48 protein-coding genes (2 of these 48 cut by a window edge) are annotated in these 56,529 nt (G+C 71.8%); 13 read left to right on the top strand and 35 right to left on the bottom strand.

The genetic code is table 11. The annotated features are described in order from the left end of the window. The 3 genes in view from guaB to ACFQU3_RS04850 are tightly spaced (at most 44 nt apart) and all read right to left on the bottom strand, a layout consistent with a single transcriptional unit that may run on beyond the window. Window positions 1-676: the start of an IMP dehydrogenase gene (guaB, locus tag ACFQU3_RS04860; protein ID WP_385907310.1), read on the bottom strand. 842 nt of this gene lie to the left of the window's left edge; 676 of the gene's 1,518 nt are visible here — the first part of the coding sequence; the start codon lies at window positions 674-676; its stop codon lies beyond the left edge, outside the window. Window positions 677-720: 44 nt separating this feature from the next. Beyond that, the gene (locus ACFQU3_RS04855) at window positions 721-1,698 is read right to left on the bottom strand and encodes a hypothetical protein (RefSeq protein ID WP_385907308.1); all 978 of its coding nucleotides are present in this window, start codon (window positions 1,696-1,698) and stop codon (window positions 721-723) included. Beyond that, window positions 1,695-2,270, bottom strand: a complete 576-nt coding sequence (locus ACFQU3_RS04850) for a sigma-70 family RNA polymerase sigma factor (protein WP_385907328.1) — start codon at window positions 2,268-2,270, stop codon at window positions 1,695-1,697. Before ACFQU3_RS04850 ends, ACFQU3_RS04855 begins: the two co-directional genes overlap by 4 nt. Before the next feature lie 361 nt (window positions 2,271-2,631). On the opposite strand from ACFQU3_RS04850, the gene ACFQU3_RS04845 reads away from it, so the two are divergent. Next, window positions 2,632-2,919: a WhiB family transcriptional regulator gene (locus ACFQU3_RS04845; RefSeq protein ID WP_385907306.1), complete on the top strand. Its 288-nt coding sequence runs from the start codon at window positions 2,632-2,634 to the stop codon at window positions 2,917-2,919. 161 nt (window positions 2,920-3,080) lie between these two features. On the opposite strand, the gene groL is transcribed toward ACFQU3_RS04845, so the two are convergent. Both groL and groES read right to left on the bottom strand, forming a co-directional pair. After that, entirely contained in the window at window positions 3,081-4,694 is a 1,614-nt protein-coding gene (gene groL, locus ACFQU3_RS04840) for a chaperonin GroEL (RefSeq protein ID WP_385907304.1), read from the bottom strand. A 144-nt stretch (window positions 4,695-4,838) separates the two neighbouring features. Next, window positions 4,839-5,135, bottom strand: a complete 297-nt coding sequence (groES, locus tag ACFQU3_RS04835) for a co-chaperone GroES (RefSeq protein ID WP_188030623.1) — start codon at window positions 5,133-5,135, stop codon at window positions 4,839-4,841. A 222-nt stretch (window positions 5,136-5,357) separates the two neighbouring features. On the opposite strand from groES, the gene ACFQU3_RS04830 reads away from it, so the two are divergent. Further along, window positions 5,358-6,599: a class I SAM-dependent methyltransferase gene (locus tag ACFQU3_RS04830; RefSeq protein WP_385907302.1), complete on the top strand. Its 1,242-nt coding sequence runs from the start codon at window positions 5,358-5,360 to the stop codon at window positions 6,597-6,599. Window positions 6,600-6,732: 133 nt separating this feature from the next. Here the strand turns inward: ACFQU3_RS04830 and ACFQU3_RS04825 are convergent, their stop codons facing one another. Genes ACFQU3_RS04825 through ACFQU3_RS04810 form a run of 4 tightly spaced genes read right to left on the bottom strand, consistent with a single transcriptional unit; the run spans window position 6,733 to window position 9,424 of the window. Continuing rightward, window positions 6,733-7,230, bottom strand: a complete 498-nt coding sequence (locus tag ACFQU3_RS04825; protein WP_385907300.1) for an SRPBCC family protein — start codon at window positions 7,228-7,230, stop codon at window positions 6,733-6,735. Beyond that, window positions 7,227-7,556: a metalloregulator ArsR/SmtB family transcription factor gene (locus ACFQU3_RS04820; protein ID WP_385907297.1), complete on the bottom strand. Its 330-nt coding sequence runs from the start codon at window positions 7,554-7,556 to the stop codon at window positions 7,227-7,229. The genes ACFQU3_RS04825 and ACFQU3_RS04820 overlap by 4 nt, the downstream gene beginning before the upstream one ends. 57 nt (window positions 7,557-7,613) lie before the next feature. Continuing rightward, entirely contained in the window at window positions 7,614-8,435 is an 822-nt protein-coding gene (locus tag ACFQU3_RS04815; protein WP_385907295.1) for a PfkB family carbohydrate kinase, read from the bottom strand. Continuing rightward, window positions 8,435-9,424, bottom strand: a complete 990-nt coding sequence (locus ACFQU3_RS04810) for a nucleoside hydrolase (RefSeq protein WP_385907293.1) — start codon at window positions 9,422-9,424, stop codon at window positions 8,435-8,437. Before ACFQU3_RS04810 ends, ACFQU3_RS04815 begins: the two co-directional genes overlap by 1 nt. 127 nt (window positions 9,425-9,551) lie before the next feature. On the opposite strand from ACFQU3_RS04810, the gene ACFQU3_RS04805 reads away from it, so the two are divergent. Beyond that, a complete protein-coding gene (locus tag ACFQU3_RS04805) occupies window positions 9,552-10,880 on the top strand; it encodes a glycoside hydrolase family 3 N-terminal domain-containing protein (protein ID WP_385907290.1) in 1,329 nt (442 codons plus the stop codon). Window positions 10,881-10,916: 36 nt separating this feature from the next. On the opposite strand, the gene tsaD is transcribed toward ACFQU3_RS04805, so the two are convergent. From tsaD to glmS, 9 genes are all read right to left on the bottom strand, one after another. After that, window positions 10,917-11,963: a tRNA (adenosine(37)-N6)-threonylcarbamoyltransferase complex transferase subunit TsaD gene (gene tsaD, locus ACFQU3_RS04800; protein ID WP_385907287.1), complete on the bottom strand. Its 1,047-nt coding sequence runs from the start codon at window positions 11,961-11,963 to the stop codon at window positions 10,917-10,919. Then, entirely contained in the window at window positions 11,960-12,463 is a 504-nt protein-coding gene (rimI, locus tag ACFQU3_RS04795; RefSeq protein WP_385907284.1) for a ribosomal protein S18-alanine N-acetyltransferase, read from the bottom strand. The genes tsaD and rimI overlap by 4 nt, the downstream gene beginning before the upstream one ends. After that, entirely contained in the window at window positions 12,460-13,176 is a 717-nt protein-coding gene (tsaB, locus tag ACFQU3_RS04790; protein ID WP_385907281.1) for a tRNA (adenosine(37)-N6)-threonylcarbamoyltransferase complex dimerization subunit type 1 TsaB, read from the bottom strand. The genes rimI and tsaB overlap by 4 nt, the downstream gene beginning before the upstream one ends. A 77-nt stretch (window positions 13,177-13,253) precedes the next feature. Then, complete coding sequence (tsaE, locus tag ACFQU3_RS04785; RefSeq protein ID WP_385907278.1) at window positions 13,254-13,718, bottom strand: tRNA (adenosine(37)-N6)-threonylcarbamoyltransferase complex ATPase subunit type 1 TsaE; 465 nt, start codon at window positions 13,716-13,718, stop codon at window positions 13,254-13,256. A gap of 6 nt (window positions 13,719-13,724) precedes the next feature. After that, the gene (locus ACFQU3_RS04780; protein ID WP_385907275.1) at window positions 13,725-14,975 is read right to left on the bottom strand and encodes an alpha/beta fold hydrolase; all 1,251 of its coding nucleotides are present in this window, start codon (window positions 14,973-14,975) and stop codon (window positions 13,725-13,727) included. Beyond that, window positions 14,972-16,219, bottom strand: a complete 1,248-nt coding sequence (gene alr, locus ACFQU3_RS04775; protein ID WP_385907272.1) for an alanine racemase — start codon at window positions 16,217-16,219, stop codon at window positions 14,972-14,974. Before alr ends, ACFQU3_RS04780 begins: the two co-directional genes overlap by 4 nt. A 67-nt stretch (window positions 16,220-16,286) precedes the next feature. Beyond that, window positions 16,287-17,888 (bottom strand): bifunctional ADP-dependent NAD(P)H-hydrate dehydratase/NAD(P)H-hydrate epimerase, encoded by a 1,602-nt coding sequence (locus ACFQU3_RS04770; RefSeq protein WP_385907269.1) that lies wholly within the window; start codon window positions 17,886-17,888, stop codon window positions 16,287-16,289. Further along, a complete protein-coding gene (locus ACFQU3_RS04765; protein ID WP_385907266.1) occupies window positions 17,888-18,238 on the bottom strand; it encodes a holo-ACP synthase in 351 nt (116 codons plus the stop codon). The genes ACFQU3_RS04770 and ACFQU3_RS04765 overlap by 1 nt, the downstream gene beginning before the upstream one ends. Window position 18,239: 1 nt before the next feature. Beyond that, window positions 18,240-20,099, bottom strand: a complete 1,860-nt coding sequence (glmS, locus tag ACFQU3_RS04760; protein WP_385907264.1) for a glutamine--fructose-6-phosphate transaminase (isomerizing) — start codon at window positions 20,097-20,099, stop codon at window positions 18,240-18,242. Window positions 20,100-20,219: 120 nt separating this feature from the next. Between glmS and coaA the strand changes: the two genes are divergently transcribed. After that, the gene (coaA, locus tag ACFQU3_RS04755) at window positions 20,220-21,191 is read left to right on the top strand and encodes a type I pantothenate kinase (RefSeq protein ID WP_385907326.1); all 972 of its coding nucleotides are present in this window, start codon (window positions 20,220-20,222) and stop codon (window positions 21,189-21,191) included. 100 nt (window positions 21,192-21,291) lie between these two features. On the opposite strand, the gene ACFQU3_RS04750 is transcribed toward coaA, so the two are convergent. The 6 genes from ACFQU3_RS04750 to ACFQU3_RS04725 all read right to left on the bottom strand — a co-directional run bounded on the left by ACFQU3_RS04750 (window position 21,292) and on the right by ACFQU3_RS04725 (window position 27,265). Next, entirely contained in the window at window positions 21,292-22,203 is a 912-nt protein-coding gene (locus ACFQU3_RS04750; protein WP_385907262.1) for a lytic transglycosylase domain-containing protein, read from the bottom strand. Window positions 22,204-22,501: 298 nt separating this feature from the next. Continuing rightward, the gene (locus ACFQU3_RS04745; RefSeq protein WP_385907324.1) at window positions 22,502-23,737 is read right to left on the bottom strand and encodes a PhoH family protein; all 1,236 of its coding nucleotides are present in this window, start codon (window positions 23,735-23,737) and stop codon (window positions 22,502-22,504) included. A 422-nt stretch (window positions 23,738-24,159) separates the two neighbouring features. After that, complete coding sequence (locus ACFQU3_RS04740) at window positions 24,160-24,489, bottom strand: hypothetical protein (protein ID WP_385907259.1); 330 nt, start codon at window positions 24,487-24,489, stop codon at window positions 24,160-24,162. After that, window positions 24,486-25,157, bottom strand: a complete 672-nt coding sequence (locus ACFQU3_RS04735) for a hypothetical protein (RefSeq protein ID WP_385907256.1) — start codon at window positions 25,155-25,157, stop codon at window positions 24,486-24,488. Before ACFQU3_RS04735 ends, ACFQU3_RS04740 begins: the two co-directional genes overlap by 4 nt. A gap of 182 nt (window positions 25,158-25,339) precedes the next feature. Then, on the bottom strand, window positions 25,340-26,320 hold the full coding sequence (locus tag ACFQU3_RS04730; protein WP_385907253.1) for a hypothetical protein: 981 nt from the start codon (window positions 26,318-26,320) through the stop codon (window positions 25,340-25,342). A 183-nt stretch (window positions 26,321-26,503) separates the two neighbouring features. Further along, window positions 26,504-27,265, bottom strand: a complete 762-nt coding sequence (locus ACFQU3_RS04725; RefSeq protein WP_385907250.1) for an isoprenyl transferase — start codon at window positions 27,263-27,265, stop codon at window positions 26,504-26,506. Between the two features lie 212 nt (window positions 27,266-27,477). On the opposite strand from ACFQU3_RS04725, the gene ACFQU3_RS04720 reads away from it, so the two are divergent. Beyond that, window positions 27,478-28,188 carry a hemolysin III family protein gene (locus ACFQU3_RS04720; protein ID WP_385907247.1) on the top strand — a complete coding sequence of 237 codons (711 nt, stop codon included), beginning with the start codon at window positions 27,478-27,480 and terminating at the stop codon, window positions 28,186-28,188. Window positions 28,189-28,364: 176 nt separating this feature from the next. Here the strand turns inward: ACFQU3_RS04720 and ACFQU3_RS04715 are convergent, their stop codons facing one another. Both ACFQU3_RS04715 and mca read right to left on the bottom strand, forming a co-directional pair. Continuing rightward, window positions 28,365-28,685, bottom strand: a complete 321-nt coding sequence (locus ACFQU3_RS04715; protein WP_385907244.1) for a hypothetical protein — start codon at window positions 28,683-28,685, stop codon at window positions 28,365-28,367. Beyond that, window positions 28,685-29,719 carry a mycothiol conjugate amidase Mca gene (mca, locus tag ACFQU3_RS04710; protein ID WP_385907241.1) on the bottom strand — a complete coding sequence of 345 codons (1,035 nt, stop codon included), beginning with the start codon at window positions 29,717-29,719 and terminating at the stop codon, window positions 28,685-28,687. The genes ACFQU3_RS04715 and mca overlap by 1 nt, the downstream gene beginning before the upstream one ends. A 175-nt stretch (window positions 29,720-29,894) precedes the next feature. Between mca and ACFQU3_RS04705 the strand changes: the two genes are divergently transcribed. Beyond that, window positions 29,895-30,266 (top strand): DUF4307 domain-containing protein, encoded by a 372-nt coding sequence (locus ACFQU3_RS04705; protein ID WP_385907238.1) that lies wholly within the window; start codon window positions 29,895-29,897, stop codon window positions 30,264-30,266. Between the two features lie 198 nt (window positions 30,267-30,464). Continuing rightward, a complete protein-coding gene (gene greA / locus ACFQU3_RS04700) occupies window positions 30,465-30,950 on the top strand; it encodes a transcription elongation factor GreA (protein WP_385907235.1) in 486 nt (161 codons plus the stop codon). Window positions 30,951-31,079: 129 nt separating this feature from the next. On the opposite strand, the gene ACFQU3_RS04695 is transcribed toward greA, so the two are convergent. From ACFQU3_RS04695 to ACFQU3_RS04680, 4 genes are all read right to left on the bottom strand, one after another. Next, the gene (locus tag ACFQU3_RS04695; RefSeq protein WP_385907232.1) at window positions 31,080-31,346 is read right to left on the bottom strand and encodes a hypothetical protein; all 267 of its coding nucleotides are present in this window, start codon (window positions 31,344-31,346) and stop codon (window positions 31,080-31,082) included. A 59-nt stretch (window positions 31,347-31,405) separates the two neighbouring features. Beyond that, window positions 31,406-32,752 carry a glutamate mutase L gene (locus ACFQU3_RS04690; protein ID WP_385907229.1) on the bottom strand — a complete coding sequence of 449 codons (1,347 nt, stop codon included), beginning with the start codon at window positions 32,750-32,752 and terminating at the stop codon, window positions 31,406-31,408. Between the two features lie 17 nt (window positions 32,753-32,769). Further along, a complete protein-coding gene (locus tag ACFQU3_RS04685) occupies window positions 32,770-33,948 on the bottom strand; it encodes a cystathionine gamma-synthase (RefSeq protein WP_385907226.1) in 1,179 nt (392 codons plus the stop codon). Window positions 33,949-34,079: 131 nt separating this feature from the next. After that, window positions 34,080-35,126 (bottom strand): GNAT family N-acetyltransferase, encoded by a 1,047-nt coding sequence (locus tag ACFQU3_RS04680; protein WP_385907223.1) that lies wholly within the window; start codon window positions 35,124-35,126, stop codon window positions 34,080-34,082. A gap of 131 nt (window positions 35,127-35,257) precedes the next feature. Between ACFQU3_RS04680 and msrA the strand changes: the two genes are divergently transcribed. Continuing rightward, entirely contained in the window at window positions 35,258-35,962 is a 705-nt protein-coding gene (gene msrA, locus ACFQU3_RS04675; RefSeq protein ID WP_385907220.1) for a peptide-methionine (S)-S-oxide reductase MsrA, read from the top strand. An 87-nt stretch (window positions 35,963-36,049) separates the two neighbouring features. On the opposite strand, the gene ACFQU3_RS04670 is transcribed toward msrA, so the two are convergent. Next, window positions 36,050-46,603, bottom strand: a complete 10,554-nt coding sequence (locus ACFQU3_RS04670) for a calcium-binding protein (protein WP_385907217.1) — start codon at window positions 46,601-46,603, stop codon at window positions 36,050-36,052. 201 nt (window positions 46,604-46,804) lie between these two features. Between ACFQU3_RS04670 and ACFQU3_RS04665 the strand changes: the two genes are divergently transcribed. Continuing rightward, window positions 46,805-47,269: an SRPBCC family protein gene (locus tag ACFQU3_RS04665; RefSeq protein WP_385907214.1), complete on the top strand. Its 465-nt coding sequence runs from the start codon at window positions 46,805-46,807 to the stop codon at window positions 47,267-47,269. After that, the gene (locus ACFQU3_RS04660; RefSeq protein ID WP_385907211.1) at window positions 47,266-47,721 is read left to right on the top strand and encodes a GNAT family N-acetyltransferase; all 456 of its coding nucleotides are present in this window, start codon (window positions 47,266-47,268) and stop codon (window positions 47,719-47,721) included. Before ACFQU3_RS04665 ends, ACFQU3_RS04660 begins: the two co-directional genes overlap by 4 nt. A 59-nt stretch (window positions 47,722-47,780) precedes the next feature. Here the strand turns inward: ACFQU3_RS04660 and ACFQU3_RS04655 are convergent, their stop codons facing one another. The 3 genes from ACFQU3_RS04655 to ACFQU3_RS04645 form a co-directional block, all read right to left on the bottom strand. After that, a complete protein-coding gene (locus ACFQU3_RS04655) occupies window positions 47,781-49,739 on the bottom strand; it encodes a M13 family metallopeptidase (protein WP_385907208.1) in 1,959 nt (652 codons plus the stop codon). A gap of 174 nt (window positions 49,740-49,913) precedes the next feature. Next, entirely contained in the window at window positions 49,914-50,519 is a 606-nt protein-coding gene (locus ACFQU3_RS04650; protein WP_385907205.1) for a hypothetical protein, read from the bottom strand. After that, window positions 50,516-51,862: a PspC domain-containing protein gene (locus tag ACFQU3_RS04645; protein ID WP_385907202.1), complete on the bottom strand. Its 1,347-nt coding sequence runs from the start codon at window positions 51,860-51,862 to the stop codon at window positions 50,516-50,518. Before ACFQU3_RS04645 ends, ACFQU3_RS04650 begins: the two co-directional genes overlap by 4 nt. 34 nt (window positions 51,863-51,896) lie before the next feature. Between ACFQU3_RS04645 and ACFQU3_RS04640 the strand changes: the two genes are divergently transcribed. Together ACFQU3_RS04640 and ACFQU3_RS04635 are read left to right on the top strand one after the other, a co-directional pair. Next, window positions 51,897-53,459: a PspC domain-containing protein gene (locus tag ACFQU3_RS04640; protein ID WP_385907199.1), complete on the top strand. Its 1,563-nt coding sequence runs from the start codon at window positions 51,897-51,899 to the stop codon at window positions 53,457-53,459. After that, the gene (locus ACFQU3_RS04635) at window positions 53,456-54,160 is read left to right on the top strand and encodes a LuxR C-terminal-related transcriptional regulator (protein ID WP_385907196.1); all 705 of its coding nucleotides are present in this window, start codon (window positions 53,456-53,458) and stop codon (window positions 54,158-54,160) included. The genes ACFQU3_RS04640 and ACFQU3_RS04635 overlap by 4 nt, the downstream gene beginning before the upstream one ends. Before the next feature lie 74 nt (window positions 54,161-54,234). On the opposite strand, the gene ACFQU3_RS04630 is transcribed toward ACFQU3_RS04635, so the two are convergent. After that, the gene (locus ACFQU3_RS04630) at window positions 54,235-55,065 is read right to left on the bottom strand and encodes an alpha/beta fold hydrolase (RefSeq protein WP_385907193.1); all 831 of its coding nucleotides are present in this window, start codon (window positions 55,063-55,065) and stop codon (window positions 54,235-54,237) included. Between the two features lie 232 nt (window positions 55,066-55,297). On the opposite strand from ACFQU3_RS04630, the gene ACFQU3_RS04625 reads away from it, so the two are divergent. Continuing rightward, a protein-coding gene (locus tag ACFQU3_RS04625) for a nitrate/nitrite transporter (RefSeq protein WP_385907190.1) crosses the window boundary here: on the top strand, window positions 55,298-56,529 show its 5' portion. Its footprint extends 259 nt past the window's final position; only the first 1,232 of its 1,491 coding nucleotides appear in the window; its start codon is at window positions 55,298-55,300; its stop codon lies beyond the right edge, outside the window.

The following is a 56,529-nucleotide window of genomic DNA, read 5'->3' as shown; positions in this document are numbered from 1 at the left end:
CGTCGGCGTCGTTGCTCGCGTTGGGGAACTGCTCGCTCTTGACGAAGTCCTTGACGGTGATGAGGCCGGTCAGGTGGCCCTCGGAGTCGACGAGCGGCAGGCGCTCACGCTTGTGCTGGCGCAGCAGGGCCGTCGCCTCGTCGCGGCTGATGCCGACGTGGCCCGTGATGAGCGGCATCGGCGTCATGACGTCGCTGACGAGCGTGCTCGCCCACTCGGCGACCGGCGTGAAGCGCAGGTCGCGGTTGGTCACCATGCCGATGAGCTTCTTGTCGTCACCGATGACGGGAAGGCCCGAGACGCGGTACTCGCCGCAGATCTGGTCGAGCTCCTCGAGCGTGCGGTCGGGGCCGATGGTGATCGGGTTGGAGATCATCCCGGTCTGGGTGCGCTTGACGAGGTCGACCTGGTAGGCCTGGTCGGCGATCGAGAGGTTGCGGTGCAGCACGCCGAGCCCGCCCTGGCGAGCCATCGCGATGGCCATGCGCGCCTCGGTCACCGTGTCCATCGCCGCCGAGATGAGCGGCGACCGGATCGACAGCTCGCGCGTGAGGCGGGTCGTCGTGTCGATGTCGGTGGGAGCGAGGTCGCTGTAGCCGGGAAGCAGCAGGACGTCGTCGTACGTCAGCCCCATCGTGGCGAAAGCAGCGGGCACGTCAGACGATCCGAGGCTCATTGCCCAATTCTAAGGGCTCGCCGATGTGCGCCGGGACGGGACGGTCAGGGGGCGGCGGTCTGGTCGTCTGTCAGCGGGATGGTCGTCGCATCTGCCGTGCCGTCGGTCGAGTCCCCGGTCGAGTCGCCGGTGCGGGCCTTGACCGGCGGCAGGTAGGGCACCGTGGGCCGGGCCTGGCCGGAGGTCGTCGACGGCGCGAGCATCGTCTCCGGCGTCAGGGCGCCGGTCGTCGGGATCGTCGTCGGGGTCGTCGTCGGTGTCGTCGTCGGTGTCGGCGTGATGGCGGTCCCGCCCTTGGTGCCCTTGGTCGTCCTCGGGTCCTTCTTGCCGGTGCTGGTCGTCTGTGGCGTGCCGGTCTGCCCGCCACCGGCCTGCGTGGCGCCGTCGTCGGGCTGGGGTGTGCCCGTGCCGTCGGCGGGGTCGTCGGCCGTGGCGCCGCCCGGCGTGCTGTCGCCGCGCGCGTTGTCTCCGGGCGGGGTGTCGCCCTGGGTGCCGTCGGGCTGGCCTGCGACGGACTTTCCGTTGGGGTCGTCGTCGCCGGTCGCGGCCGCACCGCCGCGCCTGGCCACCTCGGCCGCCGCGAAAGCCGCGGGCAGCAGCACGATGGTGCCGTCATCGCGGCGCGCGAGCACGAGGCCGCGCGCGGCCGTCGTGCCGCTCGTGCGCGGGAGCCCGAGGCGGGACAGCAGCGCGCTCGGGGCGTCGCTGCGAGCGCTCGCGTCCATCTTCTGGGCGATCCGGGCCCGGTCCGACTGGCTCGGCCCGGCGTCCGGCAGCGACACGGCCGCGGCCACGCCCGCCCCGGAGGCAGCGATCGCCAAGGCCGCGAACGCGCCGAGATAACGGTGCTTGTTGGCGATGCGGCGCCGGCCCGTGCGCGACGGGAGAGGCGTGTCGGCCTGTGTCGCCAGGGCGCCCAGCAGGGCGGCGATCGGCTCGCTGCCCGGGTCGGTGCGGCCACCGAGGCGGTCGAGGAGGAGGTCGTCGGCGATGAGGTCGCTCAGGGGCGAGAGGTCGTTCACGCGACATCACCCGCCCCGGCCTCCGCGATCATGGCGCGGAGCTTGTTCAGGGCCCGGTGCTGGGCCACGCGGACCGCGCCGGCGGACATTCCGAGTGCCGCGGCGGTCTCGTCGGTGGACATGCCGACGGCGACGCGGAGCGTCAGGATCTCTCGCTGCTGCGCGGGCAGCTGCTGCATGAGGGACATCGCGATCGCTGCCTCGTCGCGCATCACCGCCACCGACTCGGGCGAGGGCCCGTCGTCGGGGCCGTCGGGCACGTCGGCCACAGGGGCGGGGCTGCGCATCGCCGCACGTTGGGCGTCGGCGAGCTTGCGGCCCGTGATCGTGTAGACGAACGCCTCGAAGGGCAGGCCACGCTCTTCGTAGGTCGGCAGAGCCGCAACGACAGCCATGCACACCTCCTGGGCGACGTCCTGGGCAGTGTCCTCGGCACCGAACCGGCCGAGGCGGACGCGGGAGTACCGCAGGGCCATGTCCCTCACGCGCGCAAGCAACACGTCACGCGCATGGGTGTCGCGCGCGGACAGTGCCGCAAGCTCACGAAGCGATGGAGCGTCCACCCGCTCCATCGCACCGACGCCCCCGGTCGTTACGCCGGTGTGCGTGGACCACCCAAGACCCATCTAAGTCCTCGTCCCCCGAACTGTTGGTTCTGCGTCCGGCGACACCCCACGCGCCGCCGGTGGCGCCCCTGCCGAAGCGGGCCCATGGTAGTGCCCGCCGACCTCAGCGGACGAGTACGGATGCAGCGAACTGCCCCCGTGGACGAGCATGCCATCCCGATGCCAATTCTTGAACAAGTCCTGAAGATTCCAGTCTTTATCCGTGATCTGGCGCCCGGTTAGCGTCGATTCCGCGGCTCCGCGCCCACGCGCACCGAGCGGACCGGTACGACCGGCGGCATTCCCGCCCCACGCGAAAGACGAGTTCATGGCCGAGATCACCCGCCTGCCCGGTCCAGTCGCCGACCTCTGGGACTGGCAGCTCGACGGTGCCTGCCGCGGCGTCAGCCCCGAGGTCTTCTTCCACCCCGAGGGCGAGCGCGGGCCACGCCGTCGCAACCGCGACGCGCAGGCCAAGGCCGTGTGCGCCGCCTGCCCCGTCGTCGCCCAGTGCCGGACGCACGCTCTCGAGGTCCGCGAGCCGTACGGGGTCTGGGGTGGCCTGACCGAGGCCGAGCGCGAGGTGCTCTACGACGGCATCCAGGAGGCCTCCTGACCCGAGGCCGGGCCGGCCCGCACCGCGCGGGTCCTGACAACACCGCTCGACCGTCCCGCGAGACACGACGGGGTCGCGGAGGTCGAGACGCAGCGAGGGCCACTCCCCACCGGGGAGCGGCCCTCGCCGCGTGTCAGGCGTGACGCCTCGTGCCGTCCGGCTCAGTGGCCGTGGCCGTGCCCGTGGCCACCGGCCTCGGCCTCGTCCTCCGGCTTGTCGACGACGAGCGTGTCGGTCGTGAGGATCATCGACGCGATGGACTCGGCGTTGCGCAGCGCGGAACGGGTGACCTTGACCGGGTCGATGACGCCCGCGGCGATGAGGTCGCCGTACTCGCCCGTGGCCGCGTTGAGGCCCTGGCCGATCGGGAGCTCGGCGACCTTCGAGGTGACGACGTAGCCCTGGTGGCCGGCGTTCTCTGCGATCCAGCGAAGCGGCTCGGCGAGGGCCTTGCGCACGATCGAGGCGCCCGTGGCCTCGTCACCGGTGACCTCGAGAGCGTCGATCGCGGACGCGGCGTGGATGAGGGCGGTGCCGCCGCCGGCGACGATGCCCTCCTCGATCGCGGCACGAGTTGCCGAGATGGCGTCCTCGATGCGGTGCTTCTTCTCCTTGAGCTCGACCTCGGTGTGCGCGCCGACCTTGATGACGCAGACGCCGCCGGCGAGCTTGGCGAGGCGCTCCTGGAGCTTCTCGCGGTCCCAGTCGGAGTCGGTGCGCTCGATCTCGGCCTTGATCTGGTTGACGCGGCCGGCGACCTCGGACTCCTCGCCGGCGCCGTCGATGATCGTCGTGTTGTCCTTGGTGATGACGACGCGTCGGGCCTGGCCGAGGACGGTCAGGTCGGCCTGGTCGAGGCTGAGCCCGACCTCGGGTGCGATGACCTGGCCACCGGTGAGGATGGCGAGGTCCTGGAGCATGGCCTTGCGGCGGTCGCCGAAGCCCGGGGCCTTGACGGCCGCGACGTTGAACGTGCCGCGGATCTTGTTGACGACGAGCGTCGAGAGGGCCTCGCCGTCGACGTCCTCGGCGATGATGAGCAGCGGCTTGCCCGACTGCACGACCTTCTCGAGGATCGGGAGCACCTCGGCGACCGAGGAGATCTTGCCCTGGTTGATGAGCACGTAGGCGTCCTCGAGGACGGTCTCCATGCGCTCGGTGTCGGTCACGAAGTACGCCGAGAGGTAGCCCTTGTCGAACTGCATGCCCTCGGTGAACTCGAGCTCGGTCGCAGTCGTCGAGGACTCCTCGACGGTGATGACGCCGTCCTTGCCGACCTTGTCGAACGCCTCGCCGATGAGGCCACCGAGCGTGGCGTCCTGGGCGGAGAGCGTGGCGACGGAGGCGATCTCGTCCTTGCCGTCGACCTCGCGGGCGTTCTCGAGGAGGCGGTCGTTGACCGCGGTGACGGCCTTGTCCATGCCGCGCTTGAGCGCGGCGGGGGCGGCGCCCGCAGCGACGTTGCGCAGGCCCTCCCTGACCATGGCCTGGGCGAGGACGGTCGCGGTCGTCGTGCCGTCGCCGGCGATGTCGTTGGTCTTGGTCGCGACCTCCTTGGCGAGCTGGGCGCCGAGGTTCTCGTAGGCGTCCTCGAGCTCGATCTCACGGGCGATGGTCACGCCGTCGTTCGTGATCGTGGGGGCGCCCCACTTCTTGTCGATGACGACGTTGCGGCCCTTCGGGCCGAGCGTCACCTTGACGGCGTTGGCGAGCGCGTCGACGCCGCGCTCGAGCGACTTGCGGGCGGAGTCGTTGAACTCCAGCTGCTTGGCCATGGTGTTCCTTTTTGGCTCGGGTTGCTTTGTGGTTCTTGGGATTCCGGGCGGGACCCGGTCAAACGGGACGCACCCCGGGGAGACCCCGGCCTAATGGTTCGGGATGCTCACCGGGGTGCGTTCACGGCATGCGGCGTGACGACGTCAGCCGACGACGGCGAGCACGTCACGTGCGGAGAGGATGAGGTACTCCTCGCCGCCGTACTTCACCTCGGTGCCGCCGTACTTGCTGTAGATGACCTTGTCGCCGACCTTGACGTCGAGCGGGACGCGCTCGGTGCCGGTGTCGTTGAAGCGGCCGGGGCCGACAGCGAGGACCTCGCCCTCCTGGGGCTTCTCCTTGGCCGTGTCCGGGATGACGAGGCCGGACGCGGTGGTCTGCTCGGCCTCGAGGGACTTGACGACAATGCGGTCTTCGAGCGGCTTGATGGAAACCGACACGGTGGTGACCTTCCCTTCGGGACAGTCGGAAACTGACTACGGACTGTGGGCTCATCGAGGCTGGCCGCCGTCGCGGGGGTCGACCGCCCTCGAGGAGGGGTGCTGGCACTTTCAGGTCGAGAGTGCCAACAAGGTGAAATCTAGGTTTGCGGTTAGCACTCGGTCAAGTCGAGTGCCAGATCCGGCGCGTCGCGTGCCCGGCCGCGCTGGCAGGATGTGGCCATGGACGCCGCCATGGTCGACCGCCTCTCGGACGGCGAGGGCTGGGCGCTGCTCCGGTCACTCCCGCCGTACGACGAGCATGCGTCGCTCACCCTCCAGGGCCGTCTGCGCGACGCCGGCTACGACGCCGACCTCGTGGCCGCCGCGATGACCCAGTCGCGGCTGCGCTCACGCGGCGTCGAGAAGTTCGGCGAGTTCGCCGCCGGGATGCTCTTCACCGCCGACGGGCTCGAGCAGTCCACCCGCCTGGCCATCGCGGCGCGCCACGCCCACCGGTATGCCGCAGCCGGGGTCCGTGACGTCTACGACCTCGGCTGCGGGCTCGGGGCCGACGCCATGGCGTTCGCGGGCCTCGACCTCACGGTGCACGCCGTGGACGCCGACGCGGCGACGGCCCGCGTCGCCGCGGTCAACCTCAGGCACTGGCCGTCGGCCCGGGTGACCCACGCACGCGCCGAGGACGTCCTCCTCCCCCAGGGCGAGGGCCGCCGCCACCTCGGCCTCTGGCTCGACCCGGCCAGGCGCGTCAGCGGTGTCGCCGACGTCCGCGGCCGGACCCGACGCGTCTTCTCGCTCGACGCCATCTCACCCTCGTGGTCGCAGGTGCTCGCGTTCGCCGACGACGTTCCGGCAACGGGCGCCAAGCTCTCCCCCTCGTTCCCTCACGGATCCGTGCCGCGCGGCGCCGAGGCCCAGTGGACGTCCTGGTACGGCGAGGTGCTCGAGTGCGCTGTGTGGTGGGGGCCCCTCGTCGCGACCGCGGGCCGCACGGCGGCGGTGTGCACCGAGACCTCGACGACGGTCGTGACGGAGTCCGACGCGGCAGACGGCGCCCTGCCGCCCGCGCTCGGGTCCGTGCACGAGGTGAGCGAGTGGCTCTACGAGCCCGATCGCGCCGTGATCCGGGCCGGTCTGACGGGCGCCCTCGTCGCGGCGGTCGACGGCGCCGAGCTCGCGCCGGGGGTCGGCTACGTGACGAGCGCCGGGTCTCGCGACCTGCCGTGGGCTCGTCGGTTCCGGGTCGTCGAGGCGATGCCCCTGTCGACGAAGCACCTGGCCCGCTGGCTGCGCGACCACGGCCACGACCGCCTCACGATCAAGAAGCGAGGTGTCACGGTCGACGCCGACGCACTGCGCCGCCAGCTGAAGATGACCGGACGCGGGCGCGGCGGGTCCGAGGCGACGCTCGTGCTGACGCGTATCGGGGGCAGCCAGGTCGCACTCGTCGTCACCCCGGCCTGACCCGTCCGGGTCGCCGGGGCGGAGGCACTGGATCGGACCGGCGGACCGGCTTCGATCCCTCGACATCTCGCCGGATCGAAGCTCAGGCGCCCACACGAGCACGGAGCCCGTCGCCCGTCGCCCACGGGCCGGGTCACCGCTCGTGAACAGCCTCGGCGTACCGGGCCTGCAGCGCGGTCCACATCGCCTCCCAGTCGGGCGGCTCCGTACCGTCGACGTGGGCGTCGAGCGAGCGCACGTACGCGTCCCATCCCGCGGCATACCCGGCGACCTGTCCGGGTGTGAGACGGGCATGCCGCAGGACGAGACGCGACCCGTCGGCGTCGGCGGCGATCTCGGCCGTGACGAGCGTCGCGACGTCCCCGATGGGCCACTCCCAGACCAGCCGCTCGGGCGCGTCGCACGAGACGACGCGGCACAGCGGGGTGTCGCCGTCGCCGAAGTGGATCGTGAACTCACCGCCCGGGCGCAGCTCGCCACTGACCGGTGCAAACCAGCGCACGAGGCGCCCCGGGTCGGTGCAGGCCTGCCAGAGGTCGTCCCGGCCGGTTGCGTATTGCCGCTCGAAGACGACCGCCACCCCGTCCGCCGCGCGCTCGATGCGGCCGAGCACCTGCGTCAGCTCGCTCATCCCTGCTCCTGTCGTCGGGCCCGCGTCCCGCGGGCGATCTCGGTGTCCAGCGCGTCGAGGCGCTGCCTCCAGAAGGACCGCACGTCGCGGCACCACTGCTCGACCTCGTCGAGGGCGGCGGGCGCGAGCCGGTAGACGCGACGCTGCCCGACGGCCTCCGCCTCGACGACACCCGCCTCGCGCAGCACCCGCAGGTGGCGTGAGATGCCGGGTCGGGCCGTGTCGAAGAGCGCGGCGACCTCTCCCGCCGTCAGCTCGTCGCGAGCGAGGTGCTCGACGATCGCTCGTCGCGTCGGGTCGGTCAGCGCCTCCCACGTTCCACTCACCCGCTGAGCGTAACCCTTAAGTTACGTAACTGCCAAGGTACGCGTTGGGCGGTCTCGTCAGAGGGCGGCGTCTGGCTGCGCCCCGACCCAGCGGACCGCCGCCGCCCCCGCAGCGTTGGCCGCCTCGAGCGCCGCCTGCGTGTCGGCACCCGAGGCGAGCGCCGCGGCGAGGGCGCCGCAGAACGCGTCGCCCGCACCGACGGTGTCGCCGATCTCGCCGGCCGCCACGGGAAGGCCGTCGACGCCGTGCGGCCCCCACCGCGCACCTGCTGCGCCGAAGGTCACGAGCAGCGACTCGGGGACGAGGTCGGAGTCGGCGAGCTGGCGCATCTCGGACTCGTTGACGACGACCGGGTCGGCGAGCGCGATGACGTCGGGCGGCAGGACGGCATACGGCGCGAGGTTGAGCACGACGCGCGCCCCGGCCGCGTGGGCGCGCCGCGCCACGTGGCAGACCGCCTCGAGGTCGACCTCGAGCGAGATCAGCACGACGTCGCCCCCTGCGGCTCCGAGGTCGAGGGGCTCCGGCCGCAGCCGGGAGTTGGCCCCGGCGACGACGATGATGGAGTTCTCCCCCGCCTCGTCGACGGTGATCAGCGCCGTGCCGGTGGGGTCCTCGGGACGGCGTTGTACACGCGGCTCGATGCCGGCGCGCTCCAGCCGGGCGACGTAGGCGCTGCCGGCGTCGTCGGTGCCGACGGCCGCGACCATCGTCACGTCGGCACCGGCGCGGCGGGCGGCCATGGCCTGGTTGCCACCCTTGCCGCCGGCGAACCGGCCACCGGCCTCACCGAGCACCGTCTCCCCCGGGGCGGGGTGGCGTTCGACCCTCGTGACGATGTCGACGTTGAGGGACCCGACGACGATGACGCGGCCCATCAGCGCGTTCCGACGCGGCCGAGCAGCGTGTCCACCCAGAGGCGGGCGTAGCGTTCGCCGTCCACCCCGAGCGCGACGTCGACCCGCACCGGCGCCTCACCGTGCGGGTCGTGCTTGATCGCACCGCTCCAGTCGCGACGGTCGACGATGGTGCGGCCACGCGACCAGGTGCCGGCCAGCTCGACGCGCAGCGGCAGCGTCTCCGTGCGCAGCACGCCGCGGTCGATGACGGCGCACACCGCGCCGGCGTCACCGATCGTCGCGACCTCGCCCCCGAGTCGCTGACGCTGGAAGTCCATGAGCCGCCCTCCGAGCTCGGCGGGTCCGCGGCCCCCTACGGCCACGAGCTCGGCGGCCTCGGCCTTGCCGACCACCGGCTGATAGAAGACGTCGAGGCCGTACATCGTCACGGGGATGCCGAGGTCGGCAGCGGCGTCGAGCGTGATCGCGGCCGCCTCGGGGTCGTGGAAGATGTTGAACTCCGCCGAGGCCGTCGCGTTGCCGACGTGCGCGGCGCCGCCCATGAAGACGATCTCGGAGATCCCCGCCGCGACGTCAGGGTGCGTGCGGAGCAGCAGCGCGATGTTCGTCAGCGGCGCAAGAGGTACGAGCGTCACCGGACGGCTCTCGCCGGCGGCCGCCCGACACACGTCGCGGAGCAGCTCGACGGCGTGGCGGGGGTCGGGCGTCGTCTCGGCGGCCGGCCAGCCGAGGTCGCCGAGACCGTCCTCGCCGTGGACGTGGCGGGCATGGAGGGGCGGCTCGAGCAGTGGGCGCTCGGCGCCCCGTGCGACGGGCACGTCAGCGCGGCCGGCGGTCTCGAGGACGAGCAGCGTGTTGCGCACGACGTCGTCGACGGGGGCGTTGCCACCGACGCACGACACGGCGCGCAGGTCGACGGCGGGATGCAGAGCGGCGAGCAGCAGGGCGCACGCGTCGTCGACGCCGGTGTCGACATCGAGCACGACGGGGATGGGTTCGGTCGTCACACGCGGCAACGTACCGGCTGCGCGCACCGGCGGGGCCGCCTCGACTCGCCGGGGGCAGCGTGGAGCCCTCGGTTCGCCCGGCCCCCTGGCCGGTCCGACCTCCACAGGCGCGGGATAGGCTCGAACGATGCGCCAGAGCGAGACCCGACGCCACCTCCCCGCCCCCGTCCGGTGGGCCGTCGTCGTGTCCGTCGCCATGTCGCTCACGGCCGCCTGCTCCACGACCCCGAACCCCACGGTGACCGCGCCGGGCGCCTCGTCGACGGGGTCGACCGGGTCGGCGCCGTCCACGTCCTCCACACCGTCGACCACCGGGCCGGACACCTCCGGGTCGACCACCACGACGCCGTCCGACACGCCCTCGGGCACGTCCACGCCCACGGACACGACTGATGCGCCGACGTCGTGCGCGTCGCGCGTCGTCGCCGCGATGGACGCCGACGAGCGCGCCGGACAGCTGCTCATGGTCGGGCTCGACAACGGCGCGAGCCGCACGAGCCTCGACCGGCTCATCGCCCGGCGCCACCTCGGCGGCGTCATCCTGCTCGGCGGCTGGGCGCGCGGAACCGACCGGGTCCGCGCGACGACCCGTCACCTCGAGGCCCTCGCATCGCAGGAGGACACCGCCGGCCTGGGGCTTCTCATCGCAGCAGACCAGGAGGGAGGCGCCGTGCAGCAGCTCCGCGGAGAGGGCTTCAGCCGTATGCCGTCCGCCCGGGTCCAGAACCAGGGCACCCCGGCCGACCTCACCGCCGACGCCACCCGCTGGGCGGACCAGCTGCGGACCGCCGGCATCAACGTCAACCTGGCCCCGGTCGCCGACACCGTGCCGACCTCGGTCGGCCGCGACAACGGGCCCATCGGACAGTACGACCGCCAGTACTCCAGCGACCCCGCCCGCAACGCGACGATGGTCGGCGCCTTCATCGCCGGCATGCGCGCCGGGCGAATCGCCTCGACCATCAAGCACTTCCCCGGCATCGGCCGGATCACCGGCAACACCGACGTCACGGCGCGTGGCATCACCGACCGCACCACGACGACGACCGACCCCTACCTCACGCCGTTCCGCGCCGGCATCGAGGACGATGTCGAGCTCGTCATGGTGGGCTCGGCGAAGTACAGCCGTATCGACCCCGGCGTCAACGCGCTCTTCTCGAAGGCCGTCGTGACGGACCTGCTGCGCGACCGGCTCTCCTACGACGGGGTCGTGATCACGGACGACGTCGGCGCCGCCAAGGCGGTCGCCGACGTGCCGACCGGGGAGCGCGCGACGCGGTTCATCGAGGCGGGCGGTGACATCACCCTGACCGCTCGTCCGTCGACGGTGCCGATCATGCACGACGCCATCACGCAGGCGATGGACGACGACCCTGCCTTCGCCGAGCGGGTCGAGGAGTCCGTCACCCGCGTCGTCGACCTCAAGCAGCGCATGGGGCTCGCCCGCTGCCCCTGAGCCGCCCTCCTGGCGGTCGTGGACCGGCTGACCGGCTCAGGCCCGGACCAGGGTCACCGGCATCGAGGAGTCGGTGGGCAGCCCGAGGTCGCTCGGCTCGCGTCCCTTCGCCACCATCTGCGCCCCGAGAGCCGCGACCATCGCCCCGTTGTCGGTGCACAGGCCCGGCCGCGGCACGCGCAACGTGACGCCCGCCTTGGCGCACCGTTCCTCGGCGAGGGCTCGCAGTCGAGAGTTGGCGGCCACGCCACCTCCGATGAGCAGGTGCTCCACGTCGTGCTCCTTGCAGGCGAGGAGGGCCTTGCGGGTGAGGACGTCCACGACGGCCTCCTGGAAGCTCGCGGCGACGTCGGCGACAGGCACGCTCTCCCCGGCGCGTTGGCGCAGCTCGACCCAGCGCGCCACCGCGGTCTTCAGCCCGGAGAACGAGAAGTCGAAGCGGTGCCGCTCGAGGTCACGGCCTGTGGTGAGGCCGCGCGGAAAGTCGATCGCGAGCCGGTTGCCTTCTCGCGCAGCGCGATCCACGTGCGGCCCTCCAGGGAAGGGCAGGCCGAGCACGCGAGCCACCTTGTCGAACGCCTCGCCCGCGGCGTCGTCCATCGTGGCGCCCAGCGACCGGACGTCATTGGTGACGTCGGGGACGAGCAACAGCGACGAGTGACCGCCGGACACGAGCATCGCCATGGTCGGCTCGGGCAGCGGACCGTGCTCGACGATGTCGACGGCGACGTGCGAGGCAAGGTGGTTGACGCCGTAGATCGGCTTGCCGAGGGCGAGGGCGAGGGCCTTGGCAGAGGCGACGCCGACGAGCAGGGCACCCGCGAGCCCGGGACCCGACGTCACGGAGATGGCGTCGAGGTCGCGGAGGGAGACGCCGGCCTCGCGGCACGCGCGGTCGATCGTCGGCACCATCGCCTCGAGATGGGCGCGGCTCGCGACCTCCGGCACGACGCCACCGAAACGGGCGTGCTCCTCGACACTGCTCGCGACGGTGTCGACGAGCAAGGTCTGGCCGCGCACGATGCCGACCCCGGTCTCGTCGCACGACGTCTCGATGCCGAGGACGAGCGGCTCGTCGCTCATGCGTCTCCCTTCGTGAGCAGGAGGCGCATGACGAGGGCGTCGACGTCTCCCGGCTGGTAGTAGCGGCGGCGCACCGAGATGACCTCGAAGCCCGCCCGGTCGTAGAGGCGGCGGGCAGCGGTGTTGTCGGCACGCACCTCGAGGAGCAGCGCCTCGACGTCGCGGCCCACGGCTCGGCGCACGAGGTCCTCGAGCAGGAGCCGGCCGGTGCCGCGACCCTGGTGGGCCGGGGCTGTCGCGATGGTCATGACGTCGGCCACGTCCCCGGAGACGTCGAGACCGGCGTACCCGGCGATGGCTCCGTCGGGGGTCACGGCGACGACGTAGTCGCGGCGCGGGTGGCCGGCGAGCTCGCTCCACCACGTCGCCTCGGACCACGCGTCGTCGGCGAAGAGCTCCTGCTCCAGGGCGGCGAGGTGGGCGAGGTCGGTCCACTCGAGGTCGCGGAGGGTGACGCCGTCCGCGTCCGTGGGCTGGACAGGTGTCCTGGCCACCGTCATCCGAGGGTCGACTTCGTGGTGGGCGCCGCCGGTGAGACGTCGGGGCGGCGCAGGTACAACGGCTCGAGCCCGTCGAAGCCGCGACCGGGCTCGGTCCATTGCAGCGTCCCGTCGTGGTCGCGTGAAGTGGCGTCCGCCAGGCGGCGCACCGCGAGGTCGGCGAGGGCGCCGCCGCTGACGTCGAGCGGCTCGATGCCGTGAGGCAGGGCCTCTCCGTAGAGCGCCGCTCCGCGACCCGCCGTGGGCAGCGCCCGCAGCTCGGCCGGCAGGTCGGCCGCCCGCGACACCACAGGGTGGGCGGTTCGCCGAGCACCGGCGTCGCCGAGGGCGTACACCGCCGTATAGACCTCCTTGCGGCGCGCGTCGGTGGCCACGAGCAGGTCTCCGCGGCGGCCGCCGAGCCACGCCTGGTGGGCGACCGCGTCGAGGCTCGTCAGGCCGCGTACCGGGATGCCGAGCGCGAAGGCGAACGTGCGGCCGGTGACGATGCCGACGCGCAGGCCGGTGAACGGCCCGGGTCCGATGCCGACGACGACGTCCGTCACGTCGTCGGGTGCCGCAGAGACGGATGCGAGCGCCGCCTGCATGCCGGGCGCCAGGTGCTCGGCGTGGGCGCGGGCGTCGAGCGTCGTCGTCTCGGCGACCACACCCGAACCGTCGTGCAGGCCGACGGTGATGGCAGTCGTCGAGGTGTCGATCGCGAGCAGCAGCACGAGCGTCAGGCTATCCGAGCACGCCGCGGCACCAGCCTGGCGTCACCGTCCCGGCGCCGGATGCCGTGTGGGTGCACTCACGCCGCCGGGGCGAGGTCGTCGAGCACGCCGTCCCAGCGGTCGCCGACCCCGACGAGCCGGGCGGTCCGCACGTCGTCGCCGGTGATGGTCAGCTCGAGCCGGTCGTCGCTCAGCTGCTCGGCGAGTCCGGCGCCCCACTCGACGACGGTGACGCTCGCGTCCAGGTCGGCGTCGAGGTCGAGGTCGTCGAGCTCGAGGGCGCTGCCCAGACGGTAGGCGTCGACGTGGACGAGCTCGGGGCCGCCGACGAGCGACGGGTGCACGCGGGCGATGACGAACGTCGGCGACGTGATCGGGCCGCGCACGCCCATCCCGTCGGCGATGCCCTGGGTCAGCGTCGTCTTGCCGGCGCCGAGGTCGCCCGTGAGCACGAGCACGTCGCCACCGCGCAGCAGTGCCCCGAGCCGCCGGCCGAACTCCTGCGTGTCGTCACGGGTGGCCCACCGGACCTGGCGCTCCACGCCCGCTCACGCTCCCTTGGTGCGGGCCGGCTTGCCCCGGCCGGATCGCATGAGCTCGGCAGCCTCCTTCTCGAGGCGGCGCTGGCGGCGGTTCTTGGCGACGTCGGTCACGATCCGGCGCACGCGGGGCTGCTTCGAGACCTCGATCTGCTCGGTCCGGGCGCGCGCGGACTGGTCGACGAGCTGGACGAGGTGGGCGTTCAGCAGGTCGGGGTGCTCGAGCATGATGACGTGCCCGGCGTCGTTGACGACGATGTGCTCGGCCCCGGGGATGCCCTCGACGATGAGCTCGCTGTGCGACGGCGGCGTGAGGACGTCCTCGCGGCCGTTGAAGACCAGGACCATGGAGTGGCGGAACTCGAGCAGGGCCGGCCGCTTGTCGAAGCCGTCGAACGTCAGGAGGTAGTCGTTGACGACGTCGAGAGGGGTGCCGAGCAGGATGTCGGCGGTGTAGCGCACGACCGACCGCGGCACGGGCGACGCGAACGAGTTCTGCTCGACGAGGAAGTACTCCAGGTCCCGGGCGACCCGCCTCATCCGGCTGAACAGCTCGGGTCGGTTGCTGAGCGAGCCCAGGACACCCGGGCCGAGGCGCTCGAGCAGGAGACGGCCGAACGTCGCGACCCGCCCACCGTTGGCGAGCATCAGCCCGCCGGGGCTCGTCGCGACGAACGCAGCCCCGACGACGCGGTCGAGGATGAGGCCCGGCTGGTGCTCACCGAGCGCGAGCATCGTCATGCCACCCATCGAGTGGCCCACGAGGACGAGATCGCCCTCGGGGACCACCTCGGTGATGACCGCCAGCAGGTCCTTGCCGAGCCGGTCGATCGTGTAGCTGTCCTTGTCCCCGCGGGCCGACCGGCCGTGGCCACGTTGGTCCCACGAGACGACGCGGTATCCGGCGGCCTTGAGCGCGCGCCGTTGGTACACCCAGCAGCGCAGGCTGAGGCAGTAGCCGTGGGTGAGCACGACGGTCGGCAGCTCGTCGGCGCGCCCCCGGCGCGTCGCTCCCCGGGCTGCGGCAGCGGCGGCATCCGGCGACGGGAGGTCGACCTCGACGTGGAGCGCGACCCCGTCGTCGGTGAGCACGACGTGCTCCTCGTCGGAGGTGATGTCGAGCAGCTCAGGCGTCTCGAGCGCCTCCATGGCGGCCCGGTGCCTGCCGGCGCGGTCGGCCGCGATGCCTGCGGCGACGGCACCGGCGACCCCGAGGGTCGCGGCTGCGATGCCGATGACGGGGTTGCGGCGCGGGCTCATGCGACGGTGTCCTGGTGGTCGGCGCCGCCGGCTCCCCCGGAGTGCAGCCGGGGCACGCGCGCGCCGAGCCTCGTGACGATCTCGTAGCTGATCGTGTCGGTCGCATCGGCCCAGTCCTGTGCGGTCGGCTCCCCCGGGGCGCCACCGAAGAGCGTCACGACGTCACCGGCCTGCGCTCTCGACGCCGGCCCGAGGTCGACGACGAACTGGTCCATGCACACCCGGCCCGCAATCGCGGTGCGGCGCCCCCCGACGACGAGCGGCCCCACGTTGGTCGCGTTGCGTGGGATGCCGTCGGCGTACCCCGCGGGCACGAGGCCGACCACCGTGTCGACGTCGGGGACGTACGCGTGGCCATAGCTGATGCCCTGACCCGCGGGGAGCCGTTTGACCAGGGCGAGCCGAGCGCGGACGGTCATGACGGGGCGCAGGCCGAAGTCGTCGTCGACCTGCGGGACCGGGGTCAGGCCGTACATCGCGATGCCGGGACGCACCAGGTCGGCGTGGGCGCTCGGGTGCAGCAGGGTCGCGGCGGAGTTCGCCAGGTGTCGCACCTCGGGGCGGCAGCCCTCGCGTTCGGCCTCGCCGACGGCCTCGAAGAAGCGCTCCTGCTGGGCGAGGACGGTCGGGTGCTCCGGTGCGTCGGCGTGGGCGAAGTGGGTCCAGATGCCGACCACGGCGATCGCGCCCTCGGCCTCGAGCGGCCGTGCGTGGCGCACGAGGTGGGTCCAGTCCTGCCCGTAGGCACCGCCACGGCCCAGACCGGTGTCGACCTTGAGGTGCACCCGCGCGGTGCGCCCGAGCGACCGGGCGGCAGCGGCGATCTCGTCGAGGACCCAGGGCGCGGAGGCAGAGAGGTCGATGTCGCGCGCGACCGCACCGACGAAGTCGGAGCCGGGCACGCTGAGCCACGTGAGCAGCCGCCCGGTGATGCCGGCGTCGCGCAGGGCGAACGCCTCGGCGAACTGGGCGACGCCGAGCCACGTGGCACCGCCGCGCAGCGCCGCTCGGGTCACCGGGAGCAGGCCGTGTCCGTAGGCGTCGGCCTTGACGACGGCCATGAACGCTGAGCTGGGCGCGATGGCGCGGAGCGTGCGGACGTTCGCCTCGAGGGCGTCGAGGTCGATCTCGGCCCAGACCGTCGTGCCGCGGGTGTCCGGCCGGGCGCCAGGGGCTGACCCGGAGGGTGCCGCTGCGGCGGGCAGGGGGGTCCGTTCGGCGTCGGTGGCGTCGATCTGGCTCATCGGTGCAGTCTCGCAGTTCGTCTGGGTCGTCCGGATGCAGGGCCTCTCTCGCGACGCGGCGGCGGGCTCAGCCGGGCGCCGACCGTCCCCGGGCGAGCAGGTCACGCACCGTCGGCCGTATGCCGTGTGCCACCGCCAACGCCCGCAGCGGGCCCCCACCTGACGTGCGGTCGGCGGCGACTCCGTGCACGAGGGCACCGAGGGACGCGGCGTCGTGCGGAGCGCAGCCGGCGGCCAGCAGGGTGCCGATGACTCCGGCCAGCACGTCACCGGAGCCGGCGGTGGCGAGCCACGGCGGGGCGTCGGCCTGGGAGCGCACCGGTTCACCGTCGGTGACGACGAGCGTCGTGGCGCCCTTGAGGAGCACGGTGGCACCGGTGAGGGCGACGAGGCGGCGCGCGTGCGCGAGGGGGTCGGCCTTGACGTCGTCGGCGGTGACCTCGCGGTCGGACGGCGCCACGTGATCAGCGGGACGCACGGCGGGCAGCTCGCCGCCGGCCACGCTCGCCGAGTCGCCGGAGCCGCTCTGCTGCCCGTCGGTCGTCCCTGCTCCGGGACGCTCGAGGCGGGTGAGGAGGCGGGCGAGCTCGCCGGCGTGCGGGGTGAGCACCGTCGGCGCGTCACGCCGCCCGTCGACCAGGGCGAGGCCCCCGGCGTCCACGACGACGGGGAGGTCGCTCCCGAGCGCCGCGCGGGCCGAGTCGAGCTGGGCACGCGCCCGGTCGTCGTCGGCCTCGGTGTCGAGCCCGGGCCCGACGACCCAGGCCTGGACGCGTCCGTCACCCACGACGGCCTCGGGCACGGCCTGGTGCACGAGGGCGACCGGCGTCGGCGTACCGACGTAGCGGACCATCCCGACGCCGGACTCGGCCGCGGCCGTCGTGCACAGCACGGCGGCGCCCGGGTAGGCCTCGCTGCCGGCGACGACGCCGAGCACGCCTCGGGAGTACTTGTCGTCGCCGCGGCCGGGCACCGGCCACAGGTCCGCGACGTCGTCCCAGGTCAGGCGCTCGACGGCGGCGGGCACGTCGTCGAAGTCGAGCCCGATGTCGACGACGGTGAGCCGACCGGTCGCCGCCTCTCCCACCGGCAGGAGGTGAACGGGCTTCGGTGTGCCGAACGTGACGGTCTCGTCGGCCCACACGGCATCGTCCTCACCGGACTCGCCCGCGGGGTCGAGCCCGCTCGCGAGGTCGACCGCGATGACCCACGCGTCGTCGTCGACGGCGTCGACGAGCTGGGCGGCCTCGGGGCGGAGGCCGAGTCGTCCGCCGATGCCGACGATCCCGTCGAGCACGAGGTCCGCCTCGGCGACGACGTCGGCAGCTGCGTCGGGGTCGTCGCTCGCGACGTGCACCATGACTCCGGCGGCCTCGGCCGCCTCGAGGCCCGCGGCGTGCACGCCGTCGCGGCCCGACGTGGGCACCAGCACCACGGCGCAGGGGAACCCGGACTCGGCGAGGTGGGCGACGGCATACAGGGTGTCGCCACCGTTGTCGCCGGCGCCGACGAGCCCGACGACCGTCGCACCCTCGGTGTCGGTGAGGCGCGCGACAGCCACCTCGGCGAGACCACGGGCAGCCCGCGCCATGAGCTCACCCTCGGGGAGACCGGCCAGGGCGGCGGCCTCGGCGGCTCGGACGGCGTCTACGGAGAGTGCGCGGATCATCAGCCCTCCGCGACGACGACGGCCGACGCGATGCCAGCGTCGTGCGACAGCGACAGGTGGAACGAGTCGACACCGAGGTCGTTGGCGCGGGCCAGCACGGTGCCGCCGATCTCCAGCGACGGGCGGCCGTCGCCGTTCGTCACGACACGCGCGTCCGTCCACTCCATGCCGCCCGGGGCGCCCAGCGACTTGGCGAGCGCCTCCTTGGCGGCGAAGCGCGCCGCGAGCGAGGCGATGCCGTGGCCACGCTCCTCCGGCGTGAAGAGCCGCTCGCGCAGCGCGGGCGTGCGCTCGAGGGTCTCCTCGAAACGCGCGATGTCGACGACGTCGATCCCGACCCCGACGATCACGTCACTCGACCGTGACCGACTTGGCGAGGTTGCGGGGCTGGTCGACGTCGAGGCCCTTGGCCGTGGAGAGCCACAGCGCGAAGACCTGCAGGGGCACGACCGTGAGCAGCGGGGCGAGGAGCGCGGACGTCGCGGGCACCCGGATCACCTCGTCGGCGAACGGCTCGACGGACTCGTCTCCCTCCTCGGCGATGACGAGCGTGCGGGCCCCGCGAGCGCGGATCTCCTGGATGTTGCTGACGACCTTGCCGTGCAGGCCGTGCTCGCTCGTGGGTGAGGGCACGACGACGAAGACCGGCTGGCCCGGTTCGATGAGCGCGATCGGGCCGTGCTTGAGCTCGCCCGCGGCGAAGCCCTCGGCGTGGATGTACGCGAGCTCCTTGAGCTTGAGCGCGCCCTCGAGCGCGACGGGGTAGCCGACATGACGTCCGAGGAAGAGGACCGAGCGGGTGTCGGCCATGAACTTGGCGATCTCCTTGACGCGACCCATCTGCCCGAGCAGCGTCTCGATCTTGGCCGGGACCCCGGCGAGCTCCTTCATGACCGACTGCGCGTCGTCGGCGAACGAGCCGCCCCGCAGCTGCGCGAGGTAGAGACCGAGGATGTAGCTCGCGGTGATCTGGGCCAGGAAGGCCTTGGTCGAGGCGACGGCGATCTCGGGCCCGGCGTGCGTGTAGAGGACCGCGTCGGACTCGCGCGGGATGGTCGAGCCGTGCGTGTTGCAGATCGAGATCGTCAGGGCACCGAGCTCGCGGGCGTGCTTGACGGCCATGAGGGTGTCCATGGTCTCGCCCGACTGGCTGATCGAGACCACGAGGGTGCGCTCGTTGACGATCGGGTCGCAGTAGCGGAACTCGTGCGCGAGCGAGACCTCGACGGGGATGCGGGTCCAGTGCTCGATGGCGTACTTCGCGGTCATGCCGGCATACGCGGCCGTGCCGCAGGCGACGATCGTGATCCGGTCGACGCCCTTGAGCTGCTCCTCGGAGATGCGCAGCTCATCCAGCGTGAGGCGTCCCTCGGCGTCGGTGCGCCCGAGGAGCGTGTCGGCCACGGCGTGCGGCTGGTCGTTGATCTCCTTCTCCATGAAGGTCGTGTAGCCGCCCTTCTCGGCGGCCGCGGCGTCCCACGTCACCTCGTACGCCTTGCCCTCCGCCGGCGTGCCGTCGAAGTTGACGACGGTCGCCCCCTCGGGGGTGATCGTGACGATCTGGTCCTGCGCGAGCTCGAGCGCGTGGCGCGTGTGGCCGATGAAGGCGGCCACGTCGGAGCCGAGGTAGTTCGCGCTCTCGCCGAGGCCGACGACGAGCGGGCTGTTGCGGCGGGCGCCGACGACGACGCCCGGCTGGTCGGCGTGGATCGCGAGGAACGTGAAGGCGCCCTCGAGGTCGGCGACGACGGCGCGCATCGCGTCGGTGAGGTCGTGGTGCCGCTCGTACGCCGCCGCGACGAGGTGGGCGACGACCTCGGTGTCGGTCTCGCTCTCGAACTCGACGCCGTCGGCGAGCAGGCCCTGCTTCAGGGCGTGGAAGTTCTCGATGATGCCGTTGTGGATGAGGGCGAGCTTGCCGTCCCTGCCACCGCGGTGCGGGTGGGCGTTCTGGTCGGTGGGGCCGCCGTGGGTCGCCCAGCGGGTGTGGCCGATACCGGTCGTGGACGCCGGCAGCGGGCGGGCCTCGAGCTCCGCCGTGAGATTGGCGAGCTTGCCCGACTTCTTGCGGGTCTCCACGTGGTCTCCGTCGAGGAGTGCCACGCCGGCGGAGTCGTAGCCGCGGTACTCGAGACGGGCCAGACCCTCCATGACGACGTCGAGCGCCGTGCCGTCGTTCGTCGTGCCGACGTATCCAACGATTCCACACATGTGCACCAGCGTAGGGGACCGCACGGGGGCCCAACGCCACCCCCGGTCCGTGCGTCCGCAACAATGGCCGTTGTGTCGGAGCGCGCGTCGGAGGCAACCCCCGGGACCGGCGTGACCGGTGTGACCGGCGTGACCGGCACCAACGGGAACGGTTCGGCGATCCCGTCGCCCTACGTCGAGTTCGACCGCGCTGCGTGGTCGCGCCTGCGCGAGAACCAGCCGCTCAACCTCGACGACGCCGATCTCACGCGGTTGCGTGGCCTCGGCGACCGCATCGACCTCAACGAGGTCGAGGAGGTCTACCTCCCGCTCTCGCGGCTGCTCAACTTCTACGTGGGCGCGACCGCCCAGCTGCACCAGGTCACGAGCGACTTCCTCGGCGAGCGTCCGGCCAAGACACCGTTCGTCATCGGCGTCGCGGGCTCCGTCGCGGTCGGGAAGTCCACGACGGCCCGCATCCTGCGCGAGATGCTCGCGCGCTGGCCCGACACCCCGCGCGTCGCGCTCGTCACGACCGACGGCTTCCTGTGGCCCAACGCCGAGCTCGAGCGTCGGGGGCTCCTGCAGCGCAAGGGCTTCCCCGAGTCCTACGACCGCCGGGCGCTGCTGCGGTTCGTCGCCGAGATCAAGTCGGGCAAGGAGGAGGTGACGGCCCCCGTCTACTCGCACCTGACCTATGACATCGTCCCGGGCGAGCGCATCGTCGTGCGCCAGCCCGACGTGCTCATCGTCGAGGGCCTCAACGTGCTCCAGGCGCCCGAGGTCCATCCGGTACGCGGCACGGGACTGGCCGTCAGCGACTTCTTCGACTTCTCCGTCTACGTCGACGCGTGGGTCGACGACATCCGCACGTGGTACGTCGAGCGCTTCCTCCGGCTGCGTGAGACGGCGTTCTCCGACCCCGACTCGTACTTCCACCGGTATGCCGTGCTGTCCGACGACGAGGCCGTCGCCACGGCGAACCGGATCTGGCGCGAGATCAACGGCCCGAACCTCGTCGAGAACATCCTGCCGACGCGGTCGCGCGCGAGCCTCGTGCTCGCCAAGGGCGACAACCACGAGGTCCGCAGGGTGCGTCTGCGCAAGATCTGAACGCACGGGAGCTCACGGCCGTGATCGGCCTGCGCCTCCTCAGCCCCCGCGGGCCCCCGAAGACGCGCGCCACGGCATACGGCGTCGGTGGGCCTGTCGGTCAGTACCAGTGCGGCGAGCGAGCCTGCCAGGTGGACCAGGCGTTGCACGGGTTGCCGTAGGACATCTTGATGTACCAGAGGCCCCACTTGATCTGCGTGATCGGGTTGGTGCGGTAGTCGGAGCCGAAGGTTGCCATCTTGCGTGCCGGGAGCGACTGCGGGATGCCGTAGGCGCCGGAGCTGGCGTTCTCGGCCCACCAGCGCCAGTCGCTCTCGCCGGTCCAGAGGTTGACGAGGCAGTTGTACTGCGCGTCGCTCGTCCAGCCCTGGTCCGCCATGAGCACGCGTGCGGCGGCCTGTGGGTCCTCCTTGGCGTTGTCGATGGCCCGCTGGCGCTCTCGCTCACGCTCGGCCTTCTCGGCGGCCTCGCGGGCCTCCTCGGCCTTGCGCGCCGCCTCCTTCTTCTTCTTGACCTCGAGCTCCTTGGCGGTGCGCAGACCGGTTGCGGCGATCGCGGTGCGCCGCTCGTTGCGCGAGACCGACGCTGCAGCGCGGTAGGTCGTGTCGACCGTCGTCGCCCGGGCGAGCTCGTCGGTCTGGGCGACGACGCCCGAGCCGACGACGAACGCGGCGGCGTCGGCACCCATGAGGTTCGTGGCCTTGGCGTAGGCGAAGCCGGAGGCACCGAGCCCGAGGGCGAGGGTGCCGGCCAGGATCGGCCGGCCAACGCGGCGCGTGCGCGTGGAGGGCGTCGCGTGCCGGTGGCTGCGGCGGGTGACGGGCGGCGGTGTCGATGTCGCGTCCGAGGGGACCCCGTGGCGGGAGCGCGGGACCGCCGGTGCCGTATGCCGGCTCTCCGCGAGGCGCTCGGGGTGCGAACGACCGTCGGGCGCCGGGGAGCCGGCGCGCTTCGAGCTCGGAGCGGTCGAGGGGGCCGGGGCGTTGCGGTGCCGGCCTTCATACCGTGCCATGAACTGACGTCACGCCTTCCTGGTCTCGGGGCAGTGCCTGGCGCGACCGGCCGCGGGCGCAGGCCCGACGACGGGGGCGCCCGACGTGTGGAGGGGATCACCGGCCCCGCAGCGCTCGCACCCCGAGGCGAGCGTTACCGATCCGAGATCTTTGGCCCCCACCGTGCCAGCCGACCCCCCGAACGGGCAAATCGGTGTCCACCGGACGGAGCCTGGATGGCCGGGCCTGGCATGAGACCCAGCGCACAGCGTCCCGGAGATCGGTGCTCGGGGACGCTGTGCGTGTGCGTGACTCAGGTCACATGTCGATCCCTTCGAGCATGTCGGTGACGAGCGCCGCGATGGGGCTGCGCTCGCTGCGGGTCAGCGTCACATGGGCGAAGAGCGGGTGGCCCTTGAGCTTCTCGATGACGGCGGCGACGCCGTCGTGCCGGCCGACCCGGAGGTTGTCACGCTGGGCGACGTCGTGGGTCAGCACGACCTTGGAGTTCTGGCCGATGCGGGAGAGGACCGTGAGGAGCACGTTGCGTTCGAGGGACTGGGCCTCGTCGACGATGACGAACGCGTCGTGCAGGGAGCGTCCGCGGATGTGGGTCAGCGGGAGCACCTCGAGCAGCCCGCGGTCCATGACCTCCTCGACGACCTCCGTCGAGACGAGCGCGCCGAGCGTGTCGAAGACGGCCTGGCCCCACGGGTTCATCTTCTCCTGCTCGGTGCCGGGCAGGTAGCCGAGCTCCTGGCCACCGACGGCGAACAGCGGGCGGAAGACGAGGACCTTGCGCTGGATGCGCCGCTCCATGACCGACTCGAGACCCGCGCAGAGGGCGAGCGCCGACTTGCCGGTGCCCGCCCGACCGCCGAGGCTGACGATGCCGACGTCGGGGTCGAGGAGCAGGTCGAGGGCGATGCGCTGCTCGGCGCTGCGGCCGTGCAGGCCGAACGCGTCGCGGTCGCCGCGCACGAGCCGGATCTGCTTGTCGGCCCCGACGCGCCCCAGACCGCTTCCCCGCGGCGAGAGCAGGACGAGACCGGTGTGGCAGGGCAGCTCGGCGGCGCCGGCGTGCTCGATGCGGCCACGGTCGTAGAGCTGGTCGAGCTCGTCGGCGCTGACCTCGAGCTCCTTCAGGCCGGTCCAGCCGGAGTCGATGCCCTGCTCGTGGCGGTACTCCTCTGCCTCGAGGCCGCACGCCGAGGCCTTGACGCGCATCGGCAGGTCCTTGCTCACGATCGTCACGTCGGAGCCCTCGTCGGCGAGGTTCTTGGCCACGGAGAGGATGCGGGTGTCGTTGTCGCCGAGCCGGAAGCCCGCCGGCAGCGCCGACGGGTCGGTGTGGTTGAGCTCGACGCGCAGCGTCCCGCCGTGGGTGCCCACGCCGACCGGCCGGTCGAGCCGGCCCTCGCTGACCCGCAGGTCGTCGAGCAGGCGCAGCGCCTGACGGGCGAAGAACCCGAGCTCGGGGTGGTGCCGCTTGCCCTCGAGCTCGGTGACGACGACGACCGGCAGGACGACCTCGTGCTCGGCGAAGCGGAGCATCGCCCGCGGGTCGGAGAGAAGCACGGACGTGTCGAGGACGTACGTCTTGTGCTGCGGGTGGGGTTTGCGCGCGGTGGTTCGTGTGGCGCGTGTGGAGGCCGCGGCCGGCTTGGTGGTCGTGCTGGCGGGGTCCGTGACCGGACGAGTCGTACGTGCCATGTGCCACTCCCTACGCGGCGCGCTCTGCGCGCCTCAATCGCTCCCGAGATGCCGGGCGGTGACCACCAGAGGGTGGCGCACTGCCCGACCCTCCGTCCTGAGCGATCGCTCCATGGGTGGGCCTCCTGGCAGCGAGGGACGGGTGTCCTCCGCTGAGACGACCGTACGTCCCGACACCGACGGGGCGGTGGATTTACCAGCCCTGAATGGCCGTGTCGCGCAAGTGTTCACGCGCCCGTAACGCCAGGGCCAGCGCCGCGGGCTCAGGACCAGGGCGAGCGGCCCATGACCCGGACGTACTCGCGCTTCCAGCGCCACCGGGCCGCAGCGATGGCCATGCCGATGACCCCGAGCCCACCGAAGATCGCGAGAATGAGGAACGCGACCCCCATGGCTCCCTCGGCCCCCTCGTCGGCGCCCTTCTTGACCATGAAGAAGAAGATGACGCCGACGACGGTGAACGCGAGGAAGAAGAGGCCCATGAGAATCGGCTCGCGGATCTTCAGGGTGAGCAGGCCACGGTCCTGGCTGACGTACGCGAAGGGCTCCTTCGGCGGGGTCGGCTCGGTCGGGCGGGGGGCGGGGGTGCTCATGCGCTGACCGCCTCGGCGTAGAGGGCCGACACGGCATCCTGCAGGCCGTTGGCGTCGACGACGCCCCCGGTGCCCGTGCCGGGACCCGCGACGTCGGCGAGCGCCTCGAAACCGGCGCCGGAACGGCGGATCGCGAGGTTGCTGCTTCCCTCGAGCGTCTGCACCTCGAGGAACACGCCCGCCTCCGCGTTGGCGGCGAACCGCTCGCGCACGAGACCGGTGACGAGGGCACCCGTGGCGCCGTCGCGCTCGCCGAGGCGGATGAACCACGACGCGAGCTGGCGCGGCTGCATCAGGGCGATGACCGTGTCGGACTCGACGAGGATCGCGAAGTCCAGCTGGCTGACGTTCTCGCCGACGAGGCCGATGCGCGTCCAGCGCGTGGCCGCGCCGACGGCGTACTCGACGAGGGCCGCGTTCGAGCGGGTCTCGCCGGAGCCGTCGTCCTTGACGGTGAACCAGCCGCGTGAGGCGAGGCTGGAGGCGCCGGCGAGCAGCGCCGCGTCCTCGGCCGCGCGCGGGTCGAGCATGAGCAGGCGCCGCGAGCGCTCCCCGGCGGGCGTCTCGTGCCGCGACAGCAGGTACGCGAGCTCGGCGGCTCCCAGTCCGAAGACCTCGTCGGGCAGCTCGAAGGCCTCGAGCGGGGTGCCCTTCATCGGGTCAGCCATGGTTCTCCTCGGTCGTTGTCGATCGGTGGTTCGTCATCCAGCGGGTCAAGCAGGTCCTGCGGCGTGCTGCGCGCGGTCATGGGGTGCTCGTCGTCCCAACGATGCCCGGCGTGCGCAGGTTTCGCCTGCCGGGGGCCGCATCTCGGTCAGAACGGCCAGCCTGGCCAGAACGGTCAGCCTGGTCAGAACGGCCAGGCGGCGTCGGCGATGTCGCCCACGGTGTCGGCGGCGTCGGAGGCGAAGTCGCCGACGGAGTCGACGGCGTCGGACGTGAAGTCACCGACGGCGTCGACCGCGTCCGACGTGAAGGAGGTGATGTTGTCCCAGTTGTCGTAGACGAGCTGACCGACGGCCATGCCACCGGCGGCGATGCCGCAGACGACGTCGACCGGGGGCGGCGTCATGAGCGCGGCGGCGCCGAGACCGGTCATGACGGCGTCGTAGCCGGCGCGACCGTAGTTGCCCTCGGAGATGTCGTTGGCGACGGTGAAGCCACCGAAGGCGACGCCGATGGGACCGAGCGCCTTGCCGACGGTGCCGAGGGTGCGCGCGAGCGTGCCACCCTCCGCGATCGAGGGCATGAAGCGCGACAGCGTGCCCCAGTTCTTCGGGTTGAGGGCGTCGCCGAACTCTGCGAGACGCCCAGTGCCCCACGCGTTCTTGAGGTTGGCGAACAGTCCCGTGGCGCGGTCCCAGCTGCCGAGGTTCGACAGGAAGTTGCGGATCTTCATGCCGGTGCCGACGAGACCGACCGCGGTGCCGAGACCCTTGATGGGGGTCCACAGCGACTTGAGGAAGTCGTAGCCGGGGATGCCGCCGTCGTCGCCACCGCGACCGGAGCCACCCGTCCCACCGGACCCGCCCGGGCCACCGCCGGAACCCGAGCCGCCCTGGCCGCTCGTCGTGTCCTGCTGGCCCGCGTTGCGACGCAGGGCCTCGGCGAGCTTGCCGAGGTCGGTGCCGAACTGCGTCAGCTGTGCCTCGACCGGCGGCCAGCGATCCATGAGGTGGTCGAGGTCGCCGCCGCCCCACTGACCGCGGAGGGCGTGGACCGCGCGGCTCGCTTCACCCTTGAGGGTCTCGCACTCGCGGGCGTGCCCCGTGATGCGCTCGGCCGACGCACGTAGCGCAACCGGGTCGGCGCCCTTCTTGTAGATCGCCATCTGTCGTCTGCTCCCCTGACGTCGTCGCCGTGTGCGTGTGCCGTGCGTGGTCCGTGTTCGTGGTCCGTGGGTCCACCCGGCGGGTGATCGGGTTCCGGCCCACCCGCAACCTACGCAACCCGACCGAAGACGGACAATGGGGAGCACTCCCCACCGCCCGTCGCGTGCTGGGTGGCGCGGACCTCAGCCGCCGAAGCGCCGGTGCCGGCCGGCATACGCCCGGAGCGCTCGCAGGAAGTCGACGTGCCTGAAGTCGGGCCAGTAGGCCTCGCAGAAGTAGAACTCCGACGTCGCGCTCTGCCAGAGCAGGAAGCCGCCGAGGCGCTGCTCGCCCGACGTGCGGATGACGAGGTCGGGATCGGGCTGGCCCTTGGTGTAGAGGTGCCCGGCGATGTCCTCGACGGTGAGGCCGGCCGCGATCTGCTCGATCGACTCGCCGGCCGCCGCGCGCTCGAGGAGCAGGTCGCGCACGGCGTCGGCGATCTCTCGCCGGCCGCCGTAGCCGACGGCGACGTTGACGGTCATCCCTCGGGTGTCCGCGGTGCGTTCGGCGGAGTCGCGCAGGCTCGAGGCCGTCTCGGGCGGCAGCAGGTCGAGGGCGCCGACGATCGTGAGGTGCCAACGGCCCGCGTCCGCGAGGTCGGCCACGGCGGTCTCGATGATCTTGAGGAGCGGTGCGAGCTCCTCCTCGGCGCGACGCAGGTTGTCGGTCGAGAGCAGCCAGAGGGTGACGTACTCGACGCCGGCCTCGTTGCACCACTCGAGGAGCTCCTCGATCTTGTCGGCCCCGGCCTGGTGGCCACTCGCCGTGCCGGCGCCACGCGCCCGCGCCCAGCGGCGGTTGCCGTCGAGCATGACGGCGACGTGGCGCGGGAGGGACTCCCGGGGCAGATCCTTGAGGACCCGGCGCTCGTATGCGCCGTAGACCACATCGCGCCACCCCACGGAGGCCTCCTCGTCGACTCGATCGGATCGCAGTCAGTTCAGGGCAGCCCGGCGGGCCGCCGTCCCACCGTACCCCTCACGTGCCAAGCGTCCCCGGCGGTCGTGGGCAGGGTCCGCAAGAGTCTCGTGAAGGACCTGTGAAGTCACTCGGAGAGCCGCGAGTCTCAACCTACTGTTCCGTAACCTACGGTTCCGTAGGTTACACTCGGGACATGAGCACCACGCCGGAGCACACCCCCGAGGGCACGTCGACCAGCCCGGTCGCCGACCTCGTCGCCATCGTCAAGCCCCGCCTGCGCGGCTGGCTGCACCTCGGCATGTTCCCCGTCGCCCTCATCGGCGGGCTCGTCCTCGTGCTGCTGTCCGACCCGGGCCCCGTGCGCACGGCCTCGACCGTCTTCACGGTCACTGCGGCCATGCTCTTCGGTGTCTCGGCGGTCTACCACCGCGGCACGTGGGGCCCGAAGATGTCGACGCTGCTCAAACGCTTCGACCATTCCAACATCTACCTCATCATCGCCGGCACCTACACGCCGTTCGCGGTGACCCTGCTGCCGGCCGAGCAGGCGCGCCTGCTGCTCATCCTCATCTGGGGAGGCGCCGTCGCCGGCGTGCTCTTCCGCGTCTTCTGGGTCGGCGCCCCACGCTGGCTCTACACGGCGCTCTACCTGGCGCTCGGCTGGACCGCCGTCTTCTACGTCGTGCCGTTCTGGCGCGAGGGCGGCCCGCTCATCGGCTCCCTCATCGGCCTCGGCGGCCTGCTCTACACGGCCGGCGGCATCGTGTACGGGACGAAGAAGCCCAACCCGTGGCCGAAGTGGTTCGGCTTCCACGAGGTCTTCCACGCCTTCACGCTCGGCGGCTTCGCGACGCACTTCGTCGCCGTCGCCCTCGCGGTGATCGGCTACCGCGCCGCCACCTGAGTGTGCCTCCGGGCCGACTGCCCACAGAACGACCGAACGCCGCGGCCTGCCGCGGCGTTCGTCATGTGAGGCGCGTTCGTCATGTGAGGCGGCAGGCAGCACGCTCAGGACAGCCACCGCCCCGCGCGTATGCCGTCCGGCCGCGCCCGCGCGGCCGCTCAGGCCCCCGCGGCCGCTCAGTCGGCGCGCGTGCCGGGTCCGCGCTCGCCGCCGGCCTGGTCGCCGGGCTCGTCGGGCTCGTCCACGGCGCCCCGGGTCTGCTGCGTCTCGGGCGCATCGCCGTCGGTAGCCGCGCCGTCGGGGTCGGTAGCGGCGCCGTCGGCGTCGGCGGGCGTGCCGGACAGGCTGGCCGCCGAGTCCTCACGGTCGCGGTAGGCCATCCGGCGCAGCCGGCTGTTCATGTTGCGCACGAGCAGCCACAGCGCGATCGCGAGGACGAAGAAGGCGATGAAGCCCCAGATGCCGGGTCCGATCGGGAGGTTGCCGCTGCCGCCCATCAGTCGTCCGCCTTGTCGTTCGCGCCGTCCTCGGAGTGCGTGTCGGAGCTGTCGCCCTGCGCGTGCCCGGCCTGCTCCTCCTCGGCGTCCTCGGGTTCGGGTTCGTCCGCGACGCGGCCGTCGTGCACGATCTGGAGGTCGCGTCGCGTCGCGAGCGCGTCGGCCTCTGCCGGCGAGCCCAGCCCGGCGAAGAGGTCGTCCTCACCGTCGGCCACCGGCACGAACGAGACCGCTGCCTCGAACTCCTCGACGCCCCAGACCCGCTGCTGGATCTCGAGCGGCACCTGGAACCAGAAGCCGTCGGGATCCACCTGCGTCGCGTGGGCCATGAGGGCACGGTCGCGCACCTCGAAGTACTCGCCGCAGGCGATCGTCGTCGTGGGCCGGCTCGAACGGCGCGGCTTCCAGTTGGCCAGCCACTCGGCATACGGACTCTCGAGCCCCTCAGCGAGCATCGCCTCGTGGATGGCCTCGAGGCGCGTGCGCGACCAGCCGCCGTTGTAGTAGATCTTGAGCGGCTGCCACGGCTCCCCGGCGTGCGGGTAGCGGCCGGGGTCTCCCGCGGCCTCGAAGGCCGCCATCGACACCACGTGGCACATGATGTGGTCGGGGTGCGGGTAGCCGCCCTTCTCGTCGTACGTCGTCATGACGTGGGGACGCCAGGCGCGGATGACACGCACGAGGGCCTCGGTCGTGACGTCGATGTCCTCGAGGCCGAAGCAGCCGTCGGGCAGCGGCGGCAAGGGGTCGCCCTCGGGCAGGCCGGAGTCGACGAAGCCCAGCCACGTGTGCTCGCAGCCGAGCACCTCCTGCGCCGCCTTCATCTCGTCCCGGCGGACCTGGGCGATGTCGCGCAGGATGTGCGGGTCGTCCTTGAGCTTCTCGTTGAGGATGTCGCCGCGCTCGCCGCCGGTGCACGAGACGACCATGACGGACGCGCCCTCGGCGACGTACTTCGCCGTCGTCGCGGCGCCCTTGCTCGACTCGTCGTCGGGGTGCGCGTGCACCGCCATCAACCGCATGCCCTCGGCCACGTCGCTCCCTGTTTCTCAGCAGTCGTCGGTGGGGACGGGCGCGGGCGGCTCGTGGCCTCCCGACGCCCGGGCCTGTGCTCGCTCCCGTGCTGCCATGGGAGACACTGGACCCGCCCGCCATCCTCTCACTCCCCCGGAGCCCTCGACGCCCGGGCCCGACTCGCCAGGACCCCGAATGCCGTCCCGCCCGATACTCCCCCGCCCCGCCCCCGGCCAGCTCAGGTGGTGGGTCATCGGCACGGTCGGCATCCTCGCCGGCGTGGCACTCGCGACCTGGTGGGGACTGTCGGCGACGCTCGGGCAGCCCAGCTGGCAGACCCTCGGCTACAAGGTGGTCAGCGACGGTGAGGTCCGGGTCGACTTCGAGGTGCACCGGCCCGGCGGGAGGGCCCTCACGTGCACCGTCGAGGCGCTCGCACGCGACTTCGCGCCGGTCGGCACGAGCCGGGTCGAGGTGCCGGCCGGCGTCGACGAGACGACGACCGAGTCGGTGACGCTGCGCACGACGTCGCGAGCGGTCACAGGCCAGGTCAAGACGTGCTCCTGAGCGGCCGTCGGACCACGTGAATAGCGCGTGAACTGCGCGAATGCCGTTCACTTTGTTATCCTTGTTGCTTCATCCAAGGGTCCGGACCCGTCGCCAACGGCATCTCGAGTCGGTGACAACACGGTCGGGACCTTTTCTGTTGTGTAGGCGCCCACGCGAGCACCGCGTGGGCGTTGGTCCATCCGAGGAGTGACAAGAGTGACCGAGACTGCCGCTGGCTTCCTGACCCAGGAGGCCTATGACCGCCTCAAGGCGGAGCTCGACCAGCTGACGGGCGAAGGTCGCATCGAGATCGCGCGCAAGATCGAGGAGGCCCGTGAGGAGGGCGACCTCAAGGAGAACGGCGGCTACCACGCCGCGCGCGAGGAGCAGGGCAAGATGGAGGCCCGCATCCGTCAGCTCTCCGAGCTGCTCCACAACGCGACGATCGGCGAGACGCCGGCCGACGACGGCGTCGTCGAGCCGGGCATGCTCGTGACGGTCGAGATCTTCGGTGACGAGGAGACCTTCCTGCTCGGCAACCGTGAGATCGCCGACGGCTCCGACCTGCAGGTCTTCTCCGAGAAGTCGGCCATGGGCGCCGCCATCAACGGCAAGAGCGTCGGCGACAGCACGAGCTACGAGGCCCCCAACGGCAAGACGATCGGCGTCAAGATCATCGCCGCGAAGCCCTACACGGGCTGAGCACCGCAGCCTGACACGAGACGGGCCGGCTCCCCACGGGGGACCGGCCCGTCTCGCATGCGCCCACTCCACCGTCGAGAGGCCACCATCCGCGCCCTCTCCACCGTCGAGAGGCCACCATCCGCGCGCTCAGGACCGCCGGCGTCGACGCGTCACGAACTGGGCCGGCGCGAAGAACTGCGGGCCTGCAGCCATGACGTCGAGCACGTGCGCATTGACGTCGAGATGCCCGGCCAGCTCTCGCAGCTTGAGTGCGCGCGGGCCGGGCTGGAACACCTCCTCCGAGACGAGCTCGACGTAGGTCCAGTCGCCACGTTCGATCCGCTCCTGGCGGATCTCGTCATGGACACGGTCACGCAACCTGGTGTGGAACTCGACGCCTTGGTACTCGGCCACGACCCGCTGCTTCCTCCAGACCAGGTCTTGGAAAGCCGCGGAAGGTGGCCACTCGACGGTCAGGGGGCGATCTGGGCGGCCACGGCGCGGGCGACGGCCGGCTGGTCGGCGGCGAGCAGGCCGGCCGCGAAGAGGAGGTATGCCGTGTCGACCGTCGCGCGCGCCGAGCGAGGCACCTTCCAGCCGCCCGCGTGGTCGGCGAGGACGGCCCCGAGGACGTGGTCGTGCCCGGCGGCATCGGTGTGGCGCAGCACTCCGCCGGACCCGACAAGGGCCGTGACGTTGGCGAGTGGACGGGGCGACTCCGTCGGCTGGGCCGGCCGGGCGTGCCGGCGTACCGCGACGAGGGCTGCGAGCCGCGCCAGCTCGAGGTCGAGCGCGCGCTCGGCGTCGTCGAGCGGGAGCGAGCCGGGGCGCTCGTGGACGCGGGCCGCATACGACGTCAGCGCGCGCGGGTCGGTCACGGAGTCGAGCAGATGCTCGGCCGCTGCTGCCTCCACGACGTGCTCGGCGTTCCACCGCATGCCGAGGTCTCCCTCGACGGTGCGCGCGTGCCACAGGGTCGCGACGACGTCCTTGCGCAGGCCGGCGTCCTCGCCCTCGGGCGTCAGGCACGAGTAGACGTCGGTCGTCGCACCGCCGATGTCGATCACGAGCACGTCACCGACGCCTGCCACCGACGCGAGAACCTCGACGCCGCGCAGGACGACGTCGGGCGTGGCTGCCTCCACCATGGCCGCGAACGCAGGGTCGCGCGAGAGTCCCTTGCCACCGATGACGTGGTGCAGGAACGCGTCACGGATGGCGGCGCGCGCCGACTCCGGCGCGATGACACCGATCTGTGGCAGGACGTTGTCGGCCGGGACCGTCGGGCGGTTCGTCGTGGCGAGGACGTCGGCGGCCTCGTCACGCGCGTGGACGTTGCCGGCGACGACGACGGGCACCGCATGCGACCCGTGCCCACCGATCGCGCCCTTTGCGAGCCGGGCAGCGTTGTGCAGCAGGACGTTGCTGTTGCCGCCGTCGGTGCCGCCGACGAGCAGGATGATGTCGGGCCGGGACGCGCGGATGCCGGCGACGTCGGCGGTCGTCAGCTCCCCGGCCGCGACGTGGACGACCTTCGCCCCCGCCGAGAGGCCGACCCGGTGGCCGGCCTGGGCCGTGACGGTGCGCTCGTAGCCGACGACCGCAAGGCGCAGCCCGCCGCCGGCGCTCGAGCAGGCCCGCACGTTGGTGCCGTCGGGCACGTCGAGCGCGGCACGCAGCGAGCGGTAGCCGTCCAGGATGTCGCCGCCGCCCTGCGTGCCGGTCGTCGGCGTTGAGCCGGTTGCCAGCACGGTGCCGTCGTCGGCGAGCAGGGCACCCTTCGTGAAGGTCGACCCGAAGTCGACCGCGAGGATCGTCATGCGAGGCGCGTGTCGCGTCAGCCGTGGATGTCGAGGGCCTCGCGCAGGTCGGCGATGAGGTCGTCGACGTCCTCGATGCCGACCGAGAGGCGGATGAGGTCCGAGGGCACCTCGAGCTCGGTGCCGGCGACGCTCGCGTGAGTCATGCGGCCCGGGTGCTCGATGAGCGACTCGACCCCGCCGAGCGACTCGCCCAGCGTCCACAGGCTCACCGCGGCGCAGGCCTTGACCGCAGCGTCCTCGCCCCGGCGCATCCGGAAGCTCACCATGCCGCCGAAGCGCGTCATCTGGCGCGCGGCGATGTCGTGGTTGGCGTGCCCGGGCAGGCCCGGGTAGAGGACCTGTGAGACGCCGTCATGGCTCTCGAGGAACTCGACGACCTTCTCGGCGTTGTCGCAGTGGCGTTCCATGCGGATGCCGAGGGTCTTGAGCCCGCGCAGCGTCAGCCACGAGTCGAACGGACCGGCGACGCCGCCGATGCTGTTCTGGTGGAAGGCGATCCGCTCCTCGGCGTCCTCGTAGCCGGGGACCCGGATCTCCTTAGCGGTGATGACCGCGCCACCCACGACGTCGCTGTGCCCACCGGCATACTTGGTCGTGGAGTGGGTCACGATGTCGGCGCCGAGCGCGAGTGGGCTCTGCAGGTAGGCCGTCGCGAAGGTGTTGTCGACGACGAGCACCGCACCGGCCTCGTGGGCGACCGCAGCGATGCCCTCGATGTCGGCGATGCCGAGCAGCGGGTTGGTCGGCGTCTCGACCCAGATCATCTTCGTGCGGCCCGGGACGACCGCGGCCCTCACCTCGTCGAGGTCACCCATGTGGGCGATCGAGTGCTCGATGCCCTGCGGCTTGGCGACCTTGTTGAAGTAGCGGTACGTGCCACCGTAGGCGTCGTTCGGGACGACGACGTGGTCGCCCGGGACGAGCAGGGCCCGGACCACGGTGTCCTGACCGGCGAGCCCCGATGCGAAGGCGAATCCGCGGCTGCCGCCCTCGAGCGCGGCGATGCACTCCTCGAGCGCGGTGCGGGTGGGGTTGGCCGACCGGCTGTACTCGTAGCCGTTGCGGAAGCCGCCGATGCCGTCCTGCTTGTACGTCGACACCTGGTAGATCGGGGGGACGACCGCACCCGTCAGCTCGTCGGCCTCCTGGCCGGCGTGGATGGCGCGGGTCGAGAAGCCGTGCTCGTCAGACATGCGCCCGAGCCTATGCCCTGCCCGATCGGGACCTGCGCCCGCCCGACAACGCTGTGGTCGGTCGAGCGAATCGAGGAGGCGCTGCAAGGAACCGCCGCGCACGCTCGGTGCGTGGCCGGGTCAGCTGGTCGTCAGGGGTGCGTCAGCTCTCCCAGGTGCTTCTGCCACTCGCGGCTGTAGCCGTCGACCGCATACCCGAGGCGGCGGTTGACGGCGAGCATGTGGTCGTTGGACGCGGCGTTCCACGTGCGGATGGCCCGGACCTCGGGAAGCTCGTCCATGAGCAGCTGCGCGTTGACCGCCTTGAGCCGCAGACCTAGCGCGTGGCCGCGGTGCTCCTCGAGCACGAGGGTGTCCTGCTGGTAGCCGAGGTCGGGCTCACCCGTCGACACCGCGACCGTGGTGAAGCCGACGAGACGCCCCGACGGCACGTGGCGGGCGACCGTCTCGACGACCCGTCGGCCCGAGGCGCGGGTCCGCGCAAGGCTCGCCCGCAGGCGCTCCGCGTCCCAGTCCTCCTCCTCGATGTCCAGCTCGTCGGTCGGGGCGTCAGTGCTCATCCGCTGCTGGAGGACGGCTCGGTCCTCGAGCCAGTCCTCAGGCATCTCGTCGACGTAGGACTCGAACGCGTAGTCCTCGGCGCCGGCCGCCTCGACCGCCGCACGAAGCGCCTCCCGGTCGGTCGGGAGCGGCTGCTCACTGCGCAGCACCGTCTGTGCGACGACGAACCCGCGTGCGGTGGCGAACGCCTCTGCCGTGTCAGCCTGCCCGTCGGCCCACTCGCTCTCGACGAGGAGGGTCGTCCGGTCATGCTCGGCAGCGATCCGCTCCCCCTCGGCCAGCAGGCGGCTCCCGACACCGCGCCCGCGCGCCGACGGCAGGACCGAGAGCCACAGCATCGCGCTGTGCTGGTTGTCGCGGAGCGGGAGGTGCACCTCGAGCGCGCCCACGAGGTCGTCGCCACGCCAGGCCCCGACGGCCACCCGCTTCTTGTCGGCGCTCCGCACGAAGCCCTGGATCTCCTCGAGGGTCCAGACACTCCCCCGGTCGCCGAAGAGGTCGCGCTGGACGGCCGCGTGGACGCCGATCCAGTCACGGGCCGCCGACTCCTGGTCCGGGTCGAGCAGGTCGACGGGGCGGACGTCGAGGGCATCGAGGGTGTCGAGGGCATCGCTCATGCGGGCAGTCTGACCGGCCCGCCGCGCCCGCCGCGAGCGATTTGTCGGGTCGGCGGCACACGGCATACGGGAGGGGCCGGCGACGTTACAGGGACGTAAGACGCTCTCGGCGCGAAGGATGTGACACTGGCATGGTGTTCGGTTTCGGTAGGAAGACCCAGATGCCCATGCGTGACGAGGCCCTCCCCGGCCGCGAGACCCGCCCGTATGCCGTGAACCCCACCCACGCCGTGTTCGGCACCCCGCTGGAGGGCCCGTGGCCGGGCGGCTCCGAGGTGCTCTACGTCGCGATGGGCTGCTTCTGGGGCGTCGAGCGGATCTTCTGGCGCCAGGACGGGGTCGTCTCGACCGCCGCCGGCTACATGGGCGGCTACACCCCCAACCCGACCTACGAGGAGACGTGCACCGGGATGACCGGCCACGCCGAGACCGTGCGCGTCGTCTACGACCCGACGAGGACGTCTCCTGAGCTGCTGCTCAAGGCGTTCTGGGAGAACCACGACCCGACGACGCCCAACCGGCAGGGCAACGACATCGGCACGGCCTACCGCTCTGCCATCTACTGGACCACCGAGGGCCAGCGACTGGCCGCAGAGGCCACGCGCGAGGCGTTCCAGAAGGTGCTCGACGACAACGGCCTGGGGCAGATCACGACGGAGATCCGCTCCGCCGACGACGCCGGCCCGTTCTACCTCGCCGAGGACTACCACCAGGGCTACCTGCACAAGAACCCCGGCGGCTACTGCAACCACGGGCCCAACGGGTTGACCTGCCCTGTCGGGATCGTGCGCCAGGACCAGCTCCCCGCGCAGCAGGAGATCGCTCCACCGGCCTGAGCCGCACCGAGCCACCCGCACGGCACCGAGCCACCCGCACAGCACCGAGCCACCCGCACGCGGGTGGCTCGGTGCCGTTGTCGTCGCTCAGGGCTGGCAGGCGACCTGCTCGAAGTGCCCGGGAGTCGTCGGGTATGCCGCGCCCGACCCGTGGGCGTTGATGTCGGCCGTGTAGACCATGGCAAGCTCGCGGAAGGCCGAGGTGCCCGGTGTGGTCACGTCCGACGCCTGCCGTCCGGCACCCGTCCCCCATGCGACCTGCTGGAGGAAGGTCTGCATGGCCGGGGAGATCTGACGCACGTCGTTGAAGCCGCCGTAGGCCGCGTTGCAGTGCGTGTAGAGGTTGTAGACCCCCACCCAGTCGACGAGCCGGTCGCCCGGGTTCGGGCCGTTGGCCGCGACGTCGCCCTGCATGACGTCACGGTCCCAGCCGCCGTAGATCCAGTCGGTGCCCTGGTGGTGACTGTTGTCGGCCGTGTCGGCGTTGTCGAGGCTGGTCAGCTCGAACCACAGGCACGGGTCGATGGTCACGGCGTTCTTGCCGTTGCCCGTCGTCTGCGGCCAGCTGCCCAGGGTGCAGCCCGATCCCGGCGTGTAGCTGCCGCGTGGACGCACGTCGAGCAGGTCCGACCCGGCGACGTCCTGCAGAGCCACCACCGGCTCGCCGGTGCCACCGAACAGGTGGTCGACGAAGCGGTCGTCGGCGCCTCGTGACGTCGGGTCGAACGCGCCGTTGGTGAGGCAGTCGGGCGTCGCACCGTCGAGCGTGGCGTCGCAGCCCTGGCCGCCCCAGAGGACGTCCTCGCCGTCGCCGCCATAGACCTCGTCGCCGCCACTGTCGCCGTTGGCGACGTCGTCGCCCCAGCCGCCGTGGATGTTGTCGGCGTCGGTCCCACCACGGATCAGGTCGCGACCGCCCTCGGTGAGGCCGGCGTGCGGCATGGCCGGGTCGGTCGAGGTCCCGATCCACTGGTCGCCGTCGACGTCGTGGAGCAGGTCGACGCGCCTGTCGTAGGCGCCACGGCGGAAGCCCGTGTAGGACTCGGCCGGCGGGCTCGTCAGCGACGTCGTGACCTGGGCCGGGGTGTCGGCTGCACTCAGCAGCTGGTTCACCACGCCACCGCGGTCGCCGACGATCGCGTCTCGTCCGGCGTCACCGTCGATGCGGTCGTCGCCGAGCTCGCCGTAGAGGTCGTCGTCGTCGGTGCCTCCGGAGATCCGGTCGTCGCCGTCCTGTCCCCAGATGCCGTCGTCGCCCGTGTCACCCCAGACCACGTCGCCGCCGAACGCGCCCGTCACCTCGCACGTGGCCTGCGCCGTGGTGCAGAACCGCGTGCTGGGCCCGGGCAGTGCCGGGTCGTGCGTACGCGACACGGTCGCGTCCTCGGGCACGGCACCGTCGGGGTAGCGGTCGGCATACACCTGCTCCGAGCGCGCGCCCGCCGCGCCGACGAGCGTCCTCAGGAGCGAGCCGTTGTCGCCGAGCACGACGTCGTCGCCGCCGTTGCCCTCGATGACGTCGGCGCCGTCGCGGTAGCCCGGTGTCGGCGTACCACCGATGACGTCGTCCTGGCCGGGGACCGAGCTCGTGCCGCGCAGCAGCGCGGTCGGGCTCGCCGAGCCCGGCCAGGCGGCACTCACGGGGGCCACGGTGGTCCCATGGGCCGAGGCCTCGCCGAACGGCAGGTCGCCGAACAGCACGTCGGCTCCGCCGTTGCCCTGGAGGTGGTCGGCCCCGGAGTCACCCGTGACCGCGTCGTTGCCGTCCTGGCCCTCGAGCACGTCAACACCGTCGCCGCCGGAGAGGCGGTCGAAGCCGTAGAGCTGTGCCGAGGGCGTCGTGAGCACGCCGGCGCCACGGTCCCAGGGCTCGATGACGCGCGGCGTCATCGCGATGCCCTGCGTGCTGCCGAGGCGCACCGTCACCGACGTCGGCGCCTGTCCCGAGACGGGACGCAGCACCTGGCCGTTGTCGCCGAGCACGACGTCGTCGCCGGGACCACCGAAGACGGCGTCGTCGGTGTCGGGCTGGCCGGCCGTCGTGGGGCCGGAGCCGCCCGACGGCGTGGAGCTGCCGCCGACGAGGTCGTCGTCACCGAGGTCACCCTCGACCCAGTCGACGTCGGGGCCGCCCTCGACGTAGTCGTCGCCTGCGTCGCCCTTGAGCCGGTCGGTGCCGCTCTGGCCGAGCACGACGTCCGCGCCCTCGCCGCCGAAGGCCTGGTCGGCCCCCGAGTTCGCGAGGACCGGAGTCGTGCCGAGGTCGAGCAGCTCGACGCGATGCGTCCGCGCGAAGCCGCGCATCCGCGTGACCGGGGTCGAGTCGGCCGCCGCCACGCCGGACGTGACGACCGCGTTGTCACCGACGACGAGGTCGGGCCCGGCGTCGCCGTGGAGGACGTCGCCGGCATCCGGGCGGCCGACACCGGTGGTGGCCTGCTGGAACGAGCCACCGACGACCTCGTCCTCGCCCGCGTCGCCGTGGACGATGTCCGAGCCGTTGTTGCCCTCGAGGTGGTCGGCCTCGCCGCCACCGTTGACCTGGTCGTCACCGAGGCCGCCGTATGCCGTGTCGTCGTCCGAGCCGCCGAAGACCTCGTCGCCGCGGCCGGCGTCCGGAGACGTGCCGGCGAGGTCGAACGGGATCGCCTGGGCGTCTGCGCCTGTCGACGGGTCGTCGACGGTGCCGTTGTCGCCGACGATGACGTCGCGTCCGGTGTCGCCGGAGAGGATGTCGCCGGCGCCGGCGGGACCGACGTCGTCTCGACCCGCCGCCCGGGTGCCGCCGTAGAGGACGTCGTCGCCGTCGCCGCCGCTCGCGCGGTCGGAGCCGTCGTTGCCCTCGATGACGTCGGTACCGTCCTGACCGTAGAGCTGGTCCTGGCCGGCGTTGCCGAAGACGAGGTCGGCGCCGGCCTCACCGTAGCCACGGTCCTGCCCGCTGCCGCCCCAGATGCCGTCGCCGGCGTCGCCGCCGAAGAGGACGTCGTCGCCCTGCTGGCCGCAGACGAGGTCGCCTGCGCCGGCGGCGAGGACGCGGTCGCTCGCGCCGCCGGCCGAGATGGTGTCGACACCCGCACCGCCGAGGACGAGGTCGTTGCCGTCGCCACCGGCCGCCGAGGTGCCCTCGGGCACCGCGTCGGACGCGACGGTGCCGGCGCGGCACGTCTCGTCGGCGCCGGAGCCGACCGTCGCGGCGTCGCGCAGGGCGTCGCCGAAGATGGTCGCCGGTCCGTCACCGCCGAGCACGTGGTCGTTGCCGCGGCCACCGACGAGCGTCTTGCTCGACGACGTCTCCCCGGCCGGGATCGCGAGGTGCGTCACGAAGCGGTACGCCCCGAAACCGACGCCCTCGATGACGTCCGGGCCGCGTGCGTTGCCGGCCTCGTCGAGCCCGCGGGCCCCCACGACGCTGGGCTCCGCGATGACGTAGTCGTCTCCCGGGCCGCCGAAGACGGAGTCGGTGCCGTAGCCGCCGACGAGGGCGTCCGGGCCGTCACCGCCGATGATGCGGGCGTGCTCACCGCCCTTCGAGTGGCTCGTCACGACGTCCTCGACCGAGCTGCCCCAGACCTCGTCGTTGCCTGAGCCGGTCTCGATGATGTTGGGGATCGACGGCTTGCCGGCCGGGGTCGTGAGCGTGTCGGCCGTGCCGTTGTCGTCGACACCGAAGGCGCCCTTCGCGGAGGCATAGATCTTGTCCGGACCCGTGCCGCCGGTGATCGAGTCGCTGCCGAGCTCACCGATCAGGATGTTGCCCTTGGAGCGGATCACCTGGCCCGCCGTGGCACCGGGACGGTCGGACGCGACGCCGATCTTGTCGTCGCCCGGACCGCCGTTGACCGAGTTGGCCCCGAGGCCGACGCTGATGACGTCGAGTCCGCCGCTGCCCTGGTCGCCCTCGGTCGGGTCGACGTCGAGCGCCGACCAGTCGATGACGTCGCCGAGCGACACCGAGGTGATCTTCGGGTCGGAGTTCTCGACGTCGACCGGGTTGAGCGCGGCCGTGACGGCCCGCGTCGTCTGCGGGAGTGCACCGTCACCTGAGACGAAGTCGTCGCCCTGGCCGGTCGTGATGGCGTCGTCGCCGGCGCCGCCCGCGACGCGGGCGACCTTGCCCGCGACGTCCGCGGTCACGATGCGGTCGGCGCCGCCGCCCGCGTCGACCCACGAGCTGCCGGTGCCCGTCTGGATCTGGTCGTCGCCGGAGGTGCCGAAGACGACTGCGTCCTTGTCGAAGACGGACAGGTCGCCCTGGCTCGTCGTCGACGACGGGTTCGCGTCCTTCTTGCCGTCGCCGACGAAGCTGACGATCAGCGGCGTCGAGGAGCCGCGGCCGTCGACGACGACGCGCGTCAGGTTCGGGTCGAGGTAGTCGCGACGCTCACCGAGCATCTGCACGGAGAACCCGTCGAAGTCGGGGTTCGTGCCTGCGTCGTCGCCCGCCTTCTGGGCGAAGCGCAGCGCGGACACCTTGACGACGTCTGCCTCGGTGTCGGCCGTGTTGCCCCACGGGTTGCCCCGCGCGGAGTTCGTGCCGAAGTGGCCGGCGAAGACGACGAGCGTGTCGCCGCTGGTGCCGCCGAGCCGTGGGGGTGGCGGCTCACAGTCCGGCTGCGCGGTGAAGTCGAGCAACGTGATGTCCGCGAGGTTGATCGAGAACGACACGCTGAACGGCGAGAAGCCGATCGTGACGTAGAGGCGCAGGAACAGACTGAGCCGTCCGGTCGTCGTGAACAGGCAGAGCGGGTTGTTGATCGCAGTCTGGAGGAACTCGCTGACGCGGAACTTGCCGTCGTTGTTCGGGTCGTTCCAGTGGAACCCGATGGTCAGGTGCAACCCACCCTCGATGCCGACCGTGATGATGACCGCCGTCACTGCGGCGCCGGCGGCGATCTCACCGTCGAGCTGCACGACCGGCACAGGCCGGCCCTCGGAGTCCGTCGTCTTGAAGTAGAGGCCGTCGAGGAGCTTGACGGCGTCGACGGGCGCACCCGCCTGGGCCGCTTCGACGGCATACCTGATGCCGGCGGTGTCGAGACCCGCCATGAAGCGCAGGGTCACCGACGCGGAGCCCGACAGGGTCACCATGACGGGTGGCGGCGCGTACACCGGGCCGAACGCCTGGCGCCACGTGAAGCCGAGCGTCAGCGGCCCGCTGTCGAACTCGACGAGCGAGACGTCGCTGCCCATGAGGAGGCTGAACACCGACGAGGGGTTGTCGAGGATCGGGAAGGTGAAGCCGGACTTGTTGGCGCTGCCCTCGTCACCGGTGGAGCCGAAGACCTTGCCCTTGCCACCCTTCGTGTTGAGGGAGCTCTTCACCTCGGACTCGCTCTTGGCGGTCTTCGAGCTGATCAGGGAGGTCGCCGTGCCGGGCTCGAGGCTGCTCGTCGGTGAGACGTCCGTGGTCAGGGCGTTCGCGCCGCTCACGGTGAAGCTGCCGATCGGGATGAGGCAGGTCGGGTCTCCCGGCCCACCGCCGCAGTCCGGAAGGTTGTTGATGAGTGTTGTGAGCGCGGCGATCTTGTCGACGAAGTCGAGCTTCGGTCCGCCGGCCAGGGTGTTGAAGGTCTTGGCGAGCGTGATGAGGCTGACGTCGCCACCACCGGCCATCCGGCTGAGGTCCGACAGCACCGGGATCGGCGCGTAGAGCGTGTCGATGACCGGCTGGAGCGGTCCGGTCACTGACTTGACCCTCTTCAGCACCGGGCCGAGCAGGTTCGAGAGGAACCCGCCCGCGTCGATGGCGACCTCCTTGAACTCGATCGTCGGGGCGCCGAGGTTCTTGAGGTCCTTGTTCGAGAACTCCCAGCCCATGACGAAGTTGGCCTGGACGCCCGGGAGCACCGAGTCGACCGAGGCCTTGACGATCCAGTCGGCCTTGATCTTCGCGGTCAGGGCGATGCCGAAGAGGGAGCCGGCGTCGCCGCCCGCGATGTCGGCGATCGTCAGCACGGAGTCAGCCGTCTCCGTCGCGTCCCGGGACTTCAGGTCGACGAGGAACGCTCCGGCGAAGAGCGGCGCGGTGCCGTTCTTCGTGACGTCGATGTCGAGGAAGGCCAGCTGGGCCTTCATCGTCGCGGGCATGTCGAAGCGCGCGCCGAGGCCGAACTCCGGCGCCGCCGCACCGTCCTTCCAGGTGTCGTGCGTGTAGATGACGAAGCCGTCGTCGGTGTTGATCCCGGCCTTGAGGTGCAGCTGGAGGCCGATGCCGTAGGTGATGGCGTCGTCCTCGCCCGCCTTGAGCGCGAGACCGGGGATGCCGATGTCGAGCGGCAGCTCCTCGCCGTCGCCGAGGCAGCCCGAGCCGGCCACGCAGCCGTCGTCGGCGTTGACCGTGCCGGCCTTGATGTCGAACGCGACGTTGACGCCGTTGATGCTCGTCGTCGGGCAGTCGATGAGCATCGGCTTGGTGTCGACGGGCGTGTAGGCCGTAGCCGTGGCGCTGCCGTCGTCGGTGTACGACTGGGCGCTGCCGGACGCCGCATCGACGACGGTCACGAGCTCGTACGCGCCGCCGTCCTTGCTGCGCAGCACCTTGTACTTCGTGGCTCCGTCCGTGGCCGTCCACGAGACCTTGATGGAGTTGCCGCTGCCGAGGGCGGTGAACGCCGTCGTCGTCTCCGCGCTGGGGGCCGAGGGCACGGTGTCGCCGTCGGTGCCGGAGCCACTGCCCTGGCTGGCGACGATCTCGTAGCGCCACTTCGTGGCCCCTCCAGCCGCCGGGGTGGCAACGAGCGTCGGGGCTCCGGTCGGTTCGAGCTTGGCCTTGCACTCGTAGTTGACCGTGAGACTGGTCTTCTCGAGCCCGGCTGCCGTGATGGCCTCGTCGAGCTTCGTGTTGACGTAGTCGCGCGCCTCCTTCGGGCTGGCCGGGACGGATCCGAGCTTGGCCTTGATCTCGGCGCGCAGGCGGCCGATGGAGTCGGCACCCTGCTGGAGGTCCTCGCCGACGAAGGGCAGCTTGCCGTCGAACGTCGCGAGGCGCATGGCCTGCTCGATCTTCTCGAGGTAACCGTCGAGGCCGGGGCCGATCTGGGTGAAGTCGGCGAACGCGTTGGCGAAGGCCGCCGACAGGTCGGGCAGCTCGAAGCGCTTCTTCGCGTCGTCCGGGGCGGGCAGGTTGCCGGTCAGGTCGACGAGGTCCGACGCGTCGGTGGAGTCCTCGAGGCGCAGGGCCACGGTGCCGAGCGAGGTCGTGGGGCCACCGGAGACGGTCGCGTAGAGCGGGACGACGCCGCAGACCATGAGCGGGGTGGTCAGGCCCTCGCCGCAGTCGACCGGTGTGTTCGACGCGTTGAAGTTCACGTCGAGGGCAGAGAGGAACGTCGAGAAGCTGACCGGGGTGTCGGCGGTCGCTGCGGCGTCCGAGAGGTCGAGGCTGAGGTTGGCCCGCAGCTTCGCCTGCTTCGCCGGGTCGCCGCCGGGGTCACCCGCGGAGACCGTCAGCGGCCCGATCGTGCCGGCGGCCCGTCCGGTGAACGCGGCGTCGGCCGCGATGCTCACCTTCGAGTCGGCCAGCACCTTGAGCGACGTGGCGTCGCCGGGACCGGTGCCCGGCGCGAGCGGGACGACGAGGCCGACGTCGACCCCGCCCTTGACGTGCACGGAGCCCTGGCCGGTCGCGGCCGCGGAGACGAGGGACTTGTCTCCACCGAGGTCGAGGCGCAGCGGGGCGTTCGTGCGGTAGTCGCGCTTCCAGTCGAGGTCGAGCACGACGCTCGGCGTGCCGCCGTCGTCGAGGTAGCTGAAGTCCAGCGCACCGGTGCCGAGGCGGTCGTCGAGGAACTCGACGAGGTCCTGCATGTTCTGCGGCGGGTGCGCCGACATCGCGTCGATGGCGTCGTCGAGCGGCGAACGGAAGGTGTATGCCGTGTCGTTGGCCGGCTTCGTGGGCCAGTTCTCGGTCAGGGTGACGGTGTCACCCGAGGCGGAGGCGACGACGGCCACCTGCGTGCCGACGACGATCGTGCGACCGACGAAGGACGCGTCGAACGTGCGGCCCACGTGCTGAAGGGTGTTCGCGCCGTAGTTGACGTCGCTGCCGACGCCCGAGGTGTCGCGGCGCATGAGGTCGCGCAGTGACGTGCCGGTGCCGGGGATCTCCTGGCTGTAGATGCCGGAGGCTCCGCCGGGCTGGGCCTCGGCGAGCTGGGCGGCCAGGGTCTGGAGCGTCTTGAGGACGATCGCGAAGAGCTCGGCCTGCGAGCCCGGCTTGATGTCGAGCGCGAAGATCCGGTCGAGCTTGCTGAGGTCGAGCTGCGGTCCGTCGGCGCCGGAGAGCTGGGTGAGGTCGTTCCACGTCGCGGAGACGCTCACGTCGGACCCGGCGGGCAGGAAGCCGTCGGCCTCGGGGATGGACACCGCGAGGGAGGCTGCCGCGCGGACGTTGACATCGACGTCGAGGAGGCCGCCTGCCTGGCTGGGGCCGGTCGGGGTCGCCGTGACCAGCTGCTCGAACAGCTGGCGCAGCCTGATGTCGTGCTGGGCGTCTCCCGCCTGCTTCAGGCCGACGGAGAGCATGTTGCCGGTGCCGGCCGCCGAGCAGTCGGCAGGCGCCGAGCTGTTGCAGACCTTGAGGTTGCCCTTGAGCCGCACCTGGAAGAAGCCTGCGTTGGCCGTGAAGTCGACGGCGGTCTCGATCGGGAAGTCGGCTGTGAGGAGCGGGCTGCCGGTGCGCACCATGATCCGGTCGGGCCCGAGCGGCAGCGAGGTGACGTTGGTCGAGAACGCCCCGGTCTTCTGGAGGAACGGGCACGCCTCGGTGTTGCCCTCGAAGCCGATGCAGGCATCACCGGTGCGGGCGTCCTGGAGGTCGAGGACGAGCGTGAGGTCTGCCGCGAACGACGGCTTGACCGTGGCGAAGGTCTGGGCGGCGTTCGCCTTCAGGATGCCGCGACGCGGTCCGTTCACGACGGGCTGGTCGGTCAGCTGGTCGCCGAAGGTCACCGCGCCGAGCTGCGCCTCCGGGCCGACGATGACGAACGGCGTGGTGTCAGAGGGCTTGCCGCCGATCCATGGCCCGGAGAGGGTCAGCGAGTTCTTGGTGTTCGACGTGATCTCACCTGCGGCGGTGCCGGCCATGACGCGCATGCCGGCCCACTGGTTCGCCGTCCACGGCTGGGTGCCGTCGTCGAGCGTCAGGCCGCTCGCGGCATACGTCGCCGACGGCCGGGAGGTGCGGGCCGCGCCGGCGTCCATGGAGACGCCGGACGACGGCGCCGTCTTGACCATCCGCATCCGGAAGACGAGCTTGCTCGTCGTCGCGTCCCACGAGAGGTTGTCGAGACCGATGCCCGCCGCCTTGAGCTTGGCGATGAGGTCCTGGAGCGACGTGAAGGTCGGGTTACCGACCGTCGTCGCGTCGAAGCCCGGGGGCGCCGGCTGGTCCGGATCGGGCTGCTGGACGACGTTGGCCTTGAGGAAGTCGACGAGGACCTGGTTGGCCTTGACCGCGTCGGCGACGGTGCCACGAAGGAAGGGAAGGTCGAGGTTGCCGGTCGTCGGGAGCGGACCCGCCCCGTCGGGGTCGAACTTGGCCTGCTGGATCCCGGTCAGGGCGGTGGCGACCTGGGCCAGGCCGTCCGCGAGGTCGCGCAGGCTCATGTTCTGGAACTTGCCGACGAGCGTCGCAAGGCTCGGAGCCGCGATGGACGGCGTGCCGGTCGAGATGTCGGGCCACGTGATCGTGATGTCGGCGGCGACGTTGCTCGGGAAGCTCACTCCGGCAAGGCCGCTCGTGTCAGCAGCGATGGACAGCGTGCCGTTGACCGACCCGGCCGTGCCTGGGTCGGAGATCGACCCGGTCGGGTCGAGCGCCGCGGTGACGAGCCCGGCGAGCGACCCGTCGGCGGCGAGCTCTCCGTCACCGGTGCCTGCGGCGTCGAAGGCGAGGACGCCGTCGTTGTTCGGGTCGTTGGCGCGCGCGAAGGCGTGCGCCTTGACCGTGAAGTCGGTGCTGCTCAGGGTGACGCCGAGAATGCCGACGGCGGCCTTCGCGGACGCCGAGAGCTGTGCCGTCACGTCGACGTCGAGGCGCGGGGCATGGGGTCCGTCGCTCGCGAGGTAGACCTTGTTGGTCGCCGGCCCGGTCCAGACGACCCAGAGCGACAGGGTGGCCTCGACGGTCGCGGTGACACCCTTCGGCGACGACAGCTCGACCTTGGGTGTGGACGAGCTCACGGCGAGGGCCTGCTGCGTGGCGGTGCGCGTCACGACGAGGTTGACGTGGACGCGCTTGCCGTCACCGAGGTCGTCGACGGCGATGTCGAGCGTGCCGTTGCGCCCGCCCGGCAGGGACACCGACTCCCCCGACGTCGCGAGGTCCGCCCACGTCGTCGTGCCCGCGAGCGCCCCGGCCACACCTTCCTCGACGAGGTCGTCCACACCGGCCAGCCCACCCGGGCTGGCCGACACGAACGGGAGCGGCTTGCCGAAGGAACCGATGCCGGCCAGGCCACGGGTCCACACGGCGAGGTTCTTCGTCCCTCCGCCGCCACCGAGGAGGGTCACCACCTGCTGCACCCCCGGATCGGGGTCGGCCGCGAAGGCGGGCGACGGCCCCGCAAGCGCTCCCACCAGGACAAGGAGGGCGGCCAGACCGGCTCCGAGGGCATGACGAATCGACTTGCGCACCATGGTTTCTCCCCACGTGGCACGCGCCCGTGCTCGTTCCCTGGCGAGCATCCAGCGCGCTACTGCTCGACAACGTAGTGACCATCACGTTGCTCGTCCGGCGAATCGGGAGAAAAGGCCGCGAAGAGGTGATATCGGGACGGGTGGGACTCGTGAGGCATCACCGCTGGTGCCCCGGCCCACTGACGATGGCAGGATGCCGCCATGGCCGCCAAGACCTTCCACATCACCCGCGAGACGACGATCTCCGCTCCGCCGGAGCGGATCCACGCCCTCATCGACGACTTCCACGAGTGGCAGGCATGGTCGCCGTGGGAGGGCCTCGACCCGGCCATGGATCGCACCTATGCGGGAGCGGACTCCGGCGTCGGGGCGGTCTACGCGTGGAAGGGCAACAGCAAGGCCGGCGAGGGCCGCATGGAGATCCTCGAGTCCGAGCCGTACCACGTCGGGGTCGACCTGCTCTTCGCGGCGCCGATGAAGGCACACAACCGGGTCGACTTCACGCTCACGCCGATCACCGACGGAACGCGCGTCGAGTGGGCCATGACGGGTCCGCAGAACCTCGTCATGCGCCTCATGAGCGCCTTCTGGTCGATGGAGAAGCTCGTCGGCCCCGACTTCGAGAAGGGGCTCGCCCAGCTCAAACGCACCGCCGAGTCCGCATGAGCGACATCGTCATCCGCCCCGCCACGACCGACGACCTCGTCGCGATCGTGGCGATGCTCGCCGACGACCCGCTCGGCGCCGCCCGGGAGGACCTCGACCACCCACAGACGTACGCCGCGGCCTTCGCCCGCGTGTCAGCCGACCCCGGTCAGCACCTCGTCGTCGCCGACCGCGACGGGCGCGCGGTGGGCACCCTGCAGCTCAGCGTCATCCCCGGCATCTCCCGCCGAGGCGCGACACGCACGATCATCGAAGGCGTACGCGTCGCGCGCGAGGAGCGCGGCAGCGGCCTCGGCACCGAGCTCATCACGTGGGCGGTCGACGAGTCCCGCCGCCTCGGAGCCACACTCGTCCAGCTGACGAGCGACGCGAGCCGCACCGACGCCCGACGCTTCTACGAGCGACTGGGGTTCGTCGCCTCGCACGTCGGCTTCAAGCTGCAGCTCGACTGAGGGGGCTCGCGGCCCGCAGCACCACCCCTCGACGGCGCCGTGGGCCGTCACCGGAACCGTCAGAAGATGCGGACCCGTTCGTCCTCGTCGAGCCACATCTCGTCGTCGGGCTTGACCGCGAACGCCTCGTGGAACTCCGTCACGTTGCGCACGGCGTTGCCGCGCACGTCCTGCGGCGAGTGCGGGTCGATGGCGAGCAGGCGGATCGCCTCTGCCTCACGGGTCTTGCCGCGCCACACCTGCGCCCAACCGATGAAGAAACGCTGCGGGCCGGTGAAGCCGTCGAGCTCCGGCATGCTGCCGCCCTCCGACGCGATGCGGTAGGCCGAGTAGCCGATCTGCAGCCCTCCGAGGTCGCCGATGTTCTCGCCGACGGTCAGGCCGCCGTTGACCTTGTGGGCGCCGTCGAGCCCTGCGGGCGTGTAGGTGCTGAACTGCTCGATGAGGCGCTGCGACAACGCGTCGAAGCGCTCGCGGTCGGCCTCGGTCCACCAGTCACGCAACGCCCCCGTCCCGTCGTACCGCGACCCCTGGTCGTCGAAGCCGTGGCCCAGCTCGTGCCCGATGACCGCTCCGATCCCGCCGTAGTTGACGGCGTCGTCAGCCTCGAGGTCGAAGAACGGCGGCTGGAGGATCGCCGCCGGGAAGACGATCTCGTTCATCGACGGCATGTAGTAGGCGTTGACGTGCTGCGGGAGCATGAACCACTCGGTGCGGTCGATCGGCCGGCCGGTCTTGGCGAGGTTGCGGTCGACCTCGAACGCCGTCGTGCGGCGGACGTTGCCGACGAGGTCGGTCGGGTCGATCTCGATCGAGGAGTAGTCGCGCCACACGTCCGGGTAGCCGATCTTCGGCGTGAACGCGTCGAGCTTCTCGACGGCCTGGGCGCGGGTCTCGGGCCCCATCCACTCGAGCGAGGAGAAGGAGCGCCGGAACGCCTCGACGAGGTTGGCGACGAGCTGCTCCATCCGCTCCTTCGCCGCGGGCGGGAACCAGCGTTCGGCATACAGCTGACCGACGGCCTCACCGACACCCGACTCGACGACGGCCACCCCGCGCTTCCAGCGCTCCTTGTTCTCCGGCTGGCCCGAGAGAGTGCGCCCGAAGAAGTCGAAGTCCTCGTCGACGAACGACTGAGGCAGCAACGGCGCGAACTCCGACAGCGCGTGCCACGTCAGCCACGACCTCCAGTCGCCGATGTCCGTCGACTCCAGCGCGGCACCGAGCGCCGTGACGAAGCTCGGCTGGCGGACGACGACCTTCGTGAATGCTCCGTCGGGGGCCTGGAGCCCGGACAGCCAGGCGTCCCAAGGGAACTGAGGAGCCAGAGCCTTGGCCTCGTCGAGGGTGTAGGCGTTGTACGTCTTGATCGCGTCACGGTTGGTGACCTTGTCCCAGTGCGACGCGGCGAGCACCGTCTCGAGAGCCATGATGCGCGTGGCCTTGTCGTCGGCGTCGGGGATGCCTGCGAGGCCGAGCAGCCGGCCGATGTGCGCGACGTAGGCGGTCCGAATGTCGGCGTACTTGTCCTCGCGGTAGTACGACTCGTCGGGCAGGCCCAGCCCGCCCTGCTCGAGGTAGACGACGTAGTCCTCCGGCGAGCGCTCGTCCGGTGCGACGAAGTGGCGCAGCGGCCCGTCGACCCCGTCACGCTCGAGGCGCCCGACCGCCGTGCCGAAGCGCTCGATGCCGTCGACCGCGGCGACCTGCGACAGCACGGCCTGCAGGGGCGCGAGCCCCAGCTCCTCGATGCGGTCGGTGTCCGTGAAGCTCGCGTAGAGGTCACCCACCTGCCGCTTCGGCGTGCCGGGGGAAACGTCCTCGGCCGCGGCCGCCTCCTCGATGAGGTCGCGCACGCGGGCCGTCGACTCCTCACGCAGGATGTCGAACGTGCCGAAACGGGCCCGGTCCCCCGGGATCTCCGTCGTGTCGAGCCACGTGCCGTTGACGAAACGGAACAGGTCGTCCTGCGGCCTCGTGGACCGGTCGAGGGCGTCGAGGTTGATGCCGGACTTCATGAGCACGTTCTCTCCCCACTGCGTGCGCCGGACCTCCCGGCGAGCGTGCTCCCGAGCCTAACCACGGCCCGGCGCCCTGAGGGCCAGAGGGCCCTCTGGCGCACGGATGCCGCCGGCCGGGTCCCTTCTCCCGGCCGGCGGCACCCGGCTCCCGCGTCCTCCAGGGACGGTGGTTCAGCGACGCAGCTTCCCGGCGACGACGCCGGCGAGCCCGACGATGAGCAGCATCCCGCCGAAGGCCCCGATCATCGGCGGCCCGACGAGGTGGAAGCTGAGGTCGGCGTTCGTCAGGTTGGCGACGAGGACGTACGCGCTGACGATCATGGTCAGCAGCCCGAACATGATCGACCCGGGACGCGGACCCTTGCGCACGGTGACCAGGGCTGGGCGAGGCGGCTCGTGAGCGACGACCGGAGGCGGCCACGTAGGGTCCGGCGCGGATGCGGAGGGCGGCGGGAGGTGCGGCAGGGCCGAGGTCTCGTCGGCCGGGTCCGGGTCGGTGACGGTGTCGTCGGGCACGGGGGTCGCCGGCTCGACGCGGTACGGCGCCGCCGTCGGCATCGCGAGCGTGGGCGATGCCGGGATCGTCGTGGTCTCGTCCGGGGCAGCCGTCGGGTCGCTGAACTCCTGTATGGGCTCCGGTGTGGAGGGGGTCTTCTCGTGCTTGGTCATCGCGCTCGTCTCCGGTGCGTTCGTGGACTCGGTCGTGGACTCGGTCGTGGACTCGGTGGTGGACTCGGTCGTTGACTCGTGGATGGGGTCGTGACGCTCGGTGCTCATGACGCGCTCGCCGTCGTGATCCGGATCGAGGCGAGGCCGACCTCTGCGTTGACGATGATGTCGGGGGTCTGCGTGGCCGCGCCGAAGGTGACGCGCTGGGTCCAGTTGGCGCCCTCGTAGTCGAGCTGGTCCGGTCCGCGCTCGCGCATCCCCTCGCCCGCCACGCCGGCGCCGGTGGCGACGATGTCGCCGGCGCGTGCCTTGGCGTTGACGACGACGTCCGCCCCTTCGGGGACGACGACGTTGAGCTCGCCGAGCCCCAGCGTGGCAGTGACGGTGTCGACACCGGCGGTCGCCCGGTAGTTCGCCTTGCTCAGGTCGAGCTTCATCTCGCCGACGCCGAGCTCGTAGTCCCGGTCAGGGGTCAGCGTGGTCACGGTGAACGTGCGTTCCCCGACGTTCCACGGCTGCGACAGACCGGCGGGGGCGGCCGTCGTCATGGCGGCGGCGACCATGCCGACCACCGCGAAGAAGGGGAGCCCTCCCGGGCGTCGCCCGGCGATGCCGGCGACCACGATGCCGAGGCCGAGCAGGCCTACGGCAGAGGCGATCCCGACGGCCACGTTGTTGCCGGGCCACCCGGCCGCATCGGCGGCGGTCGAGAACACGACACCCGTGACGATGGCCAGGCCGAGGACGAGCAGTCCGCCGGCGAAGCCGATGGAGGGCGTCCGGTACCGCACCGGCGTGGGCGCAGGAGGCCGCGGTGTGGCGAGGGCCGCACCGGCGTTGGCCGCCGCGTTGCCCGTCGAGGCGTATGCCGGGTGCGAGCCCGGACCGGCCGGGACCGTGCCGCTGCCGGTGCCCGTCGCGCCGGGCTGCGTGGCACTTGCCGGGTCGGTCGTCGCGCTGCCACCGGTCGTGGCGGATGCCTGGTTCCTCCACGGGGCCTGGGCGAGCAGGTCGCGGCCGGTGTCGGTGCGGGTCAGGAACCACCACGCGCCGGCGACGAGGAGGGCGAAGCCGAAGAACCGGAAGCCCTGGAAGTCCCCGCCCCACCATGGGCCGCCGCCGAGGATCGAGATGACCGTCACGACGAGCAGGAAGATCGAGTGGCCCTCGCCGTGCTTCAGCGCGCGCTCGGCGTGGATCTCGCCGCGGTCGTCGGGCATGAGCAGCCACAGCACGAGGTAGAGGGCCAGGCCCATGCCGAAGAAGATCGAGAAGAGGATGAAGCCCGCACGCACGACCAGCGGGTCGACCCCGAGCCAGCGGGCCAGCCCCGTGGCGACACCGGCGAACCAGCGGCCGTCGGACTGCCGCATGATCCCGGGCCGCCTGAGGGCGGCGTAGAAGCCGTCCAGACCGTGCCCCTGCGTCGGGGCCCCATTGCTTTTCGTCATGTCACCAGAGTGTCGGCTCGGGCACGACCCAACCATGAGGGTCGACCCTGAGCGCACCCTGACGCGACCCCCAAAGCAGGTCCGGATGGTCGCCCGACCGGCCCGCGTGGGTGAGGATGGAACGGTGCAGACGGCATACGAGAACGGAACGGGCCCGGTGCGACCCGCCTGGCGGGCGACACCCCGGCCCCCGCTCGTGCGCCACCGGCAGGGCAAGGTCGTCGCCGGCGTCGCCTCAGGACTCGCCGACCACCTGGGGGTCCCGGTCAACGCGGTGCGCATCGCCCTCGTCCTGTCGAGCATCCCCTTCGGCGCGGGTCTGGTCGTCTACGTCTTCCTCTGGGCGACGATGCGTGAGGTCGGCGACGTCGACCCCGCGCTAGCCGCCGCGACGAGCCCGGGCATCGACCCGGCCACCGGCGTGCCGGTCGGCGGCGCTGCCACGACGACCGGCACCACCGGCACCACCGGCACCACCGGCACCACCGGCACGACGCCGGGCGCAGCGACCATCGGCGGGCACCACATCGACCTCGCGAGCGTGCGCACCTGGCTGCGCAGCGGCAACCAGGCCGTCCTCATCACCCTGCTCGGTGTGGCAGCCCTCGCCCTCGCGGGTGCCCTGTGGCTCGGCAGCGCCGGACTCGACGTCCACGCCGAGGTGATCCTGCCGCTCGTCGCCATCGTCATCGGCGCGATCTTCTTCTGGTCGCAGCTCGACGACACCGACGCGATCGGCGCGCGCCGCCCGGTGCGGTGGATCTGGCTCGTCGTCGGTCTCGGTCTCACGATCCTCGGCCTCGTCGGCCTGCTCGTGCGCGGTACCAACCTCACGGAGCTGTGGCAGGTCGCCGGCGCCGTGCTCGCCGCCCTCGTCGGGGTCGCCGTCCTGTCCGCGCCGTGGGTCCTGCGACTCTGGAGCAACCTGCGACTCGAGCAGGCCGCCCGCATCCGCGCCACCGAGCGCGCCGACATCGCGGCCCACCTGCACGACTCTGTGCTCCAGACCCTCGCCCTCATCCAGCGACAGTCCGGCGATGCCGCGACCGTGGCCCGGCTCGCCCGAGCGCAGGAGCGGCAGCTGCGCAGCTACCTCTACGACGAGGACGCGCGCGCCGGCTCGCTCGGCGCCGCCCTCACCGCGGCGATGGGCGAGGTCGAGGACCTCCACGGGGTGCCCGTGGAGCTCGTCGTCACCGGTGACCGCCCGATGGACGAGCACCTCGACGCGCTCGTCAAGGCGGTGCGCGAGGCCACGTGGAACGCCGTGCGCCACGCGAGCCCGCCGGTCAGCACCTACGTCGAGGTCGGGCCCGTGGCCGTCGAGGCGTTCGTCCGCGACCACGGCGCCGGCTTCGACCTCGACACCGTGCCCGACGACCGCGCAGGCGTCCGCGAGTCGATCATCGGACGCATGGAGCGCCACGGCGGCAGCGCGCGCATCCGGCGGCGTCCCGACGGCACCGAGGTCGAGCTGCGGCTACCGGTCGGCGAGCCGCCCCCGAGCGATCCGACCTCCACCCCGGCCCCGGCGGCGAGCGCCGCACCGGCAGCCCCGAGCACCCCGGACCCCCAAACCCAGGAGCAGGCTTCATGACCGACCCGCGGACCATCCGGATCGTCATCGTCGACGACCACCACATGTTCCGCACGGGCGTGCGGGCAGAGCTCACCTCGCTCGCGGCCTCGGCCGGGCCGGCGTCCTTCCGTCTCGAGATCGTCGGCGAGGCCGGCGCGGTCGAGTCCGCGGTGGCGGCGATCACCGAGCAGCAGCCCGACGTGGTGCTCCTCGACGTCCACCTGCCCGGCGGTGACGGGCACGGCGGCGCCGACGTCATCCGCGCGTGCGCCGCCGTCCAGTCGCGCGCCGGTGTGCCGGTCCGCTTCCTCGCCCTGTCGGTGTCGGATGCCGCCGAGGACGTCATCGCCGTCATCCGTGCGGGCGCGCGGGGCTACGTCACGAAGACGATCAGCGCCGAGGACCTGCTGACCGCCATCGGTCGCGTGGCCGACGGCGACGCCGTCTTCAGCCCGCGGCTGGCCGGGTTCGTCCTCGACGCGTTCGGCGCGGCGGCGGGTGAGGTCGCGGAGATCGACGAGGAGCTCGACCGGCTGTCGGCCCGAGAGCGCGAGGTGATGCGCCTCATCGCCCGCGGCTACCAGTACAAGGAGGTCGCGAAGGAGCTGTTCATCTCGATCAAGACCGTCGAGACCCACGTCAGCTCGGTCCTGCGCAAGCTCCAGCTCAGCTCCCGCCACGAGCTCACGGCATGGGCGATGGGCCGGCGCCTGCTCTGACCCACCGCCCCCGGCTCCCCCGGATCGATGTATCGACGCGGGCCAGGAGCGGCGCCATTACATCGACCCGGGGCTCAGGCGTGGGCGTGCAGGACTCGGCGCAGGGCTGTCACGACGATCTCGGGTGCGTCGGTGTGCACCCAGTGCCCGGCGCCCTTGATCGTGAAGAGTCGCGTCCTCGGGAAGTGGCGACGCATGCGCTCGGCGTCCTGACGCTGGATGTAGCGCGAGTCGCCGCCGGCGATCCAGAGGACCGGGCCGGGAAACGGCGGGAGGTCGTCGACGGCGTCGGGCCAGTCGGCGATGCGCGAGCCCGACCCGAGCGCCGCGTCGCCCGCCACGAGGTCGAGGTTGACCTGCCAGCGCCACGAGTGCCCGTCACGACGGAGGTTCTGCAGCAGGAACGCCTTGACACCGGGGTCCGGCTCGTCGAAGCGATCCTCCGCGTCGGCGCGGCTCGTCAGGTCGGCGAGCGGCAGCTCCTGCATCTCGCGGATGTAGCCCTCGAAGCGCTCGAGCGAGCCGTAGCCCTTGGGCGCGATGTCGACGACGACGAGTCGCTCGACGAGGTCGGGGTGGCGTAGCGCGAGCACCATCGCGACCTTGCCGCCGAGCGAGTGCCCGACGACCGTCCACGGCTCTCCCGGCGCGGCCCCGCTGAGGGCGCCGGCGACGGCGTCGGCGTACGCGTCGAGCGAGAACTCCCGTGACCACGGTGACCGTCCGTGGTCGGGCAGGTCGACGAGCAGGCACCGGGCGTCGGTGCCATCGGGCCCGCTCACGGCCTTGGCGATCTGCATCCAGTTGCGGCCCTGCCCGAAGAGCCCGTGCAGGAAGGCGATGCGCGGACCCGTCGTGCCCACCGACAACGTGTTGAGGGACTCCTGGTGACGTGCCGCGGTCATGCCCGCGAGCCTACGCGGCACGCGGCAGGTGCCTCACGGCGGCGGCGCAGGTCCGTGAGACACGTGTCGGAGGCCTGCCGTGCGTGACCTCACCGCCCTGCACGACCCACGTGAGGCAGATGTAACGCCCACGTCACAGCGGGTCGGTCGTCGTGCAACACCGGGTTCCTAGCGTGAGCGTCACGCTCTCGCAGCGTCCCATGCAACCGGCTCAAGCAGCCCAGGAGGAACCGTGAGCACCACCACCGGAGGAACCACCGGCACCACCAGCACCACCGGCAGCGCCGCCGGGTCCCCCGTCCTCGCCCCCACGACGACCACCGAGCGCCCGAGCCGTTTCCGCGAGCTCACTGCGCCGAAGAAGCGCGTCATCCGTGACTGGGACCCCGAGGACACCGCCGCCTGGGAGGGCGGCAACAAGAACGTCGCTCGCCGCAACCTCATCTGGTCGGTCGCGACCGAGCACATCGGCTTCTCGATCTGGTCGATCTGGTCGGTGATGGTGCTCTTCATGCCGCAGGCCGTCTACGGCTTCACCCCGGCCGACAAGTTCTTCCTCGTGGCCGTGCCGACGCTCGTCGGCGCCCTGCTGCGCATCCCCTACACGATGGCGACCGCGTTCTTCGGCGGCCGCAACTGGGCGATCTTCAGCGGCGTCGCGCTCCTGGTGCCGGCGGTGATGACGTGGTGGCTCATGGTCAACCCCGGACACTCGCTGACGACCTTCCTGCTGGTGGCCGCCCTCGCGGGCCTCGGCGGAGGCAACTTCGCATCGTCGATGACGAACATCAACGCCTTCTACCCGCAGCGGATGAAGGGCTGGGCCCTGGGCCTCAACGCGGGCGGAGGCAACATCGGTGTCCCGGTGGTGCAGCTCGTCGGCCTGCTCGTCATCGCGACCCTCGGCAACCGCCGCCCCGAGGTCGTCTGTGCCGTCTACCTCGTGCTCCTCGCGGTTGCGAGCGTCGGGGCCGCGATCTTCATGGACAACCTCGACCACCAGACGGCCAACCCGAAGGCCATGCTCGAGGTGCTGCGGCACACCGACGCCTGGGTCATCTCGCTGCTCTACATCGGCACGTTCGGCTCGTTCATCGGCTTCGGCTTCGCCTTCGGCCAGGTGCTCAACCAGACGTTCCTCGCCGGCCTGACCGGTGGCGCCGCACCCACCCCGGCGCAGACGGCCGCCGCGAGCCTGCACGCCGCCCAGATCGCCTTCGTCGGCCCGCTCCTCGGCTCGGTCAGCCGCGTCTGGGGTGGCAAGCTCGCCGACCGTCGCGGCGGCGCCGCCGTCACCCTCTGGACCTTCGTCGGAATGGCCGTCGCGGGTGTGCTCGTGACCCTGGCCGCGCGTGCCGACGACGTCACGAAGGGCGCCGCGACGGGCCTGCAGCTCACCGGCCTCATCGGTGGCTTCGTCCTGCTCTTCATCCTGTCGGGCATCGGCAACGGCTCGGTCTACAA

Source organism: Terrabacter sp. GCM10028922, assembly GCF_042666095.1.
In the GTDB taxonomy this organism is placed as follows: Bacteria; Actinomycetota; Actinomycetes; order Actinomycetales; family Dermatophilaceae; genus Terrabacter.
This window is presented reverse-complemented; position numbering and strand designations above follow the sequence as displayed.

What these genes read in the sequence shown, in the direction of transcription:
- ACFQU3_RS04850 (WP_385907328.1), bottom strand. Translation starts at nt 2,270, where the DNA reads ATGGAGCGGGTGGACGCTCCATCGCTTCGTGAGCTTGCGGCACTGTCC.
- ACFQU3_RS04845 (WP_385907306.1), top strand. Translation starts at nt 2,632, where the DNA reads ATGGCCGAGATCACCCGCCTGCCCGGTCCAGTCGCCGACCTCTGGGAC.
- groL (WP_385907304.1), bottom strand. Translation starts at nt 4,694, where the DNA reads ATGGCCAAGCAGCTGGAGTTCAACGACTCCGCCCGCAAGTCGCTCGAG.
- ACFQU3_RS04830 (WP_385907302.1), top strand. Translation starts at nt 5,358, where the DNA reads ATGGACGCCGCCATGGTCGACCGCCTCTCGGACGGCGAGGGCTGGGCG.
- ACFQU3_RS04825 (WP_385907300.1), bottom strand. Translation starts at nt 7,230, where the DNA reads ATGAGCGAGCTGACGCAGGTGCTCGGCCGCATCGAGCGCGCGGCGGAC.
- ACFQU3_RS04815 (WP_385907295.1), bottom strand. Translation starts at nt 8,435, where the DNA reads ATGGGCCGCGTCATCGTCGTCGGGTCCCTCAACGTCGACATCGTCACG.
- ACFQU3_RS04805 (WP_385907290.1), top strand. Translation starts at nt 9,552, where the DNA reads ATGCGCCAGAGCGAGACCCGACGCCACCTCCCCGCCCCCGTCCGGTGG.
- tsaD (WP_385907287.1), bottom strand. Translation starts at nt 11,963, where the DNA reads ATGAGCGACGAGCCGCTCGTCCTCGGCATCGAGACGTCGTGCGACGAG.
- rimI (WP_385907284.1), bottom strand. Translation starts at nt 12,463, where the DNA reads ATGACGGTGGCCAGGACACCTGTCCAGCCCACGGACGCGGACGGCGTC.
- ACFQU3_RS04780 (WP_385907275.1), bottom strand. Translation starts at nt 14,975, where the DNA reads ATGAGCCCGCGCCGCAACCCCGTCATCGGCATCGCAGCCGCGACCCTC.
- alr (WP_385907272.1), bottom strand. Translation starts at nt 16,219, where the DNA reads ATGAGCCAGATCGACGCCACCGACGCCGAACGGACCCCCCTGCCCGCC.
- ACFQU3_RS04770 (WP_385907269.1), bottom strand. Translation starts at nt 17,888, where the DNA reads ATGATCCGCGCACTCTCCGTAGACGCCGTCCGAGCCGCCGAGGCCGCC.
- glmS (WP_385907264.1), bottom strand. Translation starts at nt 20,099, where the DNA reads ATGTGTGGAATCGTTGGATACGTCGGCACGACGAACGACGGCACGGCG.
- ACFQU3_RS04750 (WP_385907262.1), bottom strand. Translation starts at nt 22,203, where the DNA reads ATGGCACGGTATGAAGGCCGGCACCGCAACGCCCCGGCCCCCTCGACC.
- ACFQU3_RS04745 (WP_385907324.1), bottom strand. Translation starts at nt 23,737, where the DNA reads ATGCTCCGCTTCGCCGAGCACGAGGTCGTCCTGCCGGTCGTCGTCGTC.
- ACFQU3_RS04740 (WP_385907259.1), bottom strand. Translation starts at nt 24,489, where the DNA reads ATGAGCACCCCCGCCCCCCGCCCGACCGAGCCGACCCCGCCGAAGGAG.
- ACFQU3_RS04735 (WP_385907256.1), bottom strand. Translation starts at nt 25,157, where the DNA reads ATGGCTGACCCGATGAAGGGCACCCCGCTCGAGGCCTTCGAGCTGCCC.
- ACFQU3_RS04730 (WP_385907253.1), bottom strand. Translation starts at nt 26,320, where the DNA reads ATGGCGATCTACAAGAAGGGCGCCGACCCGGTTGCGCTACGTGCGTCG.
- ACFQU3_RS04720 (WP_385907247.1), top strand. Translation starts at nt 27,478, where the DNA reads ATGAGCACCACGCCGGAGCACACCCCCGAGGGCACGTCGACCAGCCCG.
- ACFQU3_RS04715 (WP_385907244.1), bottom strand. Translation starts at nt 28,685, where the DNA reads ATGGGCGGCAGCGGCAACCTCCCGATCGGACCCGGCATCTGGGGCTTC.
- ACFQU3_RS04705 (WP_385907238.1), top strand. Translation starts at nt 29,895, where the DNA reads ATGCCGTCCCGCCCGATACTCCCCCGCCCCGCCCCCGGCCAGCTCAGG.
- ACFQU3_RS04690 (WP_385907229.1), bottom strand. Translation starts at nt 32,752, where the DNA reads ATGACGATCCTCGCGGTCGACTTCGGGTCGACCTTCACGAAGGGTGCC.
- ACFQU3_RS04685 (WP_385907226.1), bottom strand. Translation starts at nt 33,948, where the DNA reads ATGTCTGACGAGCACGGCTTCTCGACCCGCGCCATCCACGCCGGCCAG.
- ACFQU3_RS04680 (WP_385907223.1), bottom strand. Translation starts at nt 35,126, where the DNA reads ATGAGCGATGCCCTCGACACCCTCGATGCCCTCGACGTCCGCCCCGTC.
- msrA (WP_385907220.1), top strand. Translation starts at nt 35,258, where the DNA reads ATGGTGTTCGGTTTCGGTAGGAAGACCCAGATGCCCATGCGTGACGAG.
- ACFQU3_RS04670 (WP_385907217.1), bottom strand. Translation starts at nt 46,603, where the DNA reads ATGGTGCGCAAGTCGATTCGTCATGCCCTCGGAGCCGGTCTGGCCGCC.
- ACFQU3_RS04665 (WP_385907214.1), top strand. Translation starts at nt 46,805, where the DNA reads ATGGCCGCCAAGACCTTCCACATCACCCGCGAGACGACGATCTCCGCT.
- ACFQU3_RS04660 (WP_385907211.1), top strand. Translation starts at nt 47,266, where the DNA reads ATGAGCGACATCGTCATCCGCCCCGCCACGACCGACGACCTCGTCGCG.
- ACFQU3_RS04655 (WP_385907208.1), bottom strand. Translation starts at nt 49,739, where the DNA reads ATGAAGTCCGGCATCAACCTCGACGCCCTCGACCGGTCCACGAGGCCG.
- ACFQU3_RS04650 (WP_385907205.1), bottom strand. Translation starts at nt 50,519, where the DNA reads ATGAGCACCGAGCGTCACGACCCCATCCACGAGTCAACGACCGAGTCC.
- ACFQU3_RS04645 (WP_385907202.1), bottom strand. Translation starts at nt 51,862, where the DNA reads ATGACGAAAAGCAATGGGGCCCCGACGCAGGGGCACGGTCTGGACGGC.
- ACFQU3_RS04640 (WP_385907199.1), top strand. Translation starts at nt 51,897, where the DNA reads ATGAGGGTCGACCCTGAGCGCACCCTGACGCGACCCCCAAAGCAGGTC.
- ACFQU3_RS04635 (WP_385907196.1), top strand. Translation starts at nt 53,456, where the DNA reads ATGACCGACCCGCGGACCATCCGGATCGTCATCGTCGACGACCACCAC.
- ACFQU3_RS04630 (WP_385907193.1), bottom strand. Translation starts at nt 55,065, where the DNA reads ATGACCGCGGCACGTCACCAGGAGTCCCTCAACACGTTGTCGGTGGGC.